This window comes from Pseudomonas sp. TNT3, assembly GCF_010095445.2.
GTDB lineage: Bacteria > Pseudomonadota > Gammaproteobacteria > Pseudomonadales > Pseudomonadaceae > Aquipseudomonas.
The window spans coordinates 1-55511 of the sequence record NZ_WFGV02000011.1 but is presented as its reverse complement, the minus strand read 5'-3'; the positions used below and the strand labels follow the sequence as shown (position 1 = coordinate 55511).

General features: G+C 59.1%; 55 protein-coding genes and 1 riboswitch (1 of these 56 running past the window's edge). Of the genes, 23 read left to right on the top strand and 32 right to left on the bottom strand.

The features are described from left to right. On the bottom strand, positions 1 to 309 hold the 5' portion of the coding sequence (rplM, locus tag GBC55_RS09490; RefSeq protein WP_007905295.1) for a 50S ribosomal protein L13. It extends 120 nt beyond the left edge of the window; only the first 309 of its 429 coding nucleotides appear in the window; its start codon is at positions 307 to 309; its stop codon lies off the left edge, out of view. A 245-nt stretch (positions 310 to 554) separates the two neighbouring features. On the opposite strand from rplM, the gene GBC55_RS09485 reads away from it, so the two are divergent. Next, entirely contained in the window at positions 555 to 1595 is a 1041-nt protein-coding gene (locus GBC55_RS09485) for an NADP(H)-dependent aldo-keto reductase (RefSeq protein WP_162437220.1), read from the top strand. Between the two features lie 106 nt (positions 1596 to 1701). Here GBC55_RS09485 and GBC55_RS09480 read toward each other — a convergent pair whose 3' ends face one another. Then, the gene (locus GBC55_RS09480) at positions 1702 to 2838 is read right to left on the bottom strand and encodes an acyl-CoA dehydrogenase family protein (RefSeq protein WP_162437219.1); all 1137 of its coding nucleotides are present in this window, start codon (positions 2836 to 2838) and stop codon (positions 1702 to 1704) included. Between the two features lie 219 nt (positions 2839 to 3057). Between GBC55_RS09480 and GBC55_RS09475 the strand changes: the two genes are divergently transcribed. The 4 genes from GBC55_RS09475 (at position 3058) to GBC55_RS09460 (ending at position 7431) form a co-directional block, all read left to right on the top strand. Then, positions 3058 to 3978, top strand: coding sequence for a GlxA family transcriptional regulator (locus GBC55_RS09475; protein ID WP_178114288.1), 921 nt, complete (start codon positions 3058 to 3060; stop codon positions 3976 to 3978). Positions 3979 to 4262: 284 nt separating this feature from the next. Beyond that, entirely contained in the window at positions 4263 to 5150 is an 888-nt protein-coding gene (locus tag GBC55_RS09470) for a nitrilase family protein (RefSeq protein WP_162437217.1), read from the top strand. 16 nt (positions 5151 to 5166) lie between these two features. After that, positions 5167 to 6384 carry a threonine/serine exporter family protein gene (locus tag GBC55_RS09465; protein WP_162437216.1) on the top strand — a complete coding sequence of 406 codons (1218 nt, stop codon included), beginning with the start codon at positions 5167 to 5169 and terminating at the stop codon, positions 6382 to 6384. Between the two features lie 66 nt (positions 6385 to 6450). Next, positions 6451 to 7431, top strand: a complete 981-nt coding sequence (locus GBC55_RS09460) for an asparaginase (protein ID WP_162437215.1) — start codon at positions 6451 to 6453, stop codon at positions 7429 to 7431. Positions 7432 to 7504: 73 nt separating this feature from the next. Here GBC55_RS09460 and zapE read toward each other — a convergent pair whose 3' ends face one another. From zapE to GBC55_RS09445, 3 genes are all read right to left on the bottom strand, one after another. Beyond that, entirely contained in the window at positions 7505 to 8599 is a 1095-nt protein-coding gene (gene zapE / locus GBC55_RS09455) for a cell division protein ZapE (RefSeq protein ID WP_162437214.1), read from the bottom strand. A gap of 91 nt (positions 8600 to 8690) precedes the next feature. Beyond that, entirely contained in the window at positions 8691 to 10046 is a 1356-nt protein-coding gene (locus GBC55_RS09450) for a tryptophan--tRNA ligase (protein ID WP_162437213.1), read from the bottom strand. Between the two features lie 24 nt (positions 10047 to 10070). Then, positions 10071 to 10700 (bottom strand): alpha/beta fold hydrolase, encoded by a 630-nt coding sequence (locus tag GBC55_RS09445; protein WP_162437269.1) that lies wholly within the window; start codon positions 10698 to 10700, stop codon positions 10071 to 10073. Between the two features lie 144 nt (positions 10701 to 10844). Here GBC55_RS09445 and GBC55_RS09440 point away from each other — a divergent pair, with 144 nt between their 5' ends. Then, on the top strand, positions 10845 to 11279 hold the full coding sequence (locus tag GBC55_RS09440) for a DUF1043 family protein (protein ID WP_162437212.1): 435 nt from the start codon (positions 10845 to 10847) through the stop codon (positions 11277 to 11279). A 225-nt stretch (positions 11280 to 11504) separates the two neighbouring features. On the opposite strand, the gene GBC55_RS09435 is transcribed toward GBC55_RS09440, so the two are convergent. The 8 genes from GBC55_RS09435 to GBC55_RS09400 all read right to left on the bottom strand — a co-directional run bounded on the left by GBC55_RS09435 (position 11505) and on the right by GBC55_RS09400 (position 20919). After that, complete coding sequence (locus GBC55_RS09435; RefSeq protein ID WP_162437211.1) at positions 11505 to 12890, bottom strand: aspartate aminotransferase family protein; 1386 nt, start codon at positions 12888 to 12890, stop codon at positions 11505 to 11507. Between the two features lie 23 nt (positions 12891 to 12913). Further along, positions 12914 to 14386 (bottom strand): NAD-dependent succinate-semialdehyde dehydrogenase, encoded by a 1473-nt coding sequence (locus GBC55_RS09430; RefSeq protein WP_162437210.1) that lies wholly within the window; start codon positions 14384 to 14386, stop codon positions 12914 to 12916. A 269-nt stretch (positions 14387 to 14655) separates the two neighbouring features. Then, positions 14656 to 15135, bottom strand: a complete 480-nt coding sequence (locus tag GBC55_RS09425; RefSeq protein ID WP_162437209.1) for an Lrp/AsnC family transcriptional regulator — start codon at positions 15133 to 15135, stop codon at positions 14656 to 14658. Between the two features lie 43 nt (positions 15136 to 15178). Continuing rightward, complete coding sequence (doeB, locus tag GBC55_RS09420) at positions 15179 to 16180, bottom strand: N(2)-acetyl-L-2,4-diaminobutanoate deacetylase DoeB (protein ID WP_162437208.1); 1002 nt, start codon at positions 16178 to 16180, stop codon at positions 15179 to 15181. Positions 16181 to 16183: 3 nt separating this feature from the next. Then, positions 16184 to 17374 (bottom strand): ectoine hydrolase DoeA, encoded by a 1191-nt coding sequence (gene doeA / locus GBC55_RS09415; protein WP_162437207.1) that lies wholly within the window; start codon positions 17372 to 17374, stop codon positions 16184 to 16186. 42 nt (positions 17375 to 17416) lie between these two features. Continuing rightward, positions 17417 to 18409: an ectoine utilization protein EutC gene (gene eutC, locus GBC55_RS09410; RefSeq protein ID WP_162437206.1), complete on the bottom strand. Its 993-nt coding sequence runs from the start codon at positions 18407 to 18409 to the stop codon at positions 17417 to 17419. A gap of 36 nt (positions 18410 to 18445) precedes the next feature. Continuing rightward, positions 18446 to 19417, bottom strand: coding sequence for a hydroxyectoine utilization dehydratase EutB (gene eutB / locus GBC55_RS09405; protein ID WP_162437205.1), 972 nt, complete (start codon positions 19415 to 19417; stop codon positions 18446 to 18448). A gap of 107 nt (positions 19418 to 19524) precedes the next feature. Next, positions 19525 to 20919: a PLP-dependent aminotransferase family protein gene (locus tag GBC55_RS09400; protein ID WP_162437204.1), complete on the bottom strand. Its 1395-nt coding sequence runs from the start codon at positions 20917 to 20919 to the stop codon at positions 19525 to 19527. A gap of 281 nt (positions 20920 to 21200) precedes the next feature. On the opposite strand from GBC55_RS09400, the gene ehuB reads away from it, so the two are divergent. From ehuB to ehuA, 4 genes are all read left to right on the top strand, one after another. After that, a complete protein-coding gene (ehuB, locus tag GBC55_RS09395; RefSeq protein ID WP_162437203.1) occupies positions 21201 to 22058 on the top strand; it encodes an ectoine/hydroxyectoine ABC transporter substrate-binding protein EhuB in 858 nt (285 codons plus the stop codon). Between the two features lie 69 nt (positions 22059 to 22127). Beyond that, on the top strand, positions 22128 to 22787 hold the full coding sequence (gene ehuC / locus GBC55_RS09390; RefSeq protein WP_162437202.1) for an ectoine/hydroxyectoine ABC transporter permease subunit EhuC: 660 nt from the start codon (positions 22128 to 22130) through the stop codon (positions 22785 to 22787). Continuing rightward, the gene (gene ehuD, locus GBC55_RS09385) at positions 22784 to 23440 is read left to right on the top strand and encodes an ectoine/hydroxyectoine ABC transporter permease subunit EhuD (RefSeq protein WP_162437201.1); all 657 of its coding nucleotides are present in this window, start codon (positions 22784 to 22786) and stop codon (positions 23438 to 23440) included. Before ehuC ends, ehuD begins: the two co-directional genes overlap by 4 nt. A gap of 80 nt (positions 23441 to 23520) precedes the next feature. Beyond that, positions 23521 to 24315: an ectoine/hydroxyectoine ABC transporter ATP-binding protein EhuA gene (gene ehuA / locus GBC55_RS09380; RefSeq protein WP_162437268.1), complete on the top strand. Its 795-nt coding sequence runs from the start codon at positions 23521 to 23523 to the stop codon at positions 24313 to 24315. Positions 24316 to 24439: 124 nt separating this feature from the next. On the opposite strand, the gene GBC55_RS09375 is transcribed toward ehuA, so the two are convergent. From GBC55_RS09375 to GBC55_RS09365, 3 genes are all read right to left on the bottom strand, one after another. Next, positions 24440 to 25168 (bottom strand): OmpA family protein, encoded by a 729-nt coding sequence (locus GBC55_RS09375; RefSeq protein ID WP_162437200.1) that lies wholly within the window; start codon positions 25166 to 25168, stop codon positions 24440 to 24442. A 118-nt stretch (positions 25169 to 25286) separates the two neighbouring features. Next, the gene (locus GBC55_RS09370; protein WP_162437199.1) at positions 25287 to 25928 is read right to left on the bottom strand and encodes an MBL fold metallo-hydrolase; all 642 of its coding nucleotides are present in this window, start codon (positions 25926 to 25928) and stop codon (positions 25287 to 25289) included. 81 nt (positions 25929 to 26009) lie between these two features. Further along, complete coding sequence (locus tag GBC55_RS09365) at positions 26010 to 28751, bottom strand: LuxR C-terminal-related transcriptional regulator (RefSeq protein ID WP_162437198.1); 2742 nt, start codon at positions 28749 to 28751, stop codon at positions 26010 to 26012. 180 nt (positions 28752 to 28931) lie between these two features. Between GBC55_RS09365 and GBC55_RS09360 the strand changes: the two genes are divergently transcribed. Continuing rightward, entirely contained in the window at positions 28932 to 29105 is a 174-nt protein-coding gene (locus GBC55_RS09360; RefSeq protein WP_162437197.1) for a hypothetical protein, read from the top strand. A 69-nt stretch (positions 29106 to 29174) separates the two neighbouring features. Here GBC55_RS09360 and GBC55_RS09355 read toward each other — a convergent pair whose 3' ends face one another. The 3 genes from GBC55_RS09355 to GBC55_RS09345 all read right to left on the bottom strand — a co-directional run bounded on the left by GBC55_RS09355 (position 29175) and on the right by GBC55_RS09345 (position 34475). Next, a complete protein-coding gene (locus GBC55_RS09355) occupies positions 29175 to 30539 on the bottom strand; it encodes a DUF1329 domain-containing protein (protein WP_162437196.1) in 1365 nt (454 codons plus the stop codon). Positions 30540 to 30567: 28 nt separating this feature from the next. Further along, a complete protein-coding gene (locus tag GBC55_RS09350; protein ID WP_162437195.1) occupies positions 30568 to 32457 on the bottom strand; it encodes a DUF1302 domain-containing protein in 1890 nt (629 codons plus the stop codon). 335 nt (positions 32458 to 32792) lie between these two features. Continuing rightward, on the bottom strand, positions 32793 to 34475 hold the full coding sequence (locus GBC55_RS09345) for a fatty acid--CoA ligase (RefSeq protein WP_162437194.1): 1683 nt from the start codon (positions 34473 to 34475) through the stop codon (positions 32793 to 32795). A 345-nt stretch (positions 34476 to 34820) separates the two neighbouring features. Here GBC55_RS09345 and GBC55_RS09340 point away from each other — a divergent pair, with 345 nt between their 5' ends. Together GBC55_RS09340 and GBC55_RS09335 are read left to right on the top strand one after the other, a co-directional pair. Next, complete coding sequence (locus GBC55_RS09340; RefSeq protein ID WP_247266885.1) at positions 34821 to 35702, top strand: glycosyltransferase family 2 protein; 882 nt, start codon at positions 34821 to 34823, stop codon at positions 35700 to 35702. A 46-nt stretch (positions 35703 to 35748) separates the two neighbouring features. Then, positions 35749 to 36387 carry a CatB-related O-acetyltransferase gene (locus tag GBC55_RS09335; protein WP_162437192.1) on the top strand — a complete coding sequence of 213 codons (639 nt, stop codon included), beginning with the start codon at positions 35749 to 35751 and terminating at the stop codon, positions 36385 to 36387. A 46-nt stretch (positions 36388 to 36433) separates the two neighbouring features. Here the strand turns inward: GBC55_RS09335 and GBC55_RS09330 are convergent, their stop codons facing one another. Next, complete coding sequence (locus GBC55_RS09330; protein ID WP_162437191.1) at positions 36434 to 37063, bottom strand: LysE family transporter; 630 nt, start codon at positions 37061 to 37063, stop codon at positions 36434 to 36436. A 281-nt stretch (positions 37064 to 37344) separates the two neighbouring features. Between GBC55_RS09330 and GBC55_RS09325 the strand changes: the two genes are divergently transcribed. The 3 genes from GBC55_RS09325 to GBC55_RS09315 all read left to right on the top strand — a co-directional run bounded on the left by GBC55_RS09325 (position 37345) and on the right by GBC55_RS09315 (position 40191). Continuing rightward, positions 37345 to 38310, top strand: a complete 966-nt coding sequence (locus GBC55_RS09325) for a 2-hydroxyacid dehydrogenase (RefSeq protein WP_162437190.1) — start codon at positions 37345 to 37347, stop codon at positions 38308 to 38310. A 33-nt stretch (positions 38311 to 38343) separates the two neighbouring features. Next, positions 38344 to 39342 carry a class I SAM-dependent methyltransferase gene (locus tag GBC55_RS09320; protein WP_162437189.1) on the top strand — a complete coding sequence of 333 codons (999 nt, stop codon included), beginning with the start codon at positions 38344 to 38346 and terminating at the stop codon, positions 39340 to 39342. A 51-nt stretch (positions 39343 to 39393) separates the two neighbouring features. After that, positions 39394 to 39516, top strand: a riboswitch (yybP-ykoY riboswitch). A gap of 90 nt (positions 39517 to 39606) precedes the next feature. Then, on the top strand, positions 39607 to 40191 hold the full coding sequence (locus tag GBC55_RS09315) for a TMEM165/GDT1 family protein (RefSeq protein WP_162437188.1): 585 nt from the start codon (positions 39607 to 39609) through the stop codon (positions 40189 to 40191). Positions 40192 to 40478: 287 nt separating this feature from the next. Here the strand turns inward: GBC55_RS09315 and GBC55_RS09310 are convergent, their stop codons facing one another. The 4 genes from GBC55_RS09310 to GBC55_RS09295 all read right to left on the bottom strand — a co-directional run bounded on the left by GBC55_RS09310 (position 40479) and on the right by GBC55_RS09295 (position 42574). Next, complete coding sequence (locus tag GBC55_RS09310) at positions 40479 to 41297, bottom strand: M48 family metallopeptidase (protein WP_162437187.1); 819 nt, start codon at positions 41295 to 41297, stop codon at positions 40479 to 40481. 164 nt (positions 41298 to 41461) lie between these two features. Beyond that, the gene (locus GBC55_RS09305; protein WP_162437186.1) at positions 41462 to 42085 is read right to left on the bottom strand and encodes an SOS response-associated peptidase; all 624 of its coding nucleotides are present in this window, start codon (positions 42083 to 42085) and stop codon (positions 41462 to 41464) included. Between the two features lie 35 nt (positions 42086 to 42120). Next, positions 42121 to 42381: a DUF2007 domain-containing protein gene (locus GBC55_RS09300; protein ID WP_162437185.1), complete on the bottom strand. Its 261-nt coding sequence runs from the start codon at positions 42379 to 42381 to the stop codon at positions 42121 to 42123. A gap of 10 nt (positions 42382 to 42391) precedes the next feature. After that, positions 42392 to 42574: a CPXCG motif-containing cysteine-rich protein gene (locus tag GBC55_RS09295; protein WP_162437184.1), complete on the bottom strand. Its 183-nt coding sequence runs from the start codon at positions 42572 to 42574 to the stop codon at positions 42392 to 42394. 140 nt (positions 42575 to 42714) lie between these two features. On the opposite strand from GBC55_RS09295, the gene GBC55_RS09290 reads away from it, so the two are divergent. Further along, positions 42715 to 43881, top strand: coding sequence for a 1-acyl-sn-glycerol-3-phosphate acyltransferase (locus tag GBC55_RS09290; RefSeq protein ID WP_162437183.1), 1167 nt, complete (start codon positions 42715 to 42717; stop codon positions 43879 to 43881). A gap of 104 nt (positions 43882 to 43985) precedes the next feature. On the opposite strand, the gene GBC55_RS09285 is transcribed toward GBC55_RS09290, so the two are convergent. Further along, positions 43986 to 44264, bottom strand: coding sequence for a hypothetical protein (locus GBC55_RS09285; RefSeq protein WP_162437182.1), 279 nt, complete (start codon positions 44262 to 44264; stop codon positions 43986 to 43988). A 193-nt stretch (positions 44265 to 44457) separates the two neighbouring features. Between GBC55_RS09285 and GBC55_RS09280 the strand changes: the two genes are divergently transcribed. Next, positions 44458 to 44664 carry a hypothetical protein gene (locus GBC55_RS09280; protein WP_010458215.1) on the top strand — a complete coding sequence of 69 codons (207 nt, stop codon included), beginning with the start codon at positions 44458 to 44460 and terminating at the stop codon, positions 44662 to 44664. Positions 44665 to 44740: 76 nt separating this feature from the next. Here GBC55_RS09280 and GBC55_RS09275 read toward each other — a convergent pair whose 3' ends face one another. After that, complete coding sequence (locus tag GBC55_RS09275) at positions 44741 to 45325, bottom strand: YajG family lipoprotein (RefSeq protein WP_162437181.1); 585 nt, start codon at positions 45323 to 45325, stop codon at positions 44741 to 44743. A 200-nt stretch (positions 45326 to 45525) separates the two neighbouring features. Here GBC55_RS09275 and GBC55_RS09270 point away from each other — a divergent pair, with 200 nt between their 5' ends. Together GBC55_RS09270 and mqo are read left to right on the top strand one after the other, a co-directional pair. Next, the gene (locus tag GBC55_RS09270) at positions 45526 to 45759 is read left to right on the top strand and encodes a hypothetical protein (RefSeq protein ID WP_162437180.1); all 234 of its coding nucleotides are present in this window, start codon (positions 45526 to 45528) and stop codon (positions 45757 to 45759) included. A gap of 734 nt (positions 45760 to 46493) precedes the next feature. Next, entirely contained in the window at positions 46494 to 48002 is a 1509-nt protein-coding gene (gene mqo, locus GBC55_RS09265) for a malate dehydrogenase (quinone) (protein ID WP_162437179.1), read from the top strand. A 227-nt stretch (positions 48003 to 48229) separates the two neighbouring features. On the opposite strand, the gene GBC55_RS09260 is transcribed toward mqo, so the two are convergent. The 4 genes from GBC55_RS09260 to GBC55_RS09245 all read right to left on the bottom strand — a co-directional run bounded on the left by GBC55_RS09260 (position 48230) and on the right by GBC55_RS09245 (position 50298). Next, positions 48230 to 48517 carry a PA4642 family protein gene (locus GBC55_RS09260; RefSeq protein ID WP_157713313.1) on the bottom strand — a complete coding sequence of 96 codons (288 nt, stop codon included), beginning with the start codon at positions 48515 to 48517 and terminating at the stop codon, positions 48230 to 48232. A 63-nt stretch (positions 48518 to 48580) separates the two neighbouring features. After that, complete coding sequence (locus tag GBC55_RS09255) at positions 48581 to 49066, bottom strand: hypothetical protein (RefSeq protein ID WP_162437178.1); 486 nt, start codon at positions 49064 to 49066, stop codon at positions 48581 to 48583. Between the two features lie 197 nt (positions 49067 to 49263). Further along, a complete protein-coding gene (locus GBC55_RS09250) occupies positions 49264 to 49737 on the bottom strand; it encodes a WbuC family cupin fold metalloprotein (RefSeq protein ID WP_162437177.1) in 474 nt (157 codons plus the stop codon). A gap of 3 nt (positions 49738 to 49740) precedes the next feature. Then, positions 49741 to 50298 (bottom strand): hypoxanthine-guanine phosphoribosyltransferase, encoded by a 558-nt coding sequence (locus GBC55_RS09245; protein ID WP_162437176.1) that lies wholly within the window; start codon positions 50296 to 50298, stop codon positions 49741 to 49743. Between the two features lie 162 nt (positions 50299 to 50460). Here GBC55_RS09245 and upp point away from each other — a divergent pair, with 162 nt between their 5' ends. Both upp and GBC55_RS09235 read left to right on the top strand, forming a co-directional pair. Beyond that, positions 50461 to 51099: a uracil phosphoribosyltransferase gene (gene upp / locus GBC55_RS09240; RefSeq protein WP_162437175.1), complete on the top strand. Its 639-nt coding sequence runs from the start codon at positions 50461 to 50463 to the stop codon at positions 51097 to 51099. A gap of 2 nt (positions 51100 to 51101) precedes the next feature. After that, complete coding sequence (locus tag GBC55_RS09235) at positions 51102 to 52376, top strand: uracil-xanthine permease family protein (RefSeq protein ID WP_162437174.1); 1275 nt, start codon at positions 51102 to 51104, stop codon at positions 52374 to 52376. Between the two features lie 159 nt (positions 52377 to 52535). On the opposite strand, the gene hemH is transcribed toward GBC55_RS09235, so the two are convergent. Both hemH and GBC55_RS09225 read right to left on the bottom strand, forming a co-directional pair. Beyond that, a complete protein-coding gene (gene hemH / locus GBC55_RS09230) occupies positions 52536 to 53561 on the bottom strand; it encodes a ferrochelatase (protein ID WP_162437173.1) in 1026 nt (341 codons plus the stop codon). Positions 53562 to 53574: 13 nt separating this feature from the next. Continuing rightward, positions 53575 to 54477 carry a TIGR01777 family oxidoreductase gene (locus GBC55_RS09225; protein ID WP_162437172.1) on the bottom strand — a complete coding sequence of 301 codons (903 nt, stop codon included), beginning with the start codon at positions 54475 to 54477 and terminating at the stop codon, positions 53575 to 53577. 196 nt (positions 54478 to 54673) lie between these two features. Here GBC55_RS09225 and GBC55_RS09220 point away from each other — a divergent pair. Then, positions 54674 to 55511, top strand: an 838-nt coding sequence (locus tag GBC55_RS09220) for an FAD-dependent oxidoreductase (RefSeq protein WP_247266884.1), incomplete at its 3' end; no start/stop codon positions are given.

The window sequence follows — 55511 nt, the reverse complement described above, 5'->3', positions numbered from 1 at the left end:
GGTCTCGATCACGCGCTCAGGGGCTTTAGCGATCAGCTTTTCGAAGTTGATCGACTTGATGCCGCCCGGGAAACCGGAGTGGGAGTAGTAGATTTTGTCGGTGGTTTTAGCACCGGTTACACGAATCTGCTCGGCATTGATAACGACGATGTAATCGCCGGTGTCAACGTGAGGAGTGTACTCAGCTTTATGCTTGCCACGCAGACGGCTCGCGATTTCGGTGGCCAGACGACCCAGGGTCTGACCTGCAGCGTCGACGACAAACCAGTCGCGCTGTACTGTTTCCGGTTTAGCAGTAAAAGTTTTCATTCTTTATAGCCTCAGGGGCCGCCCTGTAAATTAGACGGCGGATCTTACTGAATAGTGCGTACTTTGACAAGTCAAAGGCAGCCGGATACAGACGCTTTCGGGGGCTCGGGTCGGCGCGTCCGTTCAACGGCAAGATTCTTCGGCGGCGGCGCATCACTTCCACTGCAGAAAGAGGTGCGCAATTATGCAGATTGCGAAAAATAATTCAACCTGCTTTTATGATTGTTTTTCCAAAGGAGCACCCGATGGACTATCGCCAGCTAGGCCGAACCAATCTGAACGTAAGCGCCATCTGCCTCGGAACCATGACCTGGGGCGAGCAAAACAGTGAAGCTGAAGCCTTCGCGCAGATCGAACGGGCCAAGGGTGCGGGGATCAATTTCATCGACACCGCCGAGATGTACCCGGTACCGCCCAAGGCTGAAACCTACGCCGCCACCGAGCGCTACATCGGCAATTACTTCAAAAGTCGCGGTGATCGTGCGGACTGGATCCTGGCCAGCAAGATCGCCGGCCCCGGCAACACCATCGATTACATCCGTGATGGAAACCTGCGCCACAACCGCCAGCACATCACCGAAGCCCTCGACGCCAGCCTCCAGCGCCTGCAAACCGACTACATCGACCTGTATCAGCTGCATTGGCCAGAGCGCAGTACCAATTTCTTCGGACAGCTCGGCTACAAACACAAGAGCGAAGCCAACCTGACGCCGCTGGAAGACACCCTCGAAGCATTGGACGAACAGGTCAGGGCTGGCAAGATCCGTCACATCGGCCTGTCCAATGAAACGCCATGGGGCACCATGCGTTTCCTCGCCCTGGCCGAAGCCCGTGGCTGGCCGCGTGCCGTATCGATCCAGAACCCCTATAACCTGCTCAACCGCAGCTTCGAAGTGGGCCTGGCAGAAATAGCCATCCGCGAACAATGCGGCCTGCTCGCCTATTCGCCGTTGGCGTTCGGCTTTCTATCAGGCAAGTACGAAGGTGGCGCGCGTCCGCCGAAAGGTCGTCTGAGCCTGTACAGCCGCTTCACACGCTACTTCAATCCGCAGTCGGAAGCTGCGTGCAGCCGTTATGTGGCACTCGCGCGGGAGCACGGTCTGGACCCGGCGCAGATGGCGCTGGCGTTCGTGACCCAGCAGCCATTCGTGACCAGCAACATCATTGGCGCGACGACGATGGAACAGCTAGAGAGCAACATCGCGAGCTTTTACTTGAAGCTTTCCGATGAAGTGCTGGAGGGCATCGAGGCGATTCATAGGGATCACCCGAACCCTGCACCTTGATTGATTCTTAAGCCCCATCGCGGGCAAGCCACGCTCCCACAGGTTTGCGCAACACCTGTGGGAGCGGGCTTGCTCGGCGCGAAGGCGTCAGTCCAGTCACCGCCAATTACAGCGACCGCGCAATAATCTCCTTCATGATTTCGTTGGTCCCCGCATAAATCCGCTGCACCCTCGCATCCGCCCACGCCCGGGCCACCGGGTATTCCCACATGTACCCGTAGCCACCATGCAATTGCACGCATTCGTCGAGCACCTTGCACTGCAGGTCCGTACCCCAGTACTTCGCCATCGCCGCTGTCGGCACGTCCAGCTTGCCTTGCAGGTGCAGTTCCAGGCAGCGATCGACGAAGACCCGGCCAATCTGGATTTCGGTCGCCATTTCCGCCAACTTGAAGCGGGTGTTCTGGAAATCCGCAACCGCCTTGCCGAACGCCTTGCGTTCGCGGGTGTATTCAAGTGTCCATTGCAGCGCGGCTTCAGCCGACGCAAGGCCGCCGATGGCAACGGTGAGCCGCTCCTGAGGCAGCTCCTGCATCAGATAGGCAAAGCCCATCCCCGCCTGACCCAGCAGATTCTCCTTGGGCACCCGGACGTCCTGGAAGAACAGTTCCGAGGTGTCCTGAGCCTTCATGCCGACCTTTTCCAGACGTTTGCCCTTATCGAAACCCGGTGTGTTGGCCTCGACCAGAAACAGACTGGTACCTTTCGCCCCGGCTTTCGGATCGGTCTTGGCCACGACAATCACCAGGTCGGCCAGAAACCCGTTGGTGATGAACGTCTTCGAACCGTTGATCACATACTCATCACCGTCCAGCACAGCGGTGGTCTTGACCCCTTGCAGATCGGAGCCGGCGCCTGGCTCGGTCATCGCGATGGCGGTGACCATCTCACCCGACACCAGTTTCGGCAGGTATTTGTGTTTCAGCGCTTCACTGCCGTAATGCAGGATATAAGGCGCAACAATGTCCGAATGAAGAGAAAAACCTATCCCGGTAAGCCCGAGCCGACCGACTTCTTCGATCACCACGGTGCTGTACAAAAAATCCGCTCCCAGGCCTCCGTACTCTTCCGGCAGATGCGAACACAACATCCCCGCCTCCCCTGCCTTGTTCCAGAGTTCGCGGTCGATGTACCCCTGTTTTTCCCATTGCCCATGAAACGGCACCGCTTCTTTTTCGAGGAACGTTCGCACACTGTCGCGAAAGAGTTCGTGCTCGGAGCTGAACAAGGTTCTGGGGATCATGCGGCACCTGTCGTTTTTATTAGAAGGATGTAGCTCAAGAGACTAAGCCCCGCTTCCGATACAGGACACTGGACACATCAGACAAAAAATAAGACGATCCAGCCGTCTCGTGACCACTTTCCCCTATAAGAATAAAGTTGAATTATGTCTAACCGAGCCTCCACGCCTTTACGGCGCGTCTGCATCCTGGCGATTGACCGGGTTTTCGCTTCCACCCTCATGCAAGCCAAGGATTTTTTTCACCTCGCCAGCCTGCGTTACGGCAAACAACTCGGCCACGGCCTGGTCCCGGCGTTCGAAACCCGCCTGGTCAGCCCCAATGGCAAGCCGGTAAACAGCTTCAGTGATGTGATCATGCCAGTGGATGGCGGCCTGGAAAACGCTGACATCATCATCCTTCCAGCTTTCTGGGACGATTTCGAAACGCTCTGCCAACGTTATCCTCAAGTGCTGCCCTGGCTGCGCCAGCAACATGCCCGTGGGGCTGTTCTATGTGGTGAGGCCACTGGCGTGTTCTGGCTCGCCGAAGCCGGTCTGCTCGACGGCAAGGAAGCCACCACTTACTGGCGTTTCTTCAATGCCTTTGCCGAGCGCTTCCCGAAAGTGCAGCTCAATCAGGACAAACACCTCACCGACGCGGACAACCTGTACTGCGCAGGCGGCACCACCTCGGCCTGCGACCTTTACATCTACCTCATAGAACGCTTCTGCGGCGCCAACGTGTCGCAAGCCGTGGCCCGCGACATTCTCTATGAAGTGCAACGCAGCTATTCCCCCGGACGAATCGGGTTCGGCGGTCAAAAGCTGCATCAGGACGTGATCATCCTGCAGATCCAGCACTGGCTCGAAGAACATTTCGCCGACAAATTCCGCTTTGAAGACGTCGCTCGCGAGCACGGCATGAGCATCCGCAATTTCATGCGCCGCTTCCAGACCGCCACTGGCGACAAGCCGCTGCACTACTTGCAACGCCTACGCATTGAAACCGCCAAGGGATTGCTATCCGCCAGTCGCAAAAGCATCAAGACCATCAGTTACGAAGTGGGTTACGACGATGCGAGCTTCTTCGCGCGGTTGTTTCGCCAGCACACTGAATTGTCGCCAAACCAGTATCGGCAGCAGTTCCAGCAGGCTGCGTAATGCGCTGCAAAACCGCGCAAATCTGAACGACAGCTTGCTGGCGATGAATGTTAAGTCGCGTTGACTGATAGACCGCGTCGCTGAAATCGCCGGCAAGCCGTGCACTTACAAAGCCCACCTCCGCTCGGAAGCCAATGCACACACAGCATTGGCTCACCTTCGCCATCTTGGGATATGGACTACAGCCGAAAGGGAAGTGGCTGACTTCCTCGTTTTTGCATCTTCAACGCCTAATCACGGCATACCGAAACGGTTGAAGAACAATAAAAACGAGGTCATTCGAAATGAGCGAATCAACAAGTCCTGTTCGTGTAGCAGTCGTGCAATTCGATCCACAAGTCGGAATGAACAACCGGGAAGGCAATCTGTGTTGCAGCCTCGAATTGGCTTTAGAAGCCGTTCAAGGGGGTGCAAATCTCATCGTGCTGCCCGAGCTGTCCAATACAGGCTATTTTTTCACCAACCGACAGGACGCTTTCGAACATGCCGAAGCAGTTCCCGACGGGCCAAGTGTTCTGAGCTGGACAAATTTCGCCAGGGAACACAACGTTTACCTGGTGGCGGGATTGACCGAGCGAGACGGTATGCGGCTCTTCAACACCGCCGTCCTCTTGGGCCCGGAAGGTTTTATCGGGAAGTATCGGAAAGCACATTTATGGAACCTGGAGAAACTCTGGTTCACGCCCGGCGACACCGGCTTTCCGGTGTTCGATACGCCGATCGGTCGCATCGGCTTGTTGATCTGCTGGGACATCTGGTTTCCGGAAGTGCCCCGCATCCTTGCCCAGCAAGGCGCGGATATCATTTGCAGCCTGAACAACTGGGTCTGGACACCGCCGCCGCTGTTCGATGATGCCGGCAAGTGCATGGCTTCCTACCTGACGATGACGGCAGCGCACGTCAACAATGTGTTCATTGCGGCGGCGAGCCGTATCGGCGAAGAGCGAGGCGCACGTTATCTCGGTTGCTCGTTGATTGCCGGCACCAATGGCTGGCCGATGGGCGCCGTGGCCTCGGCAGACAAACAGGAAATACTGTTCGCCGACATAGACCTGACCAGTGCTCGCAGCGCCCCCATCTGGAACAACCTGAACGATCTGCATCGCGATCGGCGTACCGATCTGTTCGATCAGATGCTCGGTTACACCCAACACCCCGCCCTGCCGCGCTAATCAGGGGTACCTCATCATGGACTCTCAAACCGATTCTCCTCGGGCGGATTCGCTCGCCCGCAGAAAGCTTGATACATCAATTCTCGTGCTGCTGATCGGCATGGGGCTACTGATTGCCTGGCTTTCATTCACCTACCGTTCTTCCTGGTCAGCCCATTGGCCAGACTACACGCACATGGTCTCCTCCCTCCCCGACCCCAGTGCCTGGTTGCGCTGGGTTTTGGGGGACATCAGCGAAGTTGCTTTCTACAAACACGAGTTCGCGTCCATTGGGCTATTGGCGGGTGCCTATCTGGCGTATTGGGCCAATCGGACGGGGAAGCGCTGGCAAGGGTTTGCCATCTCTTACGGCAGCGGGCTCTGGCCATGGCTGGTGACCAGCTCCCTGCTTGGCTTGCTGCTAAGCAACCTTCTGTGGGGCTGGACGGTTACGGCGACCAGTTGGCAGCCCACATTTGCTGCATTTGTATCGTTGCCAGCGGCGATGGTGCTGATGTTTGGAGGGGGCTGGAAGGTCACGATCAATGGCGCAATCATGGGTGCCACACTAGTAACCCCCCTGTGTTTGCTGATAGTGAACTACGTCTGCAATCCTCTGGGATTGCCAGCCGTGATCGGCAATGTCACGGGCATGGCGGTTGCCAGCGTCCTGGCTTTCCTGCTCTGCCGTTACGTGCCGATCCTCGTGAAGGACACTTCTACGCCAGCGGTAAATGAAACCGCCACGCCCCCGGTAGAACCTGCCAAGGCAAATAAGCCCGATTACGGAATTATCTGGAGCCTGCGCCGTGTATTGGCAGACTTTTCAGAAGCGCCGTTCTTCGGCAATGAACTGGCGAGCATCGGCCTTTTGCTGGGAGCCCTTCTGGCCTACACACTTAACCCCATGAGTCCGGTCTACGGCTCGGGCTTGCTGCCTCAACTCATCGGCGCCCAGGCGCTGACGTCAGCCATAGGGGTGGTGATCTGGCGTCGACACTGGATGCATCTTGGTTGGTATCCCACCTACGTTCCACTGGTGTCAGTCGTGCCGGCCGCGATCCTTACCTATGGCGGTAGTTGGCAGGTCATCGTCACGAGCGCATTGCTGGGCGCACTGATCGCCCCGCCACTGGCACACGCCATCGCCAAGAGAGTGCCGAAGGATATGCACCCCTACATCGGCAATGTCCTCTCCATGGCCATCAGTACGCTGCTGATCATCCCGTTTATCGGGTTCCTGATATCCAACTGAAGCGAACATCGGGCTGTACTGGTGAGTGCAGCCCGTTTTTTTTGTCACCACCAAGCGAGGCACAACATGGACCTGCCCAAACTGGCCATTGCGGCTTTAGGCGGCACCGTAAGCATGCAAGCCAGGCATGCGGGTGAAGGCGTTATACCGACAGTCAGTGGTGAAAGCCTTCTGGCCTTGGTGCCGGAACTCACAAACATGGCTCGGGTGACGGTAGAAACGCTGGGGCTGATGCCCAGCGCATCGTTGAACTTTGAGTTTCTGCTAAGCGTACTTTCATGGGCAAACTATCAGGTTGAGCAAGGTGCTGTTGGCGTTGTCATCACTCAGGGCACCGACACCCTGGAAGAGACGGCCGCATTCTTTGATTACCTGTGGAACCACGACGCGCCGCTGGTACTGACTGGCGCCATGCGCTCGGCCGGACAAGTGGGCGCGGACGGCCCCGCGAATCTGCTGGATGCCAGCCGGGTTGCACTGGCTAAAAACAGTCGGCGCAGAGGCGTCCAGGTGGTGATGGGCGCAGAGATTCACCACGGGACGACCGTACGCAAAACCGATTCATTGGCGTTACAGGCGTTTTCATCGCCAATGGTTGGCCCCTCCGGAATGCTGCTCGAGGGAACGGTCCACTACCTACGCGAACCGCCTCGCAGGAACCCATTACCTTTGCCGCAGCAGACCTCCCAGGAAATTGCCCTGCTGGAAAGCACGCTGTCCGCCGATTCCCTGTTGTTGGAGAACATCCTCGAATTGGGTTACGACGGGCTGGTGATTGCCGGATTTGGAGCCGGTCACGTGTCAGATCAGTGGGCTGACGCAGTCGAAAAAATCGCGAAGAAAATTCCCGTGATCATTGCGACCCGTACCGGATCCGGCCCTACCGCTCAAAGCTCTTATGGCTTCATCGGCAGCGAAATGGATCTGATACGTCGAGGTGCATTGATGGCGGGATTTCTCTGTCCGCGCAAAGCCCGAATCCTGCTGTGGTTGCTGGTGGGTGGCGGGCGGCAGGATGATTTGGGGGTGTTTCTAGCTCAGGACTAATACTTTCAAAGGAGATCTGCGGTGTACGAAAAAGGGCCTGCAAATGCAGGCCCTTTTTGTTCTCCGAATGTGCCTACGGCTTGTGTGCCCGAGACAGGAATTCGTGAGATTGCATTTCCAGCAGGCGACTCAAGGTCCGTTGGAACTCGAAGTTAAGGCGACCGCCGGTGTAGAGGTCCTTGAGTTCGACTTCGGCAGAAATGATCAACTTCACGTTACGGTCGTAGAACTCGTCGACCATGTTGATGAAGCGTCGGGCGATGTCGTCGGTGGTGACGCTCATCTGCTCGACACCGCTGAGCAGCACGGCGTGGAAGATCTTGCCCAGTTCGATGTAGTCGTTCTGGCTGCGCGGACCGTCGCACAGTTCGCGGAAGTCGAACCAGGCCACGTCGTCGCACGTACGCAGCGCGCGAATTTCGCGGTTTTCGATCATAAGCACGTCGTTTTCGATCGCTGCGGTGCACTCCGGCGTCAGGGCCCGGAAGCTTTTGCGCAGGCTTTCGTGGGACGCTTCGTCCAGCGGGAAGTGGAACAGTTCCGCTTGCTCGAGGTGACGCAGACGATAATCGACGCCACTGTCGACGTTGACGATTTCGGTGTTCTGTTTGATCAGCGCGATGGCCGGCAGGAAACGCGCACGTTGCAGGCCGTCCTTGTACAGGCCGTCCGGCACGATGTTCGAGGTCGCGACCAGCGTTACGCCGTTCTTGAACAGTTCTTCCATCAGCGTGCCGAGGATCATCGCGTCGGTGATGTCGGAGACGAAGAACTCATCGAAGCAGATCACACGCGATTCGTCGGAAAAACGCTTGGCGATGATGGTCAGCGGGTTTTTCTCGCCGCCGAGGGTCTTCATTTCTTCGTGCACGCGCTTCATGAAGCGGTGGAAGTGAGTCCGGGTCTTTTCCTTGAATGGCAGCGCTTCGAAGAAGGTGTCGACCAGGTAGGTCTTGCCGCGACCGACGCCGCCCCAGAAGTACACGCCCTTTACCGGGGCCTGGTCTTTTTTGCCAAACAGTTTGCCGAACAGGCCTGGTTTGTTCTGCTGCGCCGCGACCAGATCGTCATACAGGCGCTGTAAATGACGCACAGCATTTTCCTGCGCGGCATCATGGAAGAATTCCGGGCGTTTCAGATCAGCTTGATATCGTTCTAGGGGCGTCATAATTCGTTAGCAAGGCAACAAAAACGGGCCGTCACTGTAGCGATGGCCCGTGGGAATGGCAATCGGCCCTTAGTCGGACCGAGCCGTTGTTTTATTCCTGAACCGGCGTCAGCGCAACGCGCAGGGCATCGATGGCGACGTCACGGGCGGCGCTGTCCGCGAACGCTGCACTGTCGGCAACGCACTCGCCTTCCAGCCAGACACTGAAGCTCAGGTCTTCGCTGCGCACGTCCAGAGGTTGGCCCGCTTGCAGCTGCTTGGTCACCTGGCCCGCGGTTTTGCCGTCAGCAAAGTTGCGCGACAAGAGCAGTTGTTCGCCATCGGCCGCCAGGAGACGGAAGCGGAAGCTGCCGTCCTCCTCACGGAAACTGACGAAACGCGCGGCTTTCGCAGCTTTCTTCTTGGTGCTGGCAGCCACCTGCGTCTGGGCGACGAATGAACGCAAGCCCACCGCTTCGCGCAGTTCCTGGAGGAATGGCGTCGCCACGGAGCGGGCCTTTTTGGCACCGATCTGCAGGATGTCTTCCAGGTCGGCCGGGCGCTCGATCAGTTGGTGATAGCGCTCGCGGGACTCGCCCAGTTCGCTGTCGAGCAGCTGAAACAGACGATTCTTCGCCTCGCCCCAGCCCAGGCCCTGCAACAGCTCACTACGAAACTCATCAGACTGTACCGGTGTGGCAAACGCCTGGAACAGGGTGAACAGGTGAGAGTTGTCCGGATCTTTTGCTTCGCCTGGCGCGCGGGAGTCGGTGACGATCCGCGAGATCGCGTCCTTCATTTCCTTGGCGCTGCTGAACAACGGAATGGTGTTGTCGTAGCTTTTCGACATCTTGCGACCGTCGAGGCCTGGCAGCGTGGCGACGCTTTCTTCGATCAGCGCCTCAGGCATGGTGAAGAACTCTTTGCCCTGGCCAAACAAGTGGTTGAAGCGCTGGCCGATGTCCCGCGCCATTTCCACGTGCTGGATCTGGTCACGACCGACCGGCACCTTATGGGCGTTGAACATCAGGATGTCCGCAGCCATTAGCACCGGGTAGCTGTACAAGCCCATGGTGATACCGGCGTCCGGGTCTTCACCGGTCTCGACATTCTTGTCCACCGACGCCTTGTAGGCGTGGGCGCGATTGAGCAGGCCCTTGGCGGCAACGCAGGTCAGCAGCCAGGTCAGCTCGGGGATTTCCGGGATATCAGACTGGCGATAAAACGTCACGCGGTCCACATCGAGGCCACCGGCCAGCCAGGTCGCGGCGATTTCCAGACGCGAGCGCTGGATGCGCAGCGGGTCATCGCATTTGATCAGGGCGTGATAGTCGGCCAGGAAGTAGAACGAATCGGCATTGCTGTCACGGCTGGCAAGGATTGCCGGACGGATAGCGCCGGCATAGTTGCCCAGGTGCGGCGTGCCGGTGGTGGTAATGCCGGTGAGGATACGGGTACGAGTCGTCATGGGTAATCGCTTGTCAGACTGCAATCAATTCGAAAGACGCGGCAGGATCAGATCCTTGAGATCAGTCAGCTTGCCATGAAAAAAGTGTCCGCATTCTGCCACTTTCAGCAGCTCATGGGGACGTTCAAGGTTCCCGGACCAGTCATAGACCAACTGCGGATCGATCACTTCGTCGGTTTCCGGCTGGATCAGGGTCAGTTCACCCTGTTGTGGCAGTTGATCCTGATCGCCCAGGCGCATGACCGCTGGCGCGATCATGAACACATGCTTGAGCGGCTCACCCTTGGCTTCCAGGCGTCCGCCGAGACTTGCCGCAACAAAACCACCGAAGGAGAATCCGAACAGGGTCAAGGGAAGATCGGGGTGTCTGGCGCGCAACCATTCGGCGACAGCCTGTGCATCGTCGACTTCGCCAGAGCCCATGTCATGGGCGCCTTCGCTGGCGCCGACGCCGCGATAGTTGAAGCGCAAGGTGATCAAACCGGCGTCGCGCGCGGTGCGCTGCAGGGTCGAGACCACTTTGTTGAGCATGGTGCCGCCCTGCACAGGGTTGGGATGGCAGATCAACGCCAGGCCCCGAGGCGCGTCGCTGTTCAGGTAAAGTGCTTCCAGTTGGCCGACGGGGCCATCAATCACTACAGGGGTTTCGCGCATAAGCAAGGAAGGAACTCCGTGACCTCGAATCGGGTCGACTCGTCTAGCAAATTGTCTGTGCCAATCTATTGCGAGTGAATCGCGGTATACAGCGCAGGTTCGAGCCGTTAACGTAAAGCAAAGCCGTTTATAGAGGAAGGACTCGTGGAACACTCGCTCTTAGTTTGGTTGTTGCCGACTCTTGCCCTGGTTGTGGGTGTCGCCGTTGGATTCCTGATCGCTCGCCTGGTGCCGAATGCCGCTCCTAGTAGCACGCAACGTCAGCTGGATGACATTCAGGAACGTTTCGACAGTTATCAGAACGAGGTGGTGACCCACTTCAATAGCACTGCAACCCTGGTCAAGAAGCTCACTCAGAGCTACCAGGAAGTGCAGGATCATCTCGCCGAGGGCGCCAATCGCCTGGCCCTGGACGAGCAGACTCGCCAACGCTTGCTGGCCGCCCTGCATGCTGATGCAGGCCAGGCCCCACGGGAACGCCTGACGCCACCGCGCAATCAGGAGCCGCCTCGCGACTACGCCCCCAAAGCCCCGAACGCACCGGGTATGCTCGATGAGCATTACGGCCTGAAGAAGTAATCAGGTTTCGCGCGACATGAAAAAGCCCCCGGATGAGTGATTGTCCGGGGGCTTTTTTGTGGTTGATGGTTTCAGGGTGACTGACAGGGCCTCATCGCGGGCAAGCCCGCTCCCACAGGTTTTTGTGGATGACCACTGTTTTGTGATCGACACAAACCATGTGGGAGCTGGCTTGCCAGCGATGGGGCCCGAACCAGCGATGCAAGGCGTTCAGGCAGGACTCACTCAGCCCAACACCTCACTGGCCACCTGATCAACCGCACCTTTGGTGATGTCGACAATCAGATCAGCCTCCTCCTCCGTCAGAATCAACGGCGGCGCAAAGCCCAGGATGTCGCCGTGAGGCATCGCCCGGGCGATCATTCCGCGCTCCAGACACGCCGCTGACACCTTTGGCCCAACCTTCAACGCGGCGTCGAACGGCGTGCGTTGCTCACGATCGGCCATGAACTCGACGGCGGCCAGCATGCCATCACCCCGCACCTCACCCACCAGCGGATGACCTTCCAGGACTTCGCGCAGACGACGGTTCAGGTAGCTGCCGACTTTTTCGGCGTTCTCTGTCAGGTTTTCCCGTTCGAGAATATCCAGATTGGCCAGCGCCGCTGCCGCACAGATCGGGTGACCAGAATACGTCCAGCCATGCCCCATGGCACCTTGGGACTCGGACGCCTTTTCAATCACATCCCACACTTTTTCGCCAACGATCACCGCCGACAATGGTGCATAAGCGCTAGTCAGCCCCTTGGCAGTGGTGATCAGGTCCGGACGCATTCCGTAACGCTGACTGCCCATCTTTGAACCCAGGCGACCAAAAGCACACACCACTTCGTCGGCAATCAGCAGGACGTCGTATTTATTGAGCACCGCTTGAATCGCCGACCAGTAACCGGCCGGTGGGACGATGATGCCGCCAGTGCCCATCAGCGGTTCACCGATAAAGGCGGCCACCGTGTCCGGCCCTTCAGCCAGGATCATTTTTTCCAGCTCGTCGGCGCAGTAACGCACGAACGCGACTTCATCCATGCCGGTGGGCGCCTTGCGGTACCAGTGCGGGCAAACCGTGTGTTTGATGCCTTCGGACGGCAGGTCGAAATGTTGATGAAAGGTCGGCAGGCCCGTCAGGCTGCCGGTCATGATGCCCGAGCCGTGGTAGCCACGATCACGGGAGATGATTTTCTTCTTCTGCGGGCGTCCCAGTACGTTGTTGTAGTAACGCACCAGCTTGATCTGGGTTTCGTTGGCGTCGGAACCGGACAGGCCGTAATAGACCTTCTTCATGCCTTCGGGCGCCCAGTCCATGATGCGGCTCGACAGCTCGATAATCGCCTCGGTCGAATGCCCGACATAGGTGTGATAGTAAGCAAGCTCCTTGGCCTGCTTATAGATCGCGTCAGCGACTTCGGTGCGGCCGTACCCGATATTCACGCAGTACAGGCCGGCAAAGGCATCAATGAATTCGCGGCCCTCATGGTCGCGAATACGGATACCCGACGCACTCTTGATGATGCGCCCCTTGAGCGCCCCGCTGGCGTGATCATGGGCGTGGGTGGACGGGTGCATGAAGTGCGCGCGATCTTGTTCGAACAGCTTATCGATTTCCTGGTTCATGGCATGTCTCCTGAGAATTGGCTTTAGAACTGGCCTTGATGGTGCAGGCAAAAATATTTGGTCTCGACAAAGGCTTCGAAGCCCTCGGAGCCACCTTCGCGGCCCAATCCCGAGGCTTTCATGCCACCGAACGGGATCGGATGGCCGGTAAACTTGACGCCGTTGACCGCGACCATGGCGTGATCGAGGCGGCGAATCAGCGGGTAAATCAGGTCCAGACGGTTGGAGCAAATGTAGGCGGCCAGTCCGTATTCGGTGTCGTTGGCCATTTCGATCGCCTGTTCGAGGGTGTCGAACGGCATGACCCCGGCAATCGGTGCAAAATTTTCTTCGCGGTAGATCCGCATCTGCGGCGTGACATCGGCCAGCACCGTCGGTTGATAGAAAAGGCCTCCGAGTGCATGCGCCTCGCCACCGACCAGACGCCGGGCACCGAGTTGCAGGGCGTCCGCAACGCGCTCGGCGGTGACATCGAACGCGGCCTGATGCATCAAAGGGCCGATATCGACGCTTTGCTCTTGAGCGCCGACCATCGCCGGCCCAACCCTCAACTCGCGCACAGCGGCGGCGAAGCGACTGAGGAACGCGGGATAGACCGAGCGCTCGACCATGATCCGGTTGGCGGCGCAGCAATCCTGTCCGGAGGTCTGGAACTTGGCCTGCACCGCGACTTTCACCGCCAACTCCAGATCGGCATCGGCGCACACAATGAATGGCGCGTTGCCGCCCAGTTCCAGCGAAACTTTTTTCACATCCTGAGCCGCCGCTTGCAGGACCAACTTACCGACACGGGTCGAGCCGGTGAAACTCACGGAGCGCACACGGCTGTCTTCAACCAGGGTTTGCATCGCCATTTGCGGCTCGCCCAGCACCACGTTGAAAACGCCTGCCGGGAAGCCCGCCTCCTCGGCCAACTGCGCCAGTGCGAATGCCGAATAGGGGGTTTCATGGGCGGGTTTGATCACCACGGTGCAGCCCGCTGCCAGTGCGGCGGCGGCTTTGCGGGTGATCATCGCCGAGGGGAAATTCCACGGGGTCAGCAGCGCACAGACGCCCACCGGTTCCTTGATCGTGCCCAAGTGTGCACCGGGAATATGGCTGGGGATGTTCTGCCCGTACAACCGCCGCGCTTCTTCGGCGAACCACGGAATGAAACTGGCGGCATAAGCGATCTCGCCGCGGGATTCGGCCAGAGGCTTGCCCTGTTCCAGGCTGAGGATGCGTGCGAGGTCATCCTGATGCTCGATCATCAGAGCCGCCCAACGCCGCAGAATGGCGCCTCGGGCATCGAGGCTCTGTTCGCGCCAGGAAGCAAAGGCCCGGTGTGCCGCGTCAACGGCGGCGACGATTTGCGGCTGATCCAGCATCGGCACATGTCCGATCAACTGCCCATCGGCAGGATTGTTCACGGCAATGCTCTGGCCGCTGTCACTGTGGACCCAATGGCCATCGATGTAACAGAGGGCCTTGAACAGCAGCGGATGTTTGAATGTCATGGCGGTTACTCCAAACCGTGTGCGTGAACCCATGGTAGGACTGGGTGGCATGAATGATTTGGCGTTTGACCGGGTGTGGCAGGTGGTTTTTTCTGATTGAACGCGGGCAAACAGTGGCTTTCTGCGGTGAAAAACTGCATCGACTGAATTACCGGATACTCATTGTAGGAGTGAGCCTGCTCGCGATAGCGGTGTGACAAACGAATCTACAATGACTGACACACCGCTATCGCGAGCAGGCTCGTTCCTACAGTAGAGCCGCGGGTGCTTCAGGATTCTTGCGTCAGCTCGGCCGGCAAGGCGCCAGCGGTCTTGATGGTTTTGGTGACGATGTAGGTGAAGTAGCGTTCGATACCCAGGTCATCAAGTAGTAACTGGTCGATAAAACGCTGGTAATGGTCGATGTCCGGCGACTGGATCATCGCCATGTAATCGACACCGCCGCCGGTGGCGTAACAGAACGCCACTTCGACGGCCTCGTTCATGCGCTGCTCGAAACGCCGCATATCCTGGGCGGTGTGGCGGGCCAGGGTGATTTCCACCAGGACCTGCTGACTTTTGAACACCGCATTCCAGTCGATCTGCGCCCTGTAGCCTTTGATCAAGCCCAACGCTTCGAGTTTGCGCACCCGCTCCCACGCCGGGGTCACCGACAGATTGATCGCGTCGGCCAGGCTCGACTTGGTGATACGCCCGTCTTCAGCGAGGATCCGCAGGATTTTCAGGTCGTAGCGGTCGAGTTTGTGCATGGGGCGGAGATCTCCAGTGCGATGAGGGGCCTGTGGGAGTGTGTCAGTTCAGCACTTCGGCGATGACGGCAATGGTATCGCCGCACCTCACCAACCCCGGAAAATGCCGCGCCGCCAACAAGCCACTGCGGGCCGCCCGGTATTCCACCGGCGCCACACCTGTGCGGGTGGCGTCGTACACACGGGCAATCAGTTCACCTTGGCTCACGTTGTCACCCAGGTCGCGGCACATTTCCAGCAGACCGTCGTGCTCGCTGGCTATGAAACAATCGGCGTCGGGCATGTCGAGCATGATCGTTTCCCGGGCCTGTACTTCACCTTGAAGAATCCCAGCATGCACCAGCAGATTGCGCACCCCACGCTCGGCAATCGCCACACTGCGGGCGCTGGAAGAACCGCCGCCACCCAACTCGGTCGTGACAAATACCTTACCCTGCCTCTCGGCGGCGGTGTCGTACATCGACCCCGCATCCAGCTCCAGCATTCGCATGCTGTACGGCGCATTGAATGCACGCATGCCGGCTTCGCATTGAGTTTGCTGGTGCTTGTCCGGCAGCACATGACACGCGGCGAACGGCAGGAAATCCAGGGTGCGGCCACCCGAATGAATGTCCAGCACGATGTCCGCCAGCGGCAACAAAGTGCGGTTGAAGTAATCAGCGATTTTCTCGGTCACCGAGCCATCAGGTTTACCGGGAAAACTGCGATTCAGGTTGCCCTTGTCGATCGGCGAGGTCCGCCGCCCGGCATGAAACGCAGGCGTGTTCATGAACGGGACGATGATCACCCTGCCCGTCACCTCGGCCGCCGTCAGGCCTTGCGCGAGCTTGCTCAGTGCGACCGGGCCTTCGTATTCGTCACCGTGGTTGCCGCCACTGAGCAACGCGGTCGGCCCCTTACCGCGCTGAATTACGGTGACGGGAATCATGACGGCGCCCCAGGCTGAATCGTCCCGGGAGTACGGCAGTTTGAGAAAACCGTGCTGCACCCCTTCACGGGCAAAATCCACCGTGGCGCTGATCGGGTTATCAGGCAATTCGCTCATGGCTCAATCCTTCACGAACAGTTGGCGAGGCACGTTGCACAGAGTTTCGACGCCGGTCTCGGTGATCAGAATGCTTTCGGTGATTTCCAGCCCCCAATCGTCCATCCACAATCCCGGCATGAAGTGGAAGGTCATGCCCGGTTGCAACACGCTGTTGTCGCCGGGCCGCAGGCTCATCGTGCGTTCGCCCCAGTCCGGCGGATAGCTGATCCCGATCGGGTAGCCGCAACGGCTGTCCTTGTGGATGCCGAATTTCTCCAGCACCTTGAAAAACGCCACGGCAATATCACCGGTGGTATTGCCGGGCTTGGCGGCTTCGAGTCCGGCGGCAATGCCTTCGACCACGGCTTTTTCACCGTCGAGGAAGTGCTGCGGTGGCTTGCCCAGGTAGATCGTGCGCGACAGCGGGCAGTGATAGCGTTTGTAGCAACCGGCGATCTCGAAGAACGTACCGGCACCTTTTTCGAAGGGCGAATCGTCCCAGGTCAGGTGCGGCGCACTGGCATCGGCGCCCGTCGGCAACAACGGCACGATGGCCGGGTAATCACCGCCATGGCCGTCGGCGCCCAGGATGCCGCTGCTGTAGATTTCCGCCACCAGTTCGTTTTTGCGCATGCCCGGTTCTATCCGCTCGAGAATGCGGCCGTGCATGTTCTCGACAATGCGCGCGGCAATGCGCATGTAGGTGATTTCCTGGGGCGATTTGATCGCTCGCTGCCAATTCACCAGCCCCACTGCGTCAATCAGGTGGGCCTGTGGCAGGTTTTTCTTCAGTGAGAGATAAGCGGCGGCACTGAAGTAATAGTTGTCCATTTCGACGCCGATGGTCAGCGCATCCCAGCCGCGGGCACTGATGACCTCCCGGGACAGGTAATCCATGGGATGGCGCTCCCGGGACTGCACATAAACGTCCGGGTAACCGACGATGTTCTCGTGCTGCATGAACACCGTGCGTTTGGCGCCATTGGCGTCTTGCCCGCGACCAAACCACACCGGTTCGCCATCGAGCGCCAACAACACGCATTGATGAACATAAAACGACCAACCGTCATAGCCGGTCAGCCAGGCCATGTTCGACGGATCAGTGACCAGCAACAGCTCGATGCCCTGGGCCTGCATGGCCACGCGAACCTTGGCCAGACGCTGGGCGTATTCCTCCCGTTCGAACGGGAGATTGACGACTATCTGAGACATGCACATGCCCTCTGATAAATGACGCACGGATGAAAAAACCAATTAGCTGGCGAACTGAAAACCTTTCCCGGCCGAGCGCGCACGCTCAAACGCCAGATTGGCCATGGCCGTGTCCTGAGCGCCGGTGCCGGTGAGGTCGCACAAGGTGATTTGCGACGCCTCGGTTCGACCGGGGCGCTGGCCGGACAGCACTTGCCCCAGCTCCACCAGCCCCGATTCGTCAGCAAAGACGCCGGCAGCCAGGGCGTGATGCAACTCGCCAAGGAGGCGTGTCTGGCTCAGCCGGTCGGCGACGTAGCGATCGACCCTGGCCAACACCTGCGGGGCAATTTCGTTTTTGTGTTCGGCGTCCGAGCCCATCGCGGTGATGTGCAGGCCGGGGCGCAAGTGGTGGGGCTCAATCAAGGGTTCGCGACTTGGCGTACAGGTGATCGCGATATCCACGTCGGCCATCGCCTCGTCGAGGCTCGCGCAAGCCGTGACCATCAGACCGCTGTCGCGCGCCAGTTCATTACCGAAGGCGACAGCCTTGGCGCTGTCCCGGGCCCAGACCCGTACGTGTTCGATCGGCCGCACCAGACGCAACGCCTGAAGCTGCAACGCCGCCTGCTCGCCGGCACCGATCAGCGCCACGCTGCGGCTGTCGGCCCGGGACAACGCCCGAGCCGCCACGGCACCGGCCGCTGCTGTGCGCACGGCGGTCAGGTAACCGTTGTCCAGCAACAAGGCTTCCAGCACACCAGTGCGCGCCGACAACAACATCATCATGCCGTTGAGGCTTGGCAGACCCAGTTTCGGGTTGTCGAAAAATCCCGGGCTGACCTTGATCGCAAAACGCTCCAGACCGGGCAGGTACGCGGTCTTCACATCCACTTCACCGTTGTGCTCGGGGATGTCCAGACGCAGGATCGGCGGCATCGCCACCGCAGCCGTGGCCAGCAGCACGAAGGCCTGCTCAATGGCGTCGACGCTCGGCAGATCCAGCGCTACACAGGCGCGCAAGTCCGTTTCGCTCAATAATGTGATGTCAGTCATCGACGCAGTACTCCCGTCAGTTGTTATTGTTTGGGTTCAGGCATCGGCACCGGCGAGGACACGCAGGTGCTGATCGATGTCGACGTTGCGCCCGCTGACCACCACCACGATCGGTCCACGCGGTTCGATCAGGCCATCGAGCAGCGCGGCGATACCGACCGCCGCAGCGCCTTCCAGCACCAGACGTTCTTCGCGATAGGCATGGCGGATGGCGTTGGCGATAGAGGCTTCGCTGAGCAGGTGCAGGTGATCGCAACGTTCGCGGGTCATGTCGAAGGTGTAACGGTTGTCCAGACCGATGCCGCCGCCGAGCGAGTCGGCCAGGGTCGGCAGCTCTTCAACTTCCACCGGGAGTCCGGCCGCGAGACTGGCGTGCATGGCCGCGCCGCGCTGCATGCTGATGCCGTGGGTCACGATCCGCGGGTTGGCGCTTTTAAGGGCCAGTGCCACGCCGGCAAACAGACCGCCACCGGATAAAGGCACCAGGATCTGCGCCACGTCCGGTTGCTGTTCGAGGATTTCCAGCCCGAGGGTGCCCTGCCCCGCGATGATGGCCGGATGATCAAAAGGCGGCAGCAACGTCGCGCCCTCTGCGCCGGCAATCCGTTCGGCTTCGCGCTGGGCATCGTCCTGGGACTGGCCAACGATGCACACCTGCGCCCCGAGATCACGAATGGCCTGGACCTTGTTCGCCGGCACGAGATGCGACAAACAAATGGTCGCCTTCACGCCTTGCCGGGAAGCGGCATACGCCAGTGCGCGACCATGATTGCCGGTCGAAGCCGCTACGACACCACAGGCTTTTTGCTCGGCGCTGAGTTGCGCCACGGCATTGCTCGCGCCGCGCAATTTGAAACTGCCGGTGATCTGCAGGGACTCGAGCTTGAGGTAAACCGCTACGCCCAGCCGCTGCGAAAGGCTCGGCGAATACTCCATGGGCGTACGCCGTACCAGCGATTCGATTCGCTGGCGAGCGAGGTAAATATCGTTTAGTTGCAGCGCTGACATGACCGCATCCCGACAGAGGTGTTGGGCGCAGTCTAAGAGGGCTGGATTGTCGCAATGAATGTACTAGGTCAATTTAGCCGACAAACTTTTTACGATCTTTTTTCCGTCTAGAAATCGTGAATTTGCGGGTACTGACCAAAAATCTCGCGCATGCCGATCAACGCATTGCGCATTTCTTCGTCGCTGCATTCAGCGCCCACACACACCCGGACCGCGCGCGGACGAGGCGTGCCGCGCACAGTGAACGGGTCAGGGGACGTGACTGCAATGTGCTTGTGACGCAGCGCCCGCACCAGGCTGTCGAGCTCCCAATGTGGCGGGATGCCGATCCAGGCATTCAACGCATGGGGGTGTTGGGCAAGCACGTAGTCATCCAGGTATTCGGTGATCATCGCCTGGCGTCCGGCCAGTAATTTACGTTGCAAGCGCACCAGCGTGTCGGCGCGACCGTCGCGAATCCATCGAGCGGCGATCTCGGAAACCATCGGCGTAGCCATCCAGCTGTTCACCCGCAGAATGCTCTCGGTGCGCAACGCCAGGCGCTTGGGCACCACGAGGTAGCCGATGCGCAAACCGGTCAGCACCGACTTGGTCATGCTGGTGCAGTAGAACGACAGCTCCGGCAGGTAATGACTGATCGGCGGCGCCCGCTGTTCATCCAGCAAAGGGCCGTACACATCGTCTTCGATGACGTGCACGCCGAAACGCCGGGCAATCTCGGCGATTTCACGCCGGCGACTGTCCGGCATCAGGCTGGTGGTTGGGTTATTCAGGTTCGGCGTGCACACCAGCGCGGTGATCCGCTCGTTGCTGCACATGTCTTCGAAATGTTCCGGGTCGATGCCATAGCGATCCATCTCCAACCCCTTGAGGGTGAAGCCCAGCACCTGAGAGTTGCCGATCACACCGTGGTCGGTGACCCCTTCGCAGAGCACCACATCATCAGGGCCGGCCAGCGAGGCCAGTGCGAGAAAAATCCCGTGCGCCGCGCCGTTGGTGATCAGGATGTCATCGCGCTCGACTTTCAGTCCCTGGCGGCCGATCCAGTGCATGGCCGCTTCGCGGTGCGATTCGAAACCGGCGATCGGGCGAAACGCGTGAATCCACGGCTGATCTTCTTCGGTGCTGAGCTCGCGGCAGGTCTCGCGCCAGAACAGATCATGCTCGCGAGTGTGCATGATCCGCGTGATGGAAAAATCCACCAGTGCCCGTTCAGGGCTGTCGAGAATGTACGTGGCCACCCGATCGCTCATGCGCCGCGACACAAAGCTGCCGCGCCCGACCTCGCAACGGACCAGGCCCTGGCGCTCGAGTTCTTTATAGGCATTGGTGACTGTCTGCACGCTGATCCCCATGGCATCGGCCACGTGCCGCTGAGGGGGCAGGCGCTGATCGTTGGCCAGGACACCCTGTTCGATGTCGTCGGCGATCGCCTGCACCAGGATCTTGTATTTGGACTCGCCACTGCGGGCCATTTCCAATGCTGCTTTCCACTTGTCCATCAGCGTTCAAACCCGCGTCTGTGCTCGTCGGAACAGCATCCCGCGAGAATCCATGCAAAGCAATTGTCCTAGTGCAATGCAATGATGCGCAGGGCTTTTGTATGCTCGGTTCAAGGTCGATGCACGGGCTGTCCTCAAGCCCCCACAATAAAATCAATCGATCTGTACCGGTGCAGTGTCCCATTCAATGGAATCGGCCCTTGTACGCTTTGCTCTTGTAACACTGCCTCCTACCACAGAGCCGTCGACGACGGGTCCACAAGAAACAGGAGATTTTATCGATGAGCAATTTCCCCTTTGGTACCCCTCACGCTTTGCGTCGCCTGTTCGTGGCTTGCGCGATGTTCGGCCTGGCCGCCAGCGCTCACGCCGCCAGCACGCTGGAAACCGTCAAACAGAACAGCAGCATTCGCGTCGGCTATGCCAACGAAACCCCGTTCGCTTTTACCGAGACTGACGGCAGCGTCACCGGTGAGTCGCCGGAAATCGCCAAAATAATCTTTGCCAAAATGGGCATCAAAAAAGTCGATGGCGTTTTGACCGAATGGGGTTCATTGATCCCGGGCCTGCGCGCCGGTCGGTTCGATGTGATTGCGGCAGGCATGTACATCACGCCCGCACGATGTAAGCAGGTGCTGTTCACCGACCCGCAATATCAGCTGCCGGACGCTCTGCTGACGGCTAAAGGCAATCCAAAAAACCTGCACAGCTATGAAGACATCGCCAAAAACCCTGACGTGAAACTGGCGATCATGGCCGGCACGGTGAACCTGGCGTATGCCCGGGATTCCGGTGTGAAAGACTCGCAGATTCTTCAGGTGCCCGACACGACCGCTCAGCTGCAGGCCGTGCGCGCCGGGCGTGCCGATGCCGCCGTGGGCACTCAGTTGACCATGAAAGGTCTGGCCAGCAAGGGGGGCGAGAAAGTCGAAGCGGTCACCGAATTCAAGGATGACCCATCGCATATCGGCTACGGCGCCCTCGCCTTCCGCCCGGAAGATAAAGACCTGCGTGATGCGGTCAACGCCGAGCTGAAAAAGTGGCTGGGCTCCGAAGAGCACCTGAAGGCGGTTGCCCCTTTCGGGTTCGACAAGTCCAACGTGACAAGCAAAACGGCTGCCGAGCTCTGCGCTCAATAGTCGAAACAGGCATGGCGCCACGGCGCGATGCCTTTTTCCCTGCTTAATCCGGATGGCCAGGTTTAAACCATGGGTGAATTACTTCCGCTATTGATTCAAGGCGCCTGGGTCACGCTCCAGGTGACCTTCTTCGGTTCGATACTGGCGATTGTCGCGGCCATCCTCGCGGCCCTCGGGCGCATGTCGCCATGGCGGCCGCTGCGCTGGTTTTCCGTTGCCTACATTGAAGTGTTTCGCGGCACGTCATTGCTCGTGCAGCTATTCTGGCTGTTTTTTGTACTGCCGCTGCCGCCGTTCAACATCGAATTGAGCTCCTACAGCGTGGCCATCGTCGGCCTCGGACTGCACATCGGCGCCTATGGGGCCGAAGTGATGCGCGGGGCGATCAGCTCGGTGCCCAAGGGCCAATATGAAGCCTCGACGGCGCTCAACTTCAGTGGTTACAAGCGCTTCCGGCGAATCATCCTGCCCCAGGCGCTGCTGGCGGCTATCCCGCCGGGTACCAACCTGCTGATCGAGCTGCTGAAAAACACGTCACTGGTCTCGCTGATCACGTTGTCCGACCTGAGCTTCCGGGCTCGGCAACTGGATCAGGCCACCTTCCAGACGCTGGAAATCTTCAGCCTGGCGCTGGTGATGTATTTCGTCATGGCGCAAGCCATCAACCTGGGCATGCGTGCGCTTGAGCGCCGACTGGCTCGCGGACGGATGCGGGGAGGTCTGTCATGACATTGTTCGACTGGACCTACGCCTGGCAAATCCTCCCGGACTTGCTGCGCGCGTCGCTCAACACCGTAGGCATCACCCTGATAGGCTTTCTGATCGCCATCGTGCTGGGTCTGTTCCTGGCCATTGGCCGACGCAGCCGCAGGGTTTGGTTGTCGTGGCCGACCACAGGGTTGATCGAGTTCATCCGCAGCACGCCGCTGCTGATCCAGGTGTATTTCCTCTACTACGTGCTACCCAACTACGGCGTCAGCATGACCGCCATGCAGGTCGGGATTCTGGGTATCGGCCTGCATTACGCCTGCTACATCGCCGAGGTGTATCGCGGCGGTCTCGACGCCGTACCCCGGGCGCAGTGGGAGGCGGTAACGGCGCTGAACATCGCTCCGTACAGCGCTTATCGCAACATCATTTTGCCCCAGGCCCTGCGGCCGATCCTGCCGCCATTGGGCAACTACCTGGTGGCGATGCTCAAGGACACGCCGGTGCTGTCGGCGATTACCGTGGTGGAAATCATGCAGCAAGCCAAGAACATCGGCTCCGAGAACTTCCGCTATCTGGAGCCGATCACCATGGTCGGTCTGTTTTTCCTCGCCCTGAGCATCGCTTTGGCTTATCTGGTACGGCGCCTTGAAGTGCGCCTGGAGCTACGCTAATGACCTCTCCACTTTCGACACCCAGCGACTTTTCACGGCACGGCAACGCGACTTCGCTGCACCCGCAGGAGACCCCGGCCATGCAGGCAACCTCATCGGTCAAGCCGATCGTCAGCTTCCAGGACGTCACCAAGAGCTACGGTAACTTCACGGTGCTCGACCACCTGAACCTCGACGTCACGCCGGGCGAAAAAGTCGCGATCATCGGCCCGAGTGGCTCGGGAAAATCTACGCTGTTGCGGGTCTTGATGACGCTGGAAGGCATCGACGACGGAGTGATCCGCATCGACGATGACCTATTGACGCATATGCCCAATCGCAACGGTGTGCTGGTGCCGGCCAATGACCGGCATATACGCCGGGTGCGCGGCAAGATCGGCATGGTGTTCCAGAGTTTCAACCTGTTCCCGCACATGACGGCGTTGCAAAACGTCATTGAAGCGCCTGTCCAGGTGCTCGGCATGAAACCCGCCGAGGCACGGGAGCGCGCGGCGGACTTGTTGGAACTGGTGGGGTTGGGCAGCAAACTCGGGCACTACCCTTCGCAGCTGTCCGGCGGCCAGCAACAGCGGGTGGCGATTGCCCGGGCGTTGGCGATGCGGCCCAAAGTCATGCTGTTCGATGAGGTGACATCGGCGCTGGACCCTGAATTATGCGGAGAAGTGCTCAATGTGATCCGCAAGCTCGGCACCGAGCACAACCTGACCATGTTGATGGTCACGCACCAGATGGGGTTCGCCCGGGAATTCGCGGATCGGGTGTGCTTCTTCTACAAGGGCCAGATTCATGAACAAGGGACACCCACGCAGGTCTTCGAACACCCGCAGCAGGAACGTACCTGCGCGTTTCTCAGCGCGGTGAAAGAGGCGAATTAGGAATGTTGAGGGGAATCTAATGTGGGAGTGAGCCTGCTCGCGATAGCGGTGTATCAGGCGACATGGATTCGTCTGATACACCGCTATCGCGAGCAGGCTCACTCCCACAGGGGTTACGCGGTGTTTAAGGGTATTGCTGAACGTTGCCCTGCTGCTGGCCACCGTATTGCTGACCCGGAATCGCCTTCAGGTTGACCTCGACGCGACGGTTCTGTGCCCGCCCATTGACGTCGCCGTTGCTGGCAATCGGGTTATCCGGACCGGCACCGCGAGCTGACAGGTTGGCACCGCTGACACCTTGCGACGTCAGGTAGGTTGCAACGCTTTGGGCGCGACGCTGGGACAGGTCCATGTTGTGCTGACGGCTGCCGGTGCTGTCGGTGTAGCCGACGATTTCGATCTGGTTCTGGCTGAATTCTTTCAATGAGCTCGCCAGGTTGTTCAACGGCTGATAGAAGCTCGAAGCGATGTTCGCCGAATCGGTTGCGAATGTGATGTTGCCCGGCATGATCAACTTGATCTGATCGCCCTGGCGCTGCACTTCGACGCCAGTGTTGGCCATGCTGGCACGCAGTTTCTTCTCTTGCTGATCAGCGTAATAACCGTAACCGGCAGCAGAAGCACCGACCACCGCAGCGCCGATCAGCGCACCCTTGCCACGGTTGTTGTGGTCAATGGCAGCACCCGCGAGCGCACCGGCCAGAGCGCCGAGGCCGCCGTACTTGGCTGTTTTGCTCATGCCCGTGGAACCGCCATCAGCCTGACCCTGGTTGTCATACGGGTTAGGCGAGGCACAGCCAGACAGCATGGCCATGGCAGTAGCGACAATAATCAAACGACGCGTGGTGAACATGAAGAGCTCCTACTTTCTGAATTCTGTGGGGCAACGGACTCAAGCATTCGTACTGTGAGGGCTGGACCTTTGCGGGCGTTGGATCATTTCCAGCGGTAAAAATTCCGTCCACCGGACCTCAGGCCCGTACAAACGGGTTCTCGCGCATTTCATCACCCAAACGCGTGTCCGGGCCGTGACCGGTAACGACGGTCGCGTCTTCGTCGAGGGTATACAAACGCTGCTTGATCGACCGCACGATGGTCGCCTGATCACCACCCCACAGATCCGTGCGCCCTACCCCACGACGGAACAACGTATCTCCGGCGATCAGCAGCTTGGCCTCTGAAAACCAAAAGCTCATGGAGCCCGGCGTATGGCCGGGCGTGTGCAGCGCGACACCACAACCACACGCCAGCTCTTCGTCATCGGCCAACCAGCGATCCGGCGAAGGCACGGGGGTGTAGGGAACACCGAACATCTGGCATTGCATCTCCAGATTGTCCCAAAGAAATTGATCTTCCTTGTGAAGGTGCAGGGTTGCGCCGGTTTTCTCCTTCATCTGACCAGAGGCGAGGAAGTGATCGAGGTGCGCATGGGTGTGAATGATGCTGACCACCTTCAGTCCAAGGGCATCGAGGCGTGCCAGGATCAGTTCGTGGTTGCCACCCGGATCGACCACGATGGCCTTTTTGGTGATCGGATCGCCGATGATCGTGCAATTGCACTGCAACGGGCCGACAGGAAAAGTTTCGCGGATCAGGGTCGGTATCTGTGACATCGGGCGTGCTCGAAAAACATGAATAGGCAATTTTGGCACATTTGCGTCAAGCCATTCGCTAGCGCCGTCATCGGAAAGGCGCTAGCTCAATACTCCCAATTCCTTAGCCCGCGCCACCGCCTGGGTCCTGCGCTCAACGCCGAGTTTGCTGTTGATATGGCTGGCGTGGGTTTTGACTGTGTGCAGGGAGATAAACAGCTGGTCGCTGATTTCCTGGTTGGAACAGCCTTGGGCAATCAGTTTGAGCACGGCGAGTTCACGTGTACTGAGTTGTTCGCACGACGAGTGCGAAGGCTCGATAGCGATGCGCGCCGCCACCGCAGGCAAGTGTTCAGACAAGCTGAGGGTGACGGCGTTTTTTGCGTGTTGATGCAATTGCTCGCGCAACCAGTCGGGGTGTTTGCTCAACAAACGCTCGAAGGGTTGCAGGACACCGCCACTCGCCGCTTCAAGCGACTGGGCGAAAGAATCCCGGGCCTGAGACTCTCGGCTGGATGCCAGCAGAATCTCGGTCTTCTGAACCAGCGCCATCACGCTGAGCATCTGCCGGCCCGTCTGCTGACCATTTTCGAGCAAGGCGTTCAATCGCCCCTCGGCCAGCATCGGTTGACCCTGGATGACTTCCAGCAGGGCCTGCTGCAATTCAATATGCAGCGGCAGTTGCGGGTGAAACTCAGGGGGTGCTGCGGGTTGCTCGCCGTTGTAGGTCTGGCCGAGGCGCGCCAGCCAGGCCTCAGCCAGGTCCGTGCGTCCCTGGGCCAGCCACAGTTCGCATTTGACCAGGGTAATCATCGCCAGGTAGTAAATCGGCGGCACGTCCCAGATGTGCATCAGCCGCTCGGCCTCGGCGAGTTCAGCGAAAGCTTTGGCAAACTCGCCGCTGTTGCCTTCAAGCCTGGCAATCACGCAATGGCCGATCAACACGCTGATATCGCGACAGGCCCGGGCTTCATTCAACCCGGCCAGCAAGCGTACTCGGGCGGCCTGTGGCTGCAGACGCATGGCGAGCAGAAACCCTTCGTACAACGTTAATCGTGCGCGCACGGCGTAAAGCCGTTGCGGTGATAAGCCCTGCAAACGTCGTAAACCCTGCCGGACCTCATCCAGCGCACGAAGAATCTCACCTCGCGCCTGCAACACCCGGGCGCGGTCGTAATGGGCCAGCGCCTCGAACAATGGATTGCCGACCCGTTGCGCCAGCTCCAGAGAGTCACGGTTCAGCCCGCGCGCGCGCCACAGGTCGCCATCGGCAATGGCCAGATTGGACAGGGTCGACAGGCACATCAATCGCTGGCCGTAACGCTTGGATGGAAGGCTCTCCAGCGCTTCGGTGCAATACAGCAGGGTCAATTCGCGGTTGCCGCGCCCACGGGCGATGATTCCGCTCAAGGCCAGCCATTGCGCCAACATGGATTTCTGCGCCGTGGCCGAGGGGGCCGGCAGGAAGCGACTCAGGTGACTGGCCAGCTCCTCGGCGGCGTCCAGTTGGCAGGCCAGCCCCAGCGCCCAGCTGTACAGCACGATCAGTCGAGGGGTGCTGATCAGCAGGCTGTCGGGCAAGTCCATTTTCCAGCGCAGCAGCATGCCGACGTTCTGTTCGGCCAGGAGTTGTTCTTCAGAAAGGTTCTGTACCAGGTTCGCCGCGACGTCCAGATGCCCGGCGCGCAACGCCTGCTCCACGGCCTCATCCAGCAAGCCCTGTGCGTTGAACCAGCGACAGGCGCGCAGATGCAGGCTTGCGGCGGGCACGATCACCTGTGCGGTCGGGCGAGTACGCAAGAGATCGGAAAACAAATGGTGGTAGCGGTACCAATGTCCGTGCTCGTCCAGCGGCACCAGGAACACTTGATGGGCCAGCAGAAAACGCAATATTTCGGCGCTGTCATGGGCTTCGCGAACGGCGTCGCACAGCTCGCTGCAAAAACGTTCTTGTGGTGCGGTGTCGTACAGGAATGACTGCACTTCGGCGGGCAGGCAATCGATGACTTCTTCGAGCAAGTAGTCGCGGATCAACCCTTCCCCGCCGTGCAGGGACTGGGGTAATTCACCCTCGGTACCCGCTTCCGAAGCGGCCAGCAGCCAGAATCGCAGCCCGGCAACCCAGCCCTCACTGCGCTGGATCAGGTTCTCCAGCGCTTCGCCACGCAAGGACGTGCTGTGCCGATCGAGGAGCGTCAGCGCTTCATCGTGGGTCAGGCGCAAGTCCTGTTCGTGCAGTTCGAGCAGTTGCCGCGACAAGCGCAGGCGCGCCAGGTGCCAGTCCGGACGCTGCCGACTGGTGACCATCACGAGCAGGCCATCAGGAAGATGATTGAGGAAAAATTGCAGACAACGATCAAGCACCGGCCCTTGGGCCAAATGGTAATCGTCCAGCACGAGAAGCAACGGCGCCGTCGGTAACAAGTGCACGGCCAACTCATCGAGCAAACCGTCCAGCCATTCTTCGAAGGCAAACGGTTGATGCCGCTGACGCATTTTCAGCAGCCCCAGTGACTGGCTACCGAGTTTCGGGAAATAGTCTTGAAGGCCTTCGAGCAGTCGTTCCAGAAAGCGGCCAGGATCACTGTCACGCTGGCTCAATCCGAGCCAGAGGCTTTGCCAGTGAGCCGGTAGCCCCTGGCAGAATTCCACCGCCAGCGAACTCTTGCCAAACCCTGCCGGCGCACTGACCAGCAACAGCCTGCCACCGAGACCTGCACTCAGGCGCTCGCACAAACGAGGTCGAAGCACATGGCCATCGGGCAACGGGGGGCGGAAAAAACGTCCGTCCAGTGCCGCGACGGCAACGCTTGCAGGGCCCGGGATAGGGGACAGATCAGTCATGGCCGGCTCTTGTTTGAATTGCTGATGGCGGCATTGCAGATGTCCGCAGACTAGCGGTAAACGCAGAGGGAATGAAGGTTATTGCAACAAATGACTACAAAAAGGCTACAAAGCGTTTCGACTGTGGGGGAGTCACGTTGCCCCTGTAGCAGCTGCCGAGCCTGCGAGGCTGCGTTCGATTTGAGATTCGGCGACTGCTGCGCAGTCGAACGCAGCCTCGCAGGCTCGGCAGCTGCTACACCGGCATTGGCATTGGCATTGGCATTGGCATCGGCATTGGCATCGGCATTGGCATTGGCATTGGCATTGGCATTGGCATCGGCATCGGCATTGGCATTGGCAGCATTACCTTAATGAACACACAAAAAAAAACGCCCCGAACCAGTCGGGGCGTTTCTAGAGGGTGCAGCCTCTGCTCAGTCCTTAGCGAACACCGTCCTGACGCAATGCGGCTGGCGTGAAGTCGCTGGTGGTGGCGGTGAAACCGAAGTCATATGCCGATTTTTCTTCGTTCTTCATGCCCAGTGCCAGGTAACGGCCCGATTGCAGGTCATACAGCACTTCCAGGGCGTACCACGGCACTTGCTTGTCGTAGTAGTCCTCGGCATGCGCCTCGGCCACACGCCACAGCTGACCGCGACCGTCGTAGTGATCGATGACCGCTGCTTGCCAGGTGTCTTCGTCGATGTAGAAATCACGTTTGGCGTAGATATGACGCTGACCTTCCTTCAGGGTCGCGACCACATGCCAGACCCGGCGCAACTCGTAACGCGTCAGGTCCTGATTGATGTGGCCAGCCTTGATGATGTCGGCGTACTTGAGCGTCGGCGAGTCGATCTTGTAGCTGTCGGAGGCGATGTACATCTCCTTCTTGCCTTCAAGTTTCCAGTCGTAACGATCCGGCGCACCGTTGAACATGTCGAGGTTGTCGGAGGTACGCAGGCCATCGGCAGCAGTACCCGGCCCGTCATAGGACACTTGCGGCGCACGACGCACACGACGCTGACCGGCGTTGTAGACCCACGCCGAGCGCGGTTCTTTAACCTGGTCGAGGGTTTCGTGTACCAGCAGCACGCCACCGGCCAGACGCGCCGGCGCGGTCACTTTCTGCTTGAAGTAGAACAGGATGTTGCCCGGGTTCGCTGGATCGTAATCCTTCATCTTGTCGCGGAACACGAACTGATCCTGGAAGTACACCAGGCTGAAAGAGCCGTTCGGCTGAGGCGTCGCCTGGGTAACGAGGCGAGTCACGCTACCGCCGCGATACCGGGTGATGTGGTTCCAGATGACTTCGACGCCGGTCTTCGGAATCGGGAATGGCACGGCGGTCTCGAAGTTTTCAAGACCGTTGCCGCCGGATACCAGCTTGGTGTTGGTGGCGTTTTTCTTGATGGACGCGAACACTTCATCCGGCACGGTCGAGCCGCGATGGGAGGTGTAGACCGGCATGATGAAGGTTTCCGGGTAACGCTTGAACATCGCGTATTGGCCCGGAGCAAGCTTGTCCTTGTACTGGTCGACGTTCTTCGCCGTGATGGTGAACAGCGGTTTCTCACTGGCGAACGGGTTGGACAGGAAGCCTTTGCTGTCCACGGTCCCCGCGTTTTTCGGCAGTGGCTTCCAGGCCGGGATCGACCCGTCGGCATTGCCCGCCATTTCAGCGCCCATTGGCGTCAGGCTCTTGCCCAGCTTGTCCGCTTCGGCGGCAGGGACGGCGGCCATCACACTGGTCGCCAACAGCGAAAGTCCCAGAACACCGGCTTGGAACAGACTCTTTGTTATTTTCATATGTGTGTTCGTCCTGAAAATACAGTGCTTAGAAGTTCACGCCGACGCTGAGTGCAACAAAGTCGCGGTCGTCCACAGTGGTGTACTTGCCGTCGAAGAAGTTGGTGTAGGCCAGGCTCGCGGTGTAGGTGTTCTGGTACTCGGCATCGACACCCAGGCTGACCGCTTTGCGACCTTCCTCGAAGTTGCCGCCAGGGCCTGGGGAGTAACCGCTTACGTCGTGGGACCAGGCCACGTTCGGTTTGAGGTTCACACCGGCAAACACGTCGTTGTATTCCCAGATGGCGCGACCGCGGTAGCCCCATGAGGTTGCCGTGGTGAAGCCTTCGTTGTCGCAATTGCGGCTGCGGTTGTTCTGCGGTGAACCAGGACCTGCACCGTTGATGGTGCTGGCGTTGAGGATGTTGGCGCAGGTATCGACGCCGCCAGTGGCTGGCAGCTCACCTGGACCGTAGACCGGATCACGGCCGTAACGCACATCGGAGGTGCTTTCCAGGCCACCGACGTGGGTCACGCCGACTTCACCGACCACGGTCAGACGGCTGGCGCCCATGACCTGATCGAAGAAGTGCGTCAGGGTGGTCTGGAACTGGGTCACTTCCTTGCGGCGATAACCGTGCAGGTCGGAACCCGGTGATGCCGAGAGCAGCGAAGCGTTGGTCAGCGCACCGCCCAGAGGACGAACACCGGCGAACAGGATGTCGGTGGAGTTGAGCTGCACCGGTGCGTTCGGACGGTAGCTGATCTCACCGCTCCACGCCGTACCGGTAGGCAGGGTGGTGGAGAAGCTCAGGCCGTAGAGGCGAATGTCTTCCGGGTATTCGATGAAGTATTGCGAGTTGCCGGCCACCAGCAGTGGTGCGAGTGCGGCGAATGGCCCAGGCAGACCCGCTGCCGTGTTGTAGACCGACTGCGGCGCACCCGTGGCGCTGAAGATCGGCGCACGGCTGTGGTAGTTCATGAAGTAGGCACCGAACTCGGTGTCCAGCGGGTCGAACATGTACTTCAAGGACGCGCCCCACTGGCCGCTGTCCCGAGCATCGCGATCCGGACCGCGACGAACCAGAACCCCTTCATCGTTGACATCGACACCCGCGCCAGCCAATGGACCCAGGGCGATGGCTGGAATCTGCGAACGCTTGTTCAGCACGCGCAAGTTGTTGTCGCAACCGTCAGCAACGATGTCTGGCTGAGAGAAGAACGTGCCGCAGTTGTCGACGACGGTCTGGTCCCATTCCAGCTGGTAGAACGCTTCGCCCGAAAGGTTTTCGGTGAGGCTCTGCGAGACGTAGAACATGTTGACCGGGATCAGGCCTTCCTTGATCTCGGCACCTGGACGACGGAATGCGGAAACGTCGATCGGGTTGATCGAGTTGATACCGCCACCGATGAACGTACTTTCACCCCAGCTCACGACCTGCTTGCCCAGGCGGACGGAACCCGGCTGATCGGCAATGGCGTAGTTGTGGTAGATGAAGGCGTCGAGAATCTGGCCACCGGAAGACTTGGCGCCTTCCTTGCGGTTGTCGTTGCTGACGTTCTTGAACTCCAGGTCTTCGTTCTGCAGCGCGAAGTCGTACCAGTATTTGCCCCGTACGAAAACACCGGTATCGCCGTATTTCAGCTCAAGGTCATGGATGCCTTTGAAGATCTTCGAGAAGGCCTGGCCGCTCTTGAAGTTCAAGTGACCGTCGTCGGAGGTCTGGGACAGACCGTGACCGCCGTTGTTGACACCAATGAGGTTCTTGTTCGGCGACTGGGTGGAGACGCTCATACCCAGGGAGAGAGAAGAGTCGAACTGACCTTCGATTTCACCAATGTTGAAACTGACGCCGAATGCGGGCCCGGCGAGCGTAGAAGCAAGACTGACCGCCAGCGGCAATTTCGCCCGGCGCCAGAACTGGTTTACTGATGTCATCGACGCTACTCCATGTGCATTATTGTTATGGCAGTGAGTACTTTTAAAAACGTTGTGGATGACCGGAAACCAAGGTGTCCCGAAGTCAATCCCAAGGTGCATCGCCCCGTTTGTGCGTGTGCTCCGTTCTTAAAAATCCTTGAGCGGACTATAGCCAGCAGGTAGTAGAGCTTGATCCCTCTAAAGTGTGATTTGCAGCTGCCAGCCACTCTGGAACAGTCCTTTCGCCAGTCCGACAACTGTCGGCACGGGAAGAATGGCTGAAAATTCAGATTTCACAAGCCAAGCGCTTGCTTGGTGGGGCTGGCGTGCCTTTTCGGGCACGCCAGAAATGCTTAAAGCGTCGAGAGGAAGGTGCTGTTGTTGGCTTGCCACTCGGTGATGTCGATGCGAATTTTTTTCTTGTCGAGTTTGCCGACGCTGGTCTTGGGAATTTCAGTAACAAGGGCGATCTGGCTCGGGATGGCCCACTTGCTCAGGTGCCCCAGTTCCACGAACGGCTTGAGGTGTTCCTTGAGTTCCTTGGCCCCGATAACGTGGCCCTCGCGGATCACCAGCAACGCAAAAGGACGTTCGCCCCACTGCGGATCGGCGATGCCAACCACTGCTACTTCGCGTACCGCTACGTGGCGGCTGATCAGGTCTTCGAGGTCCAGGGAGGAAATCCATTCGCCACCGGTCTTGATCACGTCCTTGATGCGATCGCGAATGTCGATCACGCCCATGCTGTCCAGGGTCGCGACGTCACCGGTATGCAGCCAGCCACCAGCCCACAGCTCTTTGCCCTTTTGCGGTTCGTTGAAATAGCCCTCGGTGAGCCACGGCGCGCGCAGTACCAGTTCGCCTTGGGTCTCGCCATCAGCGGGCAGGAAGTTACCGTCAGTGTCGACAATCGCCGCTTCCACCAAGGGCCCTGGAACACCGGCCTTGATGCGATAAGTGGTGCGTTCGTCTTCCGAGCCCGCCATCAGCTCGTCGTTGAGGTGAGCGCACGACACCAGCGGACCGGTTTCCGACATGCCATAGGCGGCGGTCAGCTGGATGCCCTTGGCTTTGGCCGCTTCGTACAAGGCACGGTTCAGCGCGCTGCCACCAATGACGATTTTCCAGCCCCCGAAGTCGGTGTTCTGCGCGGCCTTGGCATTGAGGACCATTTGCAGAATGGTCGGCACACAGTGGGAAAAGGTAACCTTTTCCTTGCGCCACAGCTCCACCAGGTACTCAGGGTCATAGCGACCGGGATAGACCTGCTTCAGCCCGAGCATGGTCGCGACATACGGCAAGCCCCAGGCGTGAACGTGGAACATCGGGGTAATCGGCATGTACACATCGTTGGTGCCCAAGAGACGCACGCTGTCGATGGCGCCCATGATCGTCGACACGCCCATGGTGTGCAGCACCAGTTGCCGGTGGGTGAAGTACACGCCTTTGGGGTTGCCGGTGGTACCGGTGGTATAGAACGTGGTGGCGACCGAGTTTTCGTCAAAGTCCTGGAAGTCGTACTGCGGGCTCGCGTCTGCCAATAGCTGCTCGTACTCACCGACAAGGTTCGGCAGGTCAGCGGTTTTCTCCGGCAAATCGGTCAGCAGCAGGGTTTTATCGACGGTGGTCAGGTGACCGGCAATCGCGTTGTAAAGCCCTACAAACTCGCTGTTGACCAATACGAATCGGTCCTCGGCGTGATTCATGGTGTATAGAATCTGTTCCGGTGACAGGCGCACGTTAATGGTGTGGATCACCGCACCGATCATCGGGATGGCGAACATGCACTCCAGATAGCGATGGCTGTCCCAGTCCATCACCGCCACGGTATCGCCCGCTTTAACACCGGCCTCCGTCAGCACATTGGCGAGCCGCGCAACTCTTTCGATCAGGGTTGGGTAGCTGTAACGCAACTGATCACGGTATACGATCTCGCGGGTCTTCTCGTAGCGAGCACCCGACATCAGCAGCCGTTTGATCAGCAGCGGGTATTGGTAAGCGCCTTCGGCTGGGGGGATAACGCGAGTCTGCAACATAAGAATCCCTTTTCCTGACTGCACGGTCGTGGCTGAAAGCAAGCACTCTAATGCCGTTGCACGAGTGCCAAATCAGCCGAAGGAATGATTCGGCGCCCGTGTAAAATGCTAGCTTTGCGCCACTATCGAGACGGGTTTCCGGGAATTTTCGCTGTTTGCCGTGTAAAACCTTGTAATGGATGCAGCATCGTTCGTGAGACCTACGTACCATTATCGATGTAACGAGCATGCCGGTAGACTTATAACTATTGACCGAAACATCGTCCCCTCTTCACAGTCAGGCACTTGCCATAACGCCTGCCTTGCCAATTGCCATCGGTATTGCATAGAACAATGAGCACTGAAGTGATCGCCCCTCTGGACCATTCCAAGATACAAGCGCCCCTGATTTCCATCGTGGCGCCTTGTTACAACGCGGAAAAATACCTGGAAGAAGCCATAAAGAGCATCTTCGGCCAGGAATACCCGAACTTCGAAGTCATCATCGTGGACGACGGGTCCAGCGACAACAGCATCGCAATGCTCAAGCAATTGCAGAACACCTATGACTTTCAGCTGTACACCCAGGCTAACCAGGGTGTGAGTGCGGCGCTCAACCATGGTTTGCGCTACGCCAAGGGTGAGTACGTGTCGACCCCCGACCTGGACGACATCATGCTGCCGCAGTCCTTGAAAGTCCGCGCCGAGTACCTCGACAAGCACCCGAATGTCGGTTGCGTCGGCGCGCTGATCATCTATATGGACAGCGAAGGCAAAACCCTCAAGCAGCAACAGCGCGATCAGATCCGTGTTTACACCTTCGATCAGATTCTCAGTCGCGCCGTGGTGATCGGCGCCCCGACTGCGCTCTACCGCATGAGTGCTATGCGCAATGCCGGCTTCTATGCGCCCAACCTGCGCGTACAGGACTTCCAGATGACCTTGCGCATTGCACGCCTGGGTTTCGAGATCCATGAACTGCCGGTGTGCGTGACCCGCTATCGCCGCCACCCAAACAACCTGTCGAGAAAGTACAAGGTATTGCTGCAGGCGGACCTTGAAGCCATCGCACCGTACCTGAGCCATCCGGGCTATCAGAGCGGGCGTACGCAGTTGGTGAACAAAGCCCTCAAATACGCCGTGATCGAAGACAAGAAAGAAGCCTGGAAGCTGCTGCGTTCCATTCCGTGGCGACATTTGAATCGAACCAGCTTCAGACGTTTGAAACGCTTGATGCTGCATCACTGACAGATATTCACGCGTCCAAACTTCTTCCGCTTTCCAGGCATTGCCCATGAAATTTCTCGAAAAACTCAAAGAACGAAAAACCAGAAAACATCTCAAGCGCCTGGAAAAACTGCAAAGGGCTCCGGAAAAAATACGCCTGCGCTATCCCAAGTATCAAATCGGCGTAGGCACTTACGGTATTCCGAATGTGATGGAGTTCGGTGACGACACGATTCTGAAAGTCGGCTCTTACACATCGATCGCCGAGGGTGTGCAAATTTTGCTGGGCGGCGGACACCGTACCGACTGGGTCAGCACCTACCCGTTCCCCCTGATGATCGATGAAGCCCGGGACATTCCAGGTTGCAGCCCGACCAAGGGCGATGTGGTGATTGGCAGCGATTGCTGGATCTGCGCCAACGTGATGATCCTGTCCGGCGTGACGATCGGCCACGGCGCGGTGGTCGCGGCGGGTGCTGTCGTCACGCGTGACGTCGAACCCTATGCCATTGTCGGCGGCAACCCTTGCCGCCACATTCGCTGGCGGTTCGAGGAAGATGTGCGCAATGAACTGTTGGCGTCCGCCTGGTGGGACTGGCCGATGGAAGAGGTCAAAACCGCCTCTCGCCTGCTCTGCAGCAGTGATATGGAAGGTTTTCTGGATTACGTCCGCCAGCGTCAGACGCCCGCAGTCGACGCCACTTAAAGCAGATACGGCCGCAGCTGATCATGCCGCGGCCGCTGAACGCGCGTTAATGCATTTCGGTGAAGGCCAGTTTTACGCCGATGGCAATCAGTACCGCCCCCATCGTGCGATCAAACCAGTGGCCCATGCGAGCGAAGCCGGCGCGCACACGTTGCTGGCTGAACAGCATCGCCACCAGGCAAAACCAGACCGCCGTCGCCACCGCGAGGTAGATCCCGTAACCGGCCTGCACCGCCAATGGCGTGTGCGGGTTGATCACCACGGTGAACAGGGACAGAAAGAACAGCGTGGCTTTCGGGTTCAGGCCGTTGGTTACGAACCCCGACGTAAACGCTCCACGCGCAGTGCGCTCGCCGACTTCCTTGTGCAGATCGTCCGCAACCGGTTTGGCGGGCTGCGCACGCAGTGCCTTGAAGCCGATGTACAGCAGGTAAGCGGCGGCGGCCCACTTCAAGGCGTTGAACAGCACAATCGACTGCGACACGATCAGCCCGATGCCGAGCAACGAGTACCCCACGTGCAGGAAGATCGCCGAACCGACCCCCAGCGCCGTCCAGGTGCCGGCACGACGACCATGGGTCACGCTCTCGCGCACCACCACGGCAAAGTCGGGGCCGGGACTGGCCACGGCTAGCAGATGGATTAGGGCAACGGTCAAAAACTCTGTCCAGTACATGTGAAAATCCTTAGGCGGCAGGCTTAACAAAAATCTCAAGGGTAGCTTCGCAACTGTGGCGAGCGAGCTTGCTCGCGCTCGGCTGCAAAGCAGTCGTAAACCAGGTGATGCGGTATTCCTGAAAAAACACGGTCGCCTGTGTTGGGGCTGCTTCGCAGCCCAGCGCGAGCGAGCTCCCTCGCCACGGGTTTGGCACCGGCCCACTTAATAAGTAACTCATTGTTTCATCTGTTAGGCTCGGCAGATTACGCCTTCAGTTCACCGCACAAAAGGTACAGTTGATGACGAACACTCACCGCGCCGTTTTCCTCGACCATCCCTCCCTGGACCTGGGTGACCTCGATCTGAGCCCGTTGCGCGCCTGCTTCAGCGATTTGCAACTGTTCGCCCAGACCACACCGGACCAGGTGATCGAGCGCCTCAAGGGCGCCACGGTCGCGATCAGCAACAAAATCCTGATCGATGCCGCCGCCATCGCCGCCAGTCCCGAACTGAAGCTGATCCTGATCACCGCCACAGGCACCAACAATGTCGACCTCGCCGCCGCCCGCGCCCATGGCGTCACGGTGTGCAATTGCCAGGGTTACGGCACGCCCTCGGTCGCGCAACACACGATCATGCTGCTGTTGAACCTGGCAACGCGCCTAGCCGACTATCAGAAAGCGGTCAGTGAAGGACGCTGGCAGCAGGCGAAACAGTTCTGCCTGCTGGACTATCCGATCGTCGAACTGGAAGGGAAAACCCTCGGCTTGCTGGGCCACGGCGAACTGGGTGGCGCGGTCGCGCGACTGGCGCAAGCTTTCGGCATGCGTGTGCTGCTGGGACAGATTCCGGGGCGCCCTGCCCGGCCGGATCGGCTGCCACTGGCTGAACTACTGCCCCAGATCGATGCCTTGACACTGCATTGCCCGCTCAATGAACACACCCGCCATTTCATCGGGGCCGCCGAGCTGGCGTCGATGAAACCTGGCGCTTTCGTGGTCAACACCGCACGCGGCGGACTGATCGATGAACAGGCGTTGGCCGATGCGTTGCGCGGCGGTCACCTGGGCGGCGCGGCCACCGATGTGCTGAGCGTCGAGCCGCCTACCGCCGGCAACCCGTTGCTCGCTCAGGACATTCCTCGACTGATTGTCACCCCGCACAATGCCTGGGGCAGCCGCGAAGCGCGCCAGCGGATCGTCGGGCAACTGACGGAAAACGCGCAGGGATACTTCAGCGGTAAAGCACTGCGGGTCGTCAGTTGATAGACTGCGGCACTTTTTTTCAGGGAGCAGATTATGGATCCGCGCAGTGAAGTACTGCTTCGTCAGGCCGAGTTATTCCAGGGTTCGGTGCTACTGGCCGGTTTGCCCGCCGATGATTTGCTCGCTCGCCTGCCTGGCGCCCATGGCTGGTGCTGGCACGCCGGCGATCAAGCAGCACTCGATGCCCGTTTCGCCGAGCGCAGCCACTTTGGCGTGACGGCGCCTGAGCGTGAGTTCGATTCCGCGGTGGTGTTTCTGCCCAAGTCCAAGGACCTGACTGACTACATTCTCAACGCCCTGGCCTCGCGCCTGGCCGGCCGGGAACTGTACCTGGTGGGTGAAAAGCGCAGCGGCATCGAAGGCGCCGCCAAGCAGCTCAACCCCTTTGGCAAGCCGCGCAAGCTCGACAGCGCGCGTCATTGCCAGCTTTGGCTGGTCACTGTTGCCGATGCCCCACAAGCCAAATCTTTGGAAAGCCTGGCCCAGACTTACGAGTTGCCGCTGGCCGAAGGTCCGCTGAAAGTCATCAGCCTGCCGGGCGTGTTCAGTCACGGTCGGCTTGATCGCGGCAGCGCGCTACTGCTTGAACACCTGGACAAGTTGCCGAGCGGCCACTTGCTGGACTTCGGTTGCGGCGCCGGGGTGTTGGGGGCTGCGGTCAAGCGGCGGTATCCGCACAACCAGGTCACCTTGCTCGACGTGGACGCCTTCGCTGCCGCGAGCAGCCGTCTGACACTGGCTGCCAATGGCCTGGAGGCCGACGTGATTACCGGCGACGGTATCGATGCGGCACCGATGGGTCTGAGTGCCATTCTGAGTAATCCACCGTTCCATGTCGGCGTGCACACCGATTACTTCGCAACCGAGAACTTGCTGCGAAAAGCAGCCAAACACCTGAAAAACGGCGGCGAACTGCGCTTGGTTGCCAATAGCTTCCTGAAGTATCAACCCTTGATCGAAGAGCATCTGGGTGTCTGTGCGATCAAGGCTGAGGGACAGGGTTTCAGGATCTACCGCGCCAAGCGTGGCTGAAATTTCTTTTCAAAAAGAGGCTTGCCCAATCGGATTTGCCTAGGCAGAATCCGCTCCGTCCTAGGGGAGTAGTCTCCCACGAGCGCCATGCTCGTCCGGCATACGTCAACATACTTGGTCCTCAGACCATGGCGTATGCGACCCAAGCGTCCGCATCAGACGGATCGCAGGGTTTGACAAGACCTATGACACGAACACCTTACCCGGGGCGGGAAGGCTGTACGTGTCATAGCCGTGTCGACCCGCCCCTTAGGAAAACCCCTGATGCTGGATTCTCTACTCGTTCCGACCGCAATCGTTGCCTTGGCCGAAATCGGCGACAAGACGCAACTGCTCGCGCTCATTCTCGCTGCCCGCTTTCGCAAACCCTGGCCGATCATCGCCGGCATCGTTGCCGCAACCCTGGCCAACCATGCGGCGGCCGGCGCGGTGGGCGCCTGGGTCGGTGGTTTCTTCTCGAATTCGATGCTGCACTGGATCCTTGCCGTGAGCTTCGCCGCGACGGCGTTGTGGACCCTGGTGCCGGACAAGATGGATGACGACGAAGCCAGTACCGCGCGTAAATTCGGGCCGTTCCTGACCACGCTGATCGCGTTCTTCCTCGCCGAGATGGGCGACAAGACCCAAGTCGCTACCGTGATGCTCGCGGCGCAATACCCGGAATTGTGGCTGGTGATCATCGGCACCACCCTGGGCATGTTGATTGCCAACGTACCGGTGGTTCTGGCGGGTAACTTTGCGGCGGACAAACTGCCGTTGACCCTGATCCGTCGCCTCGCGGCGTCGGCGTTTTTCATCCTGGCGATTGTCGCGGTGTACAAGGCGATGCAGAGCAGTGGCTGGATCTGACGCGGTGGTTGGGTAGACCGCGTTATCGTTCATCGCCAGCAGGCTGGCTCCCACAATTGGAATGCATTTCCCTGTGGGAACCAGCCTGCTGGCGATGAGGCCCTTATGGACGATTCGCCAGCAAGCTGGCCCTCACAATTGGAATGCATTTCCCTGTGGGAGCCAGCCTGCTGGCGATGAGGCCCTTATGGACGATTCGCCAGCAAGCCGGCCCCCACAATTGGAATGCACTTCCCTGTGGGAGCCAGCCTGCTGGCGATGAGGCCCTTATGGACGATGAATCAACATCAGGATTTCGGCGCTTTCTCGTACAGAGGCATGACTTTCGGAATCGCCGCCTGCAGCGAAGCAATGCGACTGGCCGAGGCCGGGTGAGTGCTCATGAACTCCGGTGGCGAGCCTTCCGACGCCTTGGACATCTTGTTCCACAAGGTAATCGCGGCGTTCGGGTTGTAACCGGCGCGGGCTGCCAATTCCAGACCGATCAGGTCAGCTTCGTTTTCGTTGGAGCGACTGTTGGGCAGCGTCATACCGTAGTTAGCCACGGTGTCCGCCAGCGCCAGGCTGTCCTGGCCGAGGCCGAACAATGCACCGGCCCCCTGCTTGGCCATCTCGATGCCATAGGCCTTGGACATCGCTTCACGACCGTGCTCGCGCAAGGCGTGAGCGATTTCATGGCCCATGATGGCAGCGATTTCATCATCGGTGAGTTTCAGGCTGTCGATCAGACCGGTGTAGAAAATGATCTTGCCGCCAGGCCCGCAGTTGGCGTTGAGCTCATCGCTCTTGATCAGATTCACTTCCCATTTCCACTGCGCCGAATCCGGGCGGAACACGGGTGCCTGAGCAATCAGTCGATCAGCGATCGCCTGCACGCGCTTGGCTTCGCTACTGGTTTTGTCCAGCACGCCCTTGCTGGTCGCCTCACCCAAGGTCTTTTGATAAGACTGGGCGTACATCTGGTTGACCTCGTCCGTCGACAACATGCTGAACATGTATTGCTTGCGCTCAACGCCCACGGCCCCGCCGCTGGTGGTGTTGACCGACTGACAACCGGCGAGCAGCAAACTTGCGCTCAGTGCACACAAAACCAATGTCTTGTTCATCGAAAAGCTCCTTGAAAACATGCGGCGTATCCTAGGCGCGCAATTGTATCTGCGCCAGATACATCCGTCGTGACGAAACACATTTCAGATAGATCTCGAAAAGATCAAAAGATCACGGGCTGTGATTTTCCGGTTTTGATTGTCTACACACTGCAGAGACGCCCCTACCCCGGGGTTAAACACTCCGGTGCATTGAGCTTGGGATCATTCACCAGATTGGCCAATACCCGCTCGCGCAACGCAATGGGCTCACTGGCCAGCAGCGCCTGCAGCACATGCAACGGCGTTTCGGGATTGAGCCACGCTTCCTGTCCCGCCGCATCGAGAATCAACGGACGACGCTGACTCGCCGCCGGCTGGGTGATAACTGCGGTGCTCAGCCAGACCTGTTCCTGCACCGGATACGCCTCCCAGATCGCCGCAAAGCACAGCGCCGAGCCTTCTCCCGGCGTCAGCCAGTACGGACGTTTACGCGTCGTACCGCGCCATTCGTAGAAGCCGTTGGCCGGCAGCAGGCAACGGCGCAGGCGAAAGGCCTCGCGAAACATCGGTTGTTCCGCAACGGTTTCAGCCCGGGCATGGGCCGGCGTGCGGGACAGGTCGGTCAGCCATGGCGGAGTCAGACCCCAGCGGGCACGGGCCAATTCACGTTGGCCGTCGACGTTCGCGCGCAGCATCAGCACCGAATCGGTAGGGGAAATGTTCCACTGGGCCTGTTGATCGGCCGGAAAACCTGGCAGCGCCGCGAAGGCGGGGTTCCAGCGAAACAGGGCATAACGTCCACACATGGGGCAGCACGACTCTTGATAAAACGAACGTCAGCCTAACAGACCAGCGTGCCGGGAAAACTCTCCGGCTCATCACCAGGAAGCGGCAGCGCGGCATTGTACGCGGTGATCAGTTCTCGGGCGTATACGGCCTGGTCATTATCCACCGACAGCCCAAGAAGGCCGAAGATCGGCAATTCGCCGGTGCCACCGACCAAGTCGCGCCCCTCCAGATGAGCCTCGATGCCTTCGCTGGCCAGCATGCCCTGCAGCAACTCGCCTTCCATCAGGTTTTCCGGTTCGTAGATTCGCTGCATGGACGCCCCCTCACTCGTTTTCACTGAAAACTTCGAGATGCCACTCTTCTCCTTCGACCTGCAACACGAATGTGATGGGTCGACAACACACCTGACAATCCTCGATATAGGTTTGATCGCCCCCCGACAAGTCCACTGTCGTCTCAACCTCTTCACCACAATACGGACATTCATACAGTGCCGATTCCAGCATCGCGGTCTCCCAAGTGACTTGTGCGTATAATCGCCGGTCTATTTGCAGGGCTATTTTTGTCTGTCTTACTTTTTCAGACCGTGCCCTGTTGGTTTTCGATCAAAACCTTTACTTACCCTAGCCGTTTCTAACAAGAGAGCATGATGGGCGAATTCGATACCATCCGACCTTACGACGACAGCGAAGTCCCAGCGGTGCTGGCTCGGCTGCTCAGCGACAAGGCCTTTCTAGATATCCTCACCCACTTTCGCTTCCCGCGTTTTGCCGGTGCTTTAGGCTGGGCGCTCAAACCTCTTATAGCTCATCGGTTGCGCCGTGAGTTCGCCGGCGTCAATTCGGTGGCTACGCTGCAGGACAAAGTCGAGGTTTACGTCGACCACACCATTGAGCGCGCCACCGACGGCGTGACCTACAGCGGCGTGGAACAATTCAAGTCCGGCAGTGCGTACCTGTTCATCGCCAACCATCGCGACATCGTCATGGACCCGGCATTCGTCAACTATGCCGTGTACCACGCCGGCCTCCCGACCCCGCGTATCGCCATCGGCGACAACCTGCTGCAAAAGCCGTTCGTCAGCGACCTGATGCGCCTCAACAAGAGTTTTATCGTGCACCGTTCGATCACCGGGCGGCGCGAAAAAATGGCGGCTTATCAGCTGCTGTCGGCGTACATCAACCACTCGATCCGCACCGATTGCGCCTCGATCTGGATTGCCCAGGCTGAAGGTCGGGCCAAAGACGGTGACGACCGTACCGAGTCGGCGATCCTCAAGATGTTTCACATGAGTCGCAAGGACGAGCCGTTCGGTGAAGTCATCCGGTCGCTGAATGTGACCCCGGTGTCGATCAGCTACGAGTACGACCCCTGCGATCAGGCCAAGGCTCGCGAACTCTTTATCCGCGCCACCACTGGCACCTACACCAAGGTGCCGGGCGAGGATGATGTGAGCATTGCCAAAGGCATTACCGGGTACAAGGGTCGAGTCCACGTGAATTTTGCCGCACCGATCACGCAGATGTTCGACGACACCAAGCAATTGGCGATCGAAATGGACAAACAGATTCTGGGTGGGTATCGATTGTTCCCGGTGCACTACCTGGCATACGCCCAATGGAAAGACGCCGACCCGCAATTGCAGGTGCCGAAAGCCGCCGAGGTGTTTGCGGCCGACGAACTGGCCAAGGCCCAGGAAGAATGGCAACGTCGCCTGGACGAATGCCCCCAGGAGCATCGCCCGTACCTGGTGCAGCAGTATGCGACGCCGGTGCGCAATCAGTACCGGGTTAAAGCTGGGTTGCCGCTGTAAATTTCGAAAGATTAGAAGATCAAAAGATCGCAGCCTTCGGCAGCTCCTACACGGTTTTCAATGTAGGAGCTGCCGGAGGCTGCGATCTTTTTTGCTTCTGAACGTTAGAACCGGGTGCTGATCCACGAAACGAGCAACGCCAGCCCCAGGCAGGCAAAGCCGAATCGATAGAAAAAACGGTTCATGCGCAAGGTTGCCCAATCCAGGAGCGGCTCTTCGCTCGGGCGGCTCTGGCGCTGAGACGCAAGACTGGCCAGCGCGCGTTGCTCGCGACGACGCGTAGCGTGCAGCAACCAGCCGCCGGGAAAGGCAAGCAGCAGGGCCAGCAGGTTGATCAATTTGGCGGGATGGGCGGTAAACAGCGTCATCAAATGCAGCGACATCACGGACCTCAAGCAAAACAGCTGTGGCAGGCACCGGACCGGCGACCGCGCGGCAGATTCTACCGAAAGCCTCTTCGCTTGCCCTTCCTTTCCGACAAATAACGAAGCAACTGACCCAATACTGCCTTGTGTCACGGCGACGTCATCTAATTGCGGCAGTCTGGCGCCCCTCGAAACCGACAGGGAAACCGTCATGCTGCACGCCGAAAACCAGGATCGTCTCTACCTCATCGCCCAAAGCGACGAACAACAGAACCTCGTGGGAAGCCTCGCCTTCAACGTTCAAGACCGCCACTGGCTGGTGTATTGCGCATTGGGCGGTCATCAGCACGCGGACTTGCCGGAGACCGATTTGCTGACGGGCGTGAGCGTGCTGGACTTTTATTCGCAAGCTGCCTGACCACAGAAGGACTCTGTATCAGCCATAAAAAAACCCGGGCCATTTCTGGCACCGGGTTTTTTCGTCTCGCGAAAATTTACTGGCCGAGAATCTGACCCACTGACGGGTCTTTGAACAGACGCGTCAACGCATCGCTCAACACATCGCTGACCAGCTTGGTGTTGGTCTCCTGATTCGGCGCCATACCGAAACGCTGATCCAGGGATGCGCCGTAACGACCGCTGTAACGACGACCACCGTTCTGCACATCCGAGCGGAACGTCGCGCCAATAGTGGCTTCCGTCACGTACATGCCTTCTTTGGGCGACTGATACTTCAGTTCGGCCAGCGTCACGGTCAACTGCGGCGCGTTCATGCCGTTGCTGACCGGCGTGAAGCCCAGCAGGCGCACGGCCGCTTCGGCCTGAGCCTGCAACTTCGGCAGGATCTGTGCGCCCTGCACAGTAATCGCGCTGGTTTCAGGGTACATACCGCCACGGGTGCCCAGGGTTGGCGACGGACGACCATCCACCACACGAACCACCACCTGCTGACCATGGCCAACCGGCGCCAGCTGAGTGGTCAGCCTCGGCTCCGGGCTCAGTTGTTGCGGGCTATGGGCGCAGCCGACGAGGGTCAAACTGGTCACAGCAATCAAACCGAACAACAAGCGTTGCAACATGCTCTTCTCTCCAGAATCAGGCACAAACAGGCCGGCAGTATAGCGGTGCGCCACCGGGGCAAACCAGCGCAACAATTACAGATAAATCTGACACGCCTATCAGACTGCGGTTCATGTCACAGATCTGTCACCGCCCATACACTTGCACGTCACGACCCACTGGCAACCTTCGCATCAGTCCCCCAACAAGGAACCTGGCCATGCGCTACCTCATCTCGCTGTTCGCCCCCCGTCCGCTGCATCGCTGCTTCGCCCTGCTCGACCGCAACGGTCATTGCCAGGCATTCAAGCAGTGCAGCCTCCAGCCAATGGGTGACGGCTGGGTCGAAATCGAAGAAATCCGCCTCAATTGGCTGCACCATCCCCTGCCCCCAAGTGCCCGGGTCCGCCAGCGCCAGACTCGCTCACGGGCCCAACAACTGTTGACCACCTGACCGGACGCCTAATAAAAGTCATTATTGACGACCATTTCCCCGCGTTTCTTCGTTACAATCTCCCCCCGATTATAAGGACGTCTCCTGATCGGGCCCCGCAGCATTGTCAATGCGCTTGTATTGACCCTCGATACCGCCCACAGAGAGCCGCCCACACAGATCGTGTGAAGCTGGCGCTTGCTGTTCTTCAAGCAAAAAACCCACTTTTCGCGAATCTGCAGAGCTGTCATTACGCTCGGTCACTGAGCTGTCTGCCCGTTTTGCCGGTCATGTAACCCATGACGGCGATCCATCCGGGCACAGTGCCAGGCTGGGACAGCCCTTTTTGAGGTTCACGTCTTCAAAAGAGCGTGAAAAAAACGGGTTTTCACAACTTCACAAGAGTGTGGCGAGCAAATGAATAGTTTTGCGTCTGAACATGCACCATTAGCGTCTGAAACAGCCCAACGACACAGGACCGAGTACTCCTCGAACACCGGAGCCTGAAGCCTGTCCGCTACGGATTTGGTTGCACAAACGGATGTATCGACCATAAGTCGAATTGCCAGTCGCGCGTTGAAATGAGTTCATAGACCTCATTATCCCGGCCGGTAGCGTCCGTCGAAGTTGCGATAAATTGCGAAGATTCGGACATGGCGACAGTGCCATGAGTACCAGGGGCATCACTGACTCGCCCCGGAACGCCTGGCAGCCATACCGACAATTTGGTGCTGCAGATTTTGGAGACGCGTTAAATGGCGCATAACGAAGCAGTCGACGTAGTACTCGTAGGGGCCGGCATCATGAGTGCCACCCTCGCCGTACTGCTCAAAGAACTCGACCCCGCGATCAAGCTGGAAGTCGTCGAGCTGATGGATTCCGGTGCCGCGGAGAGTTCCAACCCGTGGAACAACGCCGGTACCGGTCACGCCGGGCTGTGCGAGCTGAACTACACGCCGCAGGCCGCCGACGGCACCGTCGACATCAAGAAAGCCGTGCACATCAACACCCAGTTCGAGGTGTCGAAGCAGTTCTGGTCGTACCTGACCAAAAAAGGCACCTTCGGCTCGTGCAAATCGTTCATCAGCCCGGTCCCACACCTGAGCTTCGTGCAAGGTGACGGTGGCGTGTCCTTCCTCAAGGAACGCTTCAATGTGTTGAGCAAGCACCACGCTTTCTCGGACATGGAATACACCGAAGACAAGGCCACCATGGCCGAGTGGATGCCGCTGATGATGCCAGGCCGTCCGGCTGACGAAGTCATCGCGGCCACTCGCGTGATGAACGGCACCGACGTCAACTTTGGCGCCCTGACCAATCAATTGCTCAAGCACCTGACCAGCGCACCCGATGCCCAGGTCAAGTACTGCAAGCGAGTGACCGGCCTCAAGCGCAACAACGGTGGCTGGACCGTCAGCATCAAGGACGTGAACAGCGGTAACACCCGTGAAGTCGACGCCAAGTTCGTCTTCCTCGGCGCAGGCGGCGCAGCACTGCCGCTGCTGCAGGCTTCGGGCATTGAAGAAAGCAAAGGCTTCGGCGGCTTCCCGATCAGTGGCCAGTGGCTGCGCTGCGACAACCCGGAAGTGGTCAAGCACCACCAGGCCAAGGTGTACAGCCAGGCAGCGGTGGGTTCGCCACCGATGTCCGTGCCGCACCTGGACACCCGTGTCGTCGATGGCAAGAAGTCCCTGCTGTTCGGACCTTACGCCGGGTTCACCACCAAGTTCCTCAAGCACGGCTCCTTCATGGACCTGCCGATGTCGGTTCGTGCCGGCAACATCGGCCCGATGCTGGCGGTGGCGAAAAACAACATGGACCTGACCAAATACCTGGTCAGCGAAGTGATGCAGTCGATGGAGCAGCGCCTGGACTCCCTGCGTCGTTTCTACCCTGAAGCGAAAGCCGAAGACTGGCGCCTGGAAGTGGCCGGCCAACGGGTGCAGATCATCAAGAAAGACCCGAAAAAAGGCGGCGTGCTGCAGTTCGGCACCGAGCTGGTCGCGGCCAAGGACGGTTCCCTGGCAGCACTGCTCGGCGCTTCGCCAGGTGCTTCGGTGACGGTTTCGATCATGCTTGAGCTGATCGAAAAATGCTTCCCGAACAAGGCATCCACTGAATGGGCTGCCAAGCTGGCAGAAATCTTCCCGGCCCGGGAAAAGGTTCTGGAAACCGACGCTGCGCTGTATCGCAAGATCAACACGCAGAACAACGTCGCACTGGAACTGGTTGAAGCCAGCAGCGAGACCGAAAGCTACGCTTGATTCGGTCCCATAAAAAACGCCCCGTTCTCAATGAGACCGGGGCGTTTTTTTATGCCTGGCGACACCCTCTTATGTGGCGAGGGGATTCATCCCCGTTCGGCTGCGCAGCAGTCGCAAAACTTTTGAATGCTTTGTCTGACATACCGTGTCAGCAGATTTTGGGGCCGCTTCGCAGCCCAACGGGGATGAATCCCCTCGCCACAGGTATTCGTTCGCTTCGAATACAATCAGCCACGAGCCTTGGCGATCAGCTCAATGTACTCGGCCGCATTGCGCTGATCCTTGATCACCGCAACAAAATCATTGCCGTGCTCGTCCTTGCCATCCAGGTCATGACCCGCCTCGACGAAGAACGTCAGAAAACGCTCGAAGTCATCGATACGCAGGCCACGGTAGGCTTTGATCAGTTTGTGCAGCGACGGCGAAGTGGCGTCGACCGGCTCGAAATCGAGAAACAACTTGATCTGCTCATCGCCGATCTCGTCACCAATCACTTGCTTCTTATCTTTACGCATTGCCGACTCCAGCTCGCAGACATTTCACGGGGCGGGCAGTTTACCCCTCCCTTGGCGCCGCACTCAACGCGGACGAACACTGCCGGTGTGCAAATCCGCCCAGATATGGCCGTTGGCATAGCTGAGGAATTGGCAATACACCGTGTCATTGCGCAGCAGATCGATCACCACCCGGTACTGTGCCATCGGGTAGTAAAGCGTCAGCGTCCTGGTTTTATCGTCATAGATCGGCTTTTTCAGGCTTTTGCTTTCGCCGTCGAAGTTGACCAGCACTTGATTGATGGTCGCCCCCTTGTTCAAGGACTTGCCCTTGAGGCGGATCATCAACGGTGACGTCACGGGAATCGGTTGCTGGTTGGATTGGCGCTGACTGCCCACCACTACCGAGTATTCCGTAACCTGCAGCAACTGTTGCAGGTCCGGTTCGGCGTCACGCAGGTTCAGGTCATCCGGTGGCAGGAACTGGGCATGCATGGGTGCAGGGGCGGCAGCCAGCGGCAGGCTGAAAGCCAGCATCAGTACGGCGAAGCAGCGAATCAAAAGGCTCATGACGGGCTCCGGAGATGAAGCCGAGCACTGTAACGCATACCTGTAGCAACTGGCGAAGCCTGCGTCCGGCGGCGGAGCCGTCGTTAATCCTGAATCTACATTTTTCCTGACACACCCTGCTGCCTGATCTCACGACGGCTTCGCCGCCGGACGCAGCCTTCGGCAGCTGCTACAGGGAGTCTGGTGCTGTCAGGCGCTCAATCAAACTGCGCGCGCATCCAGGCCTGATACTCGGCAACGCCCGGCTGGCCTTCGCGCGGCGCCCAATCTGCCAGCTCACCGTCGCCGACCGGGCGATAAGGACCGGCCTTGCATTCGAACATCAGGCTGTCGGCTTCCAGCACCACCAGGCCATGGAACACGCCAGTGGGCAGGTCCACGCCGATACAATCGCCACCGGCCTGCAGGATGCGCTTGCTGACTACCCCGCCCGACTCGTCAAAGATCAACACGCCAAGCCGGCCTTTAAGGACCAGCAAGGTTTCGGCCTTGTTCTCGCCAAGGTGCCGATGTGGCGGGATATAGGTACTCGGCTGCAGCCCGACGGCCATGCGATGGCAAGCATCTTCCATCTGATGGAAGTTGTGATGTTGACGCCCACGGGGATTAGCCGCGGCTTTCTCGGCCAACTCAGCGAACAGCGTTTGATCAAGAAAGCTCGGCGTGGTCATTGATTACATTCCTTTAACGGCAAAAATCCCGTTGGCGTTGCGCCAGTAACCTTTGTAATCCATGCCGTAACCGAAGATGTAACGGTCGATGCACGGCAGACCGACGAAGTCGGCTTTCAGGTCCGGGCGAGCCTTGCGGTCGTGGTCTTTGTCGATCAGTACCGCGGTGTGCACTTTGCGTGCGCCGGCATGTTTGCAGAAGTCGATGATCGCACCCAGGGTGTGACCTTCGTCGAGGATATCGTCGATGATCAGCACATCACGGTCGATGAACGAAACTTCCGGCTTGGCTTTCCAGAAAAGGTCACCGCCGCTGGTTTCATTGCGATAACGGGTGGCGTGCAGGTAGGACGCTTCCAGCGGGAATTGCAGATGGGTGAGCAGCTTGCCAGCGAAAATCAGGCCGCCGTTCATCACACAGAACACCACCGGATTGCTGTCAGCCAGTTGCTCGTTGATGTGCGCACCGACGCGGGCGATGGCCGCCTCGACTTCAGCTTCGGTGTACAGGCAGTCAGCCTCTCGCATGATTTGACGGATATGCTCGAGATCAGCGGACATGGCGCTCTCCAGGGGGACTTATTCGGGAAAAGCGGGCAAAGGTACGCATCCCGCCCGGCCAGATCAAGCGTTTGTGGACTAACGTACTCTATGTCTATAGGACAACACTCTCGGATAGATTAATCTAGGCCGCTTTTTTTGCCCGCCGCCGGAGCTTTTCCCATGCCCATCCTCGAGATCCGCCATCCGCTGATCCGTCATAAACTTGGCCTAATGCGCCGCGCAGACATCAGCACCAAGAATTTCCGTGAGCTCGCTCAGGAAGTCGGTGCCCTGCTGACCTATGAAGCCACCAAAGACTTGCCGCTGGAAGCCTACGATATCGAAGGCTGGTGCGGAACCGTGTCGGTCGAGAAAATCGCCGGCAAGAAAATTACCGTCGTGCCGATCCTGCGTGCCGGCATCGGCATGCTTGAAGGTGTGCTGAGCCTGATCCCGGGCGCCAAAGTCAGCGCCGTGGGCGTGGCCCGCAATGAAGAAACGTTGCAGGCACACACCTACCTGGAAAAACTGGTCCCGGAAATCAACGAGCGCCTGGCAATGATCATCGACCCGATGCTCGCCACCGGTAGCTCCATGGTTGCCACCATCGACCTGCTGAAAAAAGCCGGTTGCCGCGACATCCGCGCCATGGTGCTGGTTGCCGCGCCCGAAGGCATTGCCGCCGTGGAGAAGGCTCACCCGGACGTGACCATTTACACCGCGTCCATCGATGAACGATTGAACGAGCACGGTTACATCATTCCGGGCCTCGGCGATGCGGGTGACAAGATCTTCGGCACCAAGCAGAAGGACGCTTGAGCATGCAGGAAGAGTTCAACGATCCGCTCTGGCGCACGGTGTTGTCCGGCGCACAGATGCTGTTCGTAGCGTTCGGCGCCCTGGTGTTGATGCCGCTGATCACCGGTCTCGACCCGAACGTAGCGCTGTTTACCGCAGGGCTGGGGACGATCCTGTTCCAGATCGTCACCGGCCGTCAGGTACCGGTATTTCTGGCATCGAGTTTTGCCTTCATCACCCCGATCATTCTTGCCAAGGGCCAGTTCGGGCTCGCGGCGACCATGGGCGGCGTCATGGCGGCAGGCTTCGTCTATACCTTTCTCGGCCTGGCCGTGAAGATCAAAGGCACCGGTTTCATCGACCGGCTGCTGCCACCGGTGGTGATTGGTCCGGTGATCATCTCCATCGGCCTGGCCATGGCACCGATTGCCGCCAACATGGCGATGGGCAAAGCTGACGATGGCTCTGAACTGATTCATTACCAGACGGCGATGCTGATCTCGATGCCGGCATTGCTCACCACGTTGATCGTAGCGGTGTTCGGCAAAGGCATTTTCCGCCTGGTGCCGATCATTTCCGGCGTGCTGGTCGGTTTCGCCATGGCCTTCTACTTCGGTGTAGTGGATACCGCCAAGATCGCCGCGGCACCCTGGTTCGCCATCCCGCACTTCACTGCGCCGGAATTCAACTGGCAGGCGATTCTGTTTATCGTTCCGGTGGCCCTGGCGCCAGCGATCGAGCACATCGGCGGTGTGATTGCCGTCGGCAGCGTGACCGGTCGCGACTACCTGAAAAAGCCTGGCTTGCATCGCACCCTGCTTGGTGACGGTATTGCGACTACCGCAGCCGGTCTGTTCGGCGGCCCACCCAACACCACCTACGCCGAAGTGACTGGCGCGGTGATGCTGACCAAGAACTACAACCCGAAAATCATGACCTGGGCGGCGATCTTTGCCATCAGCCTGGCGTTTGTGGGCAAGTTCGGTGCGCTGCTGCAAAGCATTCCAGTGCCGGTGATGGGCGGGATTCTCTGCCTGTTGTTCGGTTCGATTGCGGCGGTGGGCATGAACACGCTGATTCGCCACAAGATCGACCTGGGCGAGGCACGCAATCTGGTGATTGTTTCGGTGACCCTGGTGTTCGGGATTGGCGGTGTGCTGGTCGGTACCGGGACAGGCCCGGACGACTTCGGCCTCAAAGGCATCGCGCTGTGCGCGGTGGTGGCGATTGCGCTGAATCTGCTGCTGCCAGGCAATGACAGCTGGAAGCACAAGAAGGCGGATGAGCCGCTGCTTTAACAGCGCACACACCCCCTGTGGCGAGGGAGCTCGCTCCCGCTGGGCCGCGAAGCGGCCCCAACCCCTGCAACCGCGAATTTATAGACATACCGTATTTGCAGGATTGACGACCGCTTCGCAGCCGAGCGGGAGCGAGCTCCCTCGCCACAGTTTGTGTTCTTACAACGAGAGCGGCGCTCGCTCACACAAGGCAGTCAACGCCCGCGCCCACTGCGGGTCATCGTTGAGGCAAGGCACCAGCACCAGTTCTTCCCCTCCCGCTTCGCGGAATTGCTCCAGCCCGCGATCGCCAATCTCCTCCAGCGTCTCGATGCAATCGGCAACGAACGCCGGGCACATCACCAGTATTTTCTTCACGCCGCTTTTGGCCAGTTCGTGCAAACGGGCTTCGGTGTAGGGTTCGATCCATTTCGCCCGGCCCAGGCGCGACTGGAACGACACCGACCATTTACCGTCCGGCAGCCCCATGCGTTTGGCGAACTCGGCAGCGCTGCGCAGGCATTGCGCGCGATAACAGGTGGCCAACACTTCAGGCGAAGCGTTCTTGCAGCAATCTTCATTCTTGAAGCAATGCTGGCCGGTGGGGTCGAGCTTGGTCAGATGTCGCTCCGGCAAACCATGAAAACTCAGCAGCAGGTGATCGTGATCCTGCGCCAGATACGGCTTGGCACTGGCGACCAGCGCATCAAGGTATTCCGGCTGATCGTAAAACGGCTGGAGAATCGAGAACTGTACGTCGAGTTTCTTCTCGCGCACGACGCGTTTGGCTTCTTCAATCACCGTGGTCACGGTGCTGTCGGCGAACTGTGGATAAAGCGGTGCGAGGGTGATGCGTTTGTGGCCTTGAGCGGCGAGCTCCAACAGTTTGGTCTCAATCGACGGCTCGCCGTAACGCATCGCCAGCTCAACAGGCCCATGTGTCCACTGCGGGGTCATCGCCTGTTGCAGGCGACGGCTGAGCACCACCAACGGCGAGCCCTCCTCCCACCAGATGGACGCGTAGGCATGGGCCGACTGCTCCGGCCGCTTGATCAGAATCAGCGATACCAGCAAACGGCGCACCGGCCACGGCAGGTCGATCACATACGGGTCCATCAGAAATTGATTGAGGTAACTGCGCACATCCGCCACCGAAGTGGAGGCCGGTGAGCCCAGGTTGACCAGAAGCAATGCGTGATCGGTCATGCAACGTCCTATTTCAAAGGCGGCTGGACAGGTCGTCCAGAGCCGCGCGCAAATCAGTGAACCGGAAAGTGAAACCCGCTTCCAGCAAGCGGACCGGCATGGCCTTTTGGCCGCCCAACAACAGCAATGACAGCTCACCCAGGCACACCTTCAATGCCAGGGCCGGCATCGGCATGAACGCGGGACGATGCAGCACAGCACCCAGGGTCTTGGCGAACTCGCTGTTGCGCACCGGTTTCGGTGCGCAGGCATTATAAGGACCGCTGGCATTTTTCTGATGCAGAAGAAAATCAATCAAGGCGATTTGATCGTGGATATGAATCCACGGCATCCACTGCCGACCATTGCCGATAGGCCCGCCCAGCGCCAGTTTGAATGGCAGCAACAGGCGCGACAAAAAGCCGCCATCGGCCGATAGCACCAACCCCGTGCGGACCAGGATCACGCGAATCCCCAAGGCCTCGGCCCGCTGTGCGGTTTCCTCCCAGGCGATGCACAGCTGACTGGCGAAATCATCGATGACCGGTGCCGATTCCTCGGTCAATTCCCGTTCGCCCCCATCGCCATACCAACCGACAGCAGAACCGGAAATCAGCACGTCGGGTTTCTGCTCGCGGGTCTCGAGCCAGGCCAGCAGGTGTTCGGTCAGCGTAATCCGGCTGCTCCACAACAACGCCTTGCGCTTGGTCGTCCATGGACGATCTGCAATTGGCGCGCCGGCAAGATTGATGATGGCGTCTACCGTTTCCTGGCCGATGTCCTCCAATCGGGAAATTCCGCGCACCTTGGGACCACAGATTTTCGCGACTTTTTCCGGCTCGCGGCTCCAGACCGTCAGGCTATGTCCCTCGCTCAGCCAGTGTCGGCAGAGCTGACGTCCTATCAAACCAGTACCGCCGGTCAGCAATATGTGCATGACTTCTTCCTCGCGTGGCCTTTTATCCTGCTCACTAGTCTATTTTTATAAGCAGGGATCTTTGGTATCGGGCAGTGTCTGTGTTTAACAATAGGCCAACCTGTCAGAACTAGAACGCTAAAAGTTATACCAAAAAACAATATTGTACAGGTTTCAACCCCAGCGTAGTCTGTACAGAAAGGTAAACGAGGCCCCTATGACTGTACCTATCGCAATCATCGGCACCGGCATCGCCGGGCTCTCAGCCGCCCAAGCCCTGACAGAGCTCGGGTATGTCGTTCAACTTTTCGATAAAAGTCGCGGAAGCGGCGGACGCATGTCGAGCAAGCGCAGTGACGCTGGTGCTCTGGACATGGGCGCGCAGTACTTCACGGCGCGTGACCGTCGGTTCGTTACAGAGGTCCAGCGTTGGCAAACCCTTGGCTGGGTCGCCGAGTGGACGCCGCAGCTTTATACCTATCACGGTGGGCAGCTCAATTTGTCACCGGATGAACAGACTCGCTGGGTCGGCACGCCGCGCATGAGCGCGATCACCCGTGGCCTGCTCGGCAATCTTGAAGTGCAATTCGCCTGTCGCATCACCGAGGTCTATCGCGGAGAAGAGCACTGGCATTTGCAAGACGCCGAAGGCTTCACTCACGGCCCGTTCAGTCATGTGGTCATCGCCACGCCAGCCCCTCAGGCGACGGCATTGCTGGCCTCTGCACCGAAGCTTGCCGGGGCGGCTGCCGGGGTGAAGATGGACCCGACCTGGGCGATTGCCCTGGCCTTCGATACGCCACTGGATACCCCCATGGAAGGTTGCTTCGTGCAAGACAGCCCGCTCGATTGGTTGGCCCGCAACCGCAGCAAACCCGGACGTGACAACACACTGGACACGTGGGTACTGCATGCCACGAGCGCGTGGAGCCGACAGCACATCGACCTGTCCAAGGAAGCCGTGATCGAACAATTGCATGGGGCCTTCGCCGAGCTGCTGCACAGCGCCATGCCCGCGCCGACGTTCAGCCTGGCCCACCGCTGGCTCTACGCCC

Excerpts from the sequence above, each read along its gene's own strand:
- GBC55_RS09485 (WP_162437220.1), top strand. The coding sequence starts at position 555 with ATGGACTATCGCCAGCTAGGCCGAACCAATCTGAACGTAAGCGCCATC.
- GBC55_RS09480 (WP_162437219.1), bottom strand. The coding sequence starts at position 2,838 with ATGATCCCCAGAACCTTGTTCAGCTCCGAGCACGAACTCTTTCGCGAC.
- GBC55_RS09475 (WP_178114288.1), top strand. The coding sequence starts at position 3,058 with ATGCAAGCCAAGGATTTTTTTCACCTCGCCAGCCTGCGTTACGGCAAA.
- GBC55_RS09470 (WP_162437217.1), top strand. The coding sequence starts at position 4,263 with ATGAGCGAATCAACAAGTCCTGTTCGTGTAGCAGTCGTGCAATTCGAT.
- GBC55_RS09465 (WP_162437216.1), top strand. The coding sequence starts at position 5,167 with ATGGACTCTCAAACCGATTCTCCTCGGGCGGATTCGCTCGCCCGCAGA.
- GBC55_RS09460 (WP_162437215.1), top strand. The coding sequence starts at position 6,451 with ATGGACCTGCCCAAACTGGCCATTGCGGCTTTAGGCGGCACCGTAAGC.
- zapE (WP_162437214.1), bottom strand. The coding sequence starts at position 8,599 with ATGACGCCCCTAGAACGATATCAAGCTGATCTGAAACGCCCGGAATTC.
- GBC55_RS09450 (WP_162437213.1), bottom strand. The coding sequence starts at position 10,046 with ATGACGACTCGTACCCGTATCCTCACCGGCATTACCACCACCGGCACG.
- GBC55_RS09445 (WP_162437269.1), bottom strand. The coding sequence starts at position 10,700 with ATGCGCGAAACCCCTGTAGTGATTGATGGCCCCGTCGGCCAACTGGAA.
- GBC55_RS09435 (WP_162437211.1), bottom strand. The coding sequence starts at position 12,890 with ATGAACCAGGAAATCGATAAGCTGTTCGAACAAGATCGCGCGCACTTC.
- GBC55_RS09430 (WP_162437210.1), bottom strand. The coding sequence starts at position 14,386 with ATGACATTCAAACATCCGCTGCTGTTCAAGGCCCTCTGTTACATCGAT.
- GBC55_RS09425 (WP_162437209.1), bottom strand. The coding sequence starts at position 15,135 with ATGCACAAACTCGACCGCTACGACCTGAAAATCCTGCGGATCCTCGCT.
- doeB (WP_162437208.1), bottom strand. The coding sequence starts at position 16,180 with ATGAGCGAATTGCCTGATAACCCGATCAGCGCCACGGTGGATTTTGCC.
- doeA (WP_162437207.1), bottom strand. The coding sequence starts at position 17,374 with ATGTCTCAGATAGTCGTCAATCTCCCGTTCGAACGGGAGGAATACGCC.
- eutC (WP_162437206.1), bottom strand. The coding sequence starts at position 18,409 with ATGACTGACATCACATTATTGAGCGAAACGGACTTGCGCGCCTGTGTA.
- eutB (WP_162437205.1), bottom strand. The coding sequence starts at position 19,417 with ATGTCAGCGCTGCAACTAAACGATATTTACCTCGCTCGCCAGCGAATC.
- GBC55_RS09400 (WP_162437204.1), bottom strand. The coding sequence starts at position 20,919 with ATGGACAAGTGGAAAGCAGCATTGGAAATGGCCCGCAGTGGCGAGTCC.
- ehuB (WP_162437203.1), top strand. The coding sequence starts at position 21,201 with ATGAGCAATTTCCCCTTTGGTACCCCTCACGCTTTGCGTCGCCTGTTC.
- ehuC (WP_162437202.1), top strand. The coding sequence starts at position 22,128 with ATGGGTGAATTACTTCCGCTATTGATTCAAGGCGCCTGGGTCACGCTC.
- ehuD (WP_162437201.1), top strand. The coding sequence starts at position 22,784 with ATGACATTGTTCGACTGGACCTACGCCTGGCAAATCCTCCCGGACTTG.
- ehuA (WP_162437268.1), top strand. The coding sequence starts at position 23,521 with ATGCAGGCAACCTCATCGGTCAAGCCGATCGTCAGCTTCCAGGACGTC.
- GBC55_RS09375 (WP_162437200.1), bottom strand. The coding sequence starts at position 25,168 with ATGTTCACCACGCGTCGTTTGATTATTGTCGCTACTGCCATGGCCATG.
- GBC55_RS09370 (WP_162437199.1), bottom strand. The coding sequence starts at position 25,928 with ATGTCACAGATACCGACCCTGATCCGCGAAACTTTTCCTGTCGGCCCG.
- GBC55_RS09365 (WP_162437198.1), bottom strand. The coding sequence starts at position 28,751 with ATGACTGATCTGTCCCCTATCCCGGGCCCTGCAAGCGTTGCCGTCGCG.
- GBC55_RS09355 (WP_162437196.1), bottom strand. The coding sequence starts at position 30,539 with ATGAAAATAACAAAGAGTCTGTTCCAAGCCGGTGTTCTGGGACTTTCG.
- GBC55_RS09350 (WP_162437195.1), bottom strand. The coding sequence starts at position 32,457 with ATGACATCAGTAAACCAGTTCTGGCGCCGGGCGAAATTGCCGCTGGCG.
- GBC55_RS09345 (WP_162437194.1), bottom strand. The coding sequence starts at position 34,475 with ATGTTGCAGACTCGCGTTATCCCCCCAGCCGAAGGCGCTTACCAATAC.
- GBC55_RS09335 (WP_162437192.1), top strand. The coding sequence starts at position 35,749 with ATGAAATTTCTCGAAAAACTCAAAGAACGAAAAACCAGAAAACATCTC.
- GBC55_RS09330 (WP_162437191.1), bottom strand. The coding sequence starts at position 37,063 with ATGTACTGGACAGAGTTTTTGACCGTTGCCCTAATCCATCTGCTAGCC.
- GBC55_RS09325 (WP_162437190.1), top strand. The coding sequence starts at position 37,345 with ATGACGAACACTCACCGCGCCGTTTTCCTCGACCATCCCTCCCTGGAC.
- GBC55_RS09320 (WP_162437189.1), top strand. The coding sequence starts at position 38,344 with ATGGATCCGCGCAGTGAAGTACTGCTTCGTCAGGCCGAGTTATTCCAG.
- GBC55_RS09315 (WP_162437188.1), top strand. The coding sequence starts at position 39,607 with ATGCTGGATTCTCTACTCGTTCCGACCGCAATCGTTGCCTTGGCCGAA.
- GBC55_RS09310 (WP_162437187.1), bottom strand. The coding sequence starts at position 41,297 with ATGAACAAGACATTGGTTTTGTGTGCACTGAGCGCAAGTTTGCTGCTC.
- GBC55_RS09305 (WP_162437186.1), bottom strand. The coding sequence starts at position 42,085 with ATGTGTGGACGTTATGCCCTGTTTCGCTGGAACCCCGCCTTCGCGGCG.
- GBC55_RS09300 (WP_162437185.1), bottom strand. The coding sequence starts at position 42,381 with ATGCAGCGAATCTACGAACCGGAAAACCTGATGGAAGGCGAGTTGCTG.
- GBC55_RS09295 (WP_162437184.1), bottom strand. The coding sequence starts at position 42,574 with ATGCTGGAATCGGCACTGTATGAATGTCCGTATTGTGGTGAAGAGGTT.
- GBC55_RS09290 (WP_162437183.1), top strand. The coding sequence starts at position 42,715 with ATGATGGGCGAATTCGATACCATCCGACCTTACGACGACAGCGAAGTC.
- GBC55_RS09285 (WP_162437182.1), bottom strand. The coding sequence starts at position 44,264 with ATGTCGCTGCATTTGATGACGCTGTTTACCGCCCATCCCGCCAAATTG.
- GBC55_RS09280 (WP_010458215.1), top strand. The coding sequence starts at position 44,458 with ATGCTGCACGCCGAAAACCAGGATCGTCTCTACCTCATCGCCCAAAGC.
- GBC55_RS09275 (WP_162437181.1), bottom strand. The coding sequence starts at position 45,325 with ATGTTGCAACGCTTGTTGTTCGGTTTGATTGCTGTGACCAGTTTGACC.
- GBC55_RS09270 (WP_162437180.1), top strand. The coding sequence starts at position 45,526 with ATGCGCTACCTCATCTCGCTGTTCGCCCCCCGTCCGCTGCATCGCTGC.
- mqo (WP_162437179.1), top strand. The coding sequence starts at position 46,494 with ATGGCGCATAACGAAGCAGTCGACGTAGTACTCGTAGGGGCCGGCATC.
- GBC55_RS09260 (WP_157713313.1), bottom strand. The coding sequence starts at position 48,517 with ATGCGTAAAGATAAGAAGCAAGTGATTGGTGACGAGATCGGCGATGAG.
- GBC55_RS09255 (WP_162437178.1), bottom strand. The coding sequence starts at position 49,066 with ATGAGCCTTTTGATTCGCTGCTTCGCCGTACTGATGCTGGCTTTCAGC.
- GBC55_RS09250 (WP_162437177.1), bottom strand. The coding sequence starts at position 49,737 with ATGACCACGCCGAGCTTTCTTGATCAAACGCTGTTCGCTGAGTTGGCC.
- GBC55_RS09245 (WP_162437176.1), bottom strand. The coding sequence starts at position 50,298 with ATGTCCGCTGATCTCGAGCATATCCGTCAAATCATGCGAGAGGCTGAC.
- upp (WP_162437175.1), top strand. The coding sequence starts at position 50,461 with ATGCCCATCCTCGAGATCCGCCATCCGCTGATCCGTCATAAACTTGGC.
- GBC55_RS09235 (WP_162437174.1), top strand. The coding sequence starts at position 51,102 with ATGCAGGAAGAGTTCAACGATCCGCTCTGGCGCACGGTGTTGTCCGGC.
- hemH (WP_162437173.1), bottom strand. The coding sequence starts at position 53,561 with ATGACCGATCACGCATTGCTTCTGGTCAACCTGGGCTCACCGGCCTCC.
- GBC55_RS09225 (WP_162437172.1), bottom strand. The coding sequence starts at position 54,477 with ATGCACATATTGCTGACCGGCGGTACTGGTTTGATAGGACGTCAGCTC.